51 protein-coding genes (1 of these 51 only partly in view) are annotated in these 56,562 nt (G+C 72.5%); 19 read left to right on the forward strand and 32 right to left on the reverse strand.

Features of this window, described 5'->3' with window-relative positions:
- The 5 genes from ACYVOM_RS22460 to ACYVOM_RS22480 form a co-directional block, all read right to left on the reverse strand.
- A partial coding sequence (locus tag ACYVOM_RS22460; RefSeq protein ID WP_460305425.1) for an AfsR/SARP family transcriptional regulator occupies positions 1-1,411 on the reverse strand: 1,411 nt, incomplete at its 3' end.
- Positions 1,412-1,603: 192 nt separating this feature from the next.
- On the reverse strand, positions 1,604-2,233 hold the full coding sequence (locus ACYVOM_RS22465) for a hypothetical protein (RefSeq protein WP_460305426.1): 630 nt from the start codon (positions 2,231-2,233) through the stop codon (positions 1,604-1,606).
- A 558-nt stretch (positions 2,234-2,791) separates the two neighbouring features.
- Complete coding sequence (locus ACYVOM_RS22470; RefSeq protein WP_460305427.1) at positions 2,792-3,445, reverse strand: helix-turn-helix domain-containing protein; 654 nt, start codon at positions 3,443-3,445, stop codon at positions 2,792-2,794.
- Positions 3,442-4,416 (reverse strand): isopenicillin N synthase family dioxygenase, encoded by a 975-nt coding sequence (locus ACYVOM_RS22475; RefSeq protein WP_460305428.1) that lies wholly within the window; start codon positions 4,414-4,416, stop codon positions 3,442-3,444. Before ACYVOM_RS22475 ends, ACYVOM_RS22470 begins: the two co-directional genes overlap by 4 nt.
- Positions 4,417-4,553: 137 nt before the next feature.
- Positions 4,554-6,062 (reverse strand): AMP-binding protein, encoded by a 1,509-nt coding sequence (locus ACYVOM_RS22480; RefSeq protein ID WP_460305429.1) that lies wholly within the window; start codon positions 6,060-6,062, stop codon positions 4,554-4,556.
- A gap of 243 nt (positions 6,063-6,305) precedes the next feature.
- On the opposite strand from ACYVOM_RS22480, the gene ACYVOM_RS22485 reads away from it, so the two are divergent.
- A complete protein-coding gene (locus tag ACYVOM_RS22485; RefSeq protein ID WP_460305430.1) occupies positions 6,306-7,037 on the forward strand; it encodes a hypothetical protein in 732 nt (243 codons plus the stop codon).
- Positions 7,038-7,085: 48 nt separating this feature from the next.
- Here ACYVOM_RS22485 and ACYVOM_RS22490 read toward each other — a convergent pair whose 3' ends face one another.
- From ACYVOM_RS22490 to ACYVOM_RS22535, 10 genes are all read right to left on the reverse strand, one after another.
- Positions 7,086-8,174: a hypothetical protein gene (locus ACYVOM_RS22490; protein ID WP_460305431.1), complete on the reverse strand. Its 1,089-nt coding sequence runs from the start codon at positions 8,172-8,174 to the stop codon at positions 7,086-7,088.
- A 109-nt stretch (positions 8,175-8,283) separates the two neighbouring features.
- Positions 8,284-9,747, reverse strand: coding sequence for an FGGY family carbohydrate kinase (locus ACYVOM_RS22495; RefSeq protein ID WP_460305432.1), 1,464 nt, complete (start codon positions 9,745-9,747; stop codon positions 8,284-8,286).
- A complete protein-coding gene (locus tag ACYVOM_RS22500; protein WP_460305433.1) occupies positions 9,744-10,544 on the reverse strand; it encodes a BtpA/SgcQ family protein in 801 nt (266 codons plus the stop codon). Before ACYVOM_RS22500 ends, ACYVOM_RS22495 begins: the two co-directional genes overlap by 4 nt.
- The gene (locus ACYVOM_RS22505; RefSeq protein WP_460305434.1) at positions 10,541-11,338 is read right to left on the reverse strand and encodes a DeoR/GlpR family DNA-binding transcription regulator; all 798 of its coding nucleotides are present in this window, start codon (positions 11,336-11,338) and stop codon (positions 10,541-10,543) included. The genes ACYVOM_RS22500 and ACYVOM_RS22505 overlap by 4 nt, the downstream gene beginning before the upstream one ends.
- On the reverse strand, positions 11,335-12,663 hold the full coding sequence (locus tag ACYVOM_RS22510; protein WP_460305435.1) for an amidohydrolase family protein: 1,329 nt from the start codon (positions 12,661-12,663) through the stop codon (positions 11,335-11,337). Before ACYVOM_RS22510 ends, ACYVOM_RS22505 begins: the two co-directional genes overlap by 4 nt.
- 1 nt (position 12,664) lies before the next feature.
- A complete protein-coding gene (locus tag ACYVOM_RS22515) occupies positions 12,665-14,185 on the reverse strand; it encodes an ABC transporter ATP-binding protein (RefSeq protein ID WP_460305436.1) in 1,521 nt (506 codons plus the stop codon).
- A gap of 31 nt (positions 14,186-14,216) precedes the next feature.
- Positions 14,217-15,305 (reverse strand): BMP family ABC transporter substrate-binding protein, encoded by a 1,089-nt coding sequence (locus ACYVOM_RS22520; RefSeq protein WP_460305437.1) that lies wholly within the window; start codon positions 15,303-15,305, stop codon positions 14,217-14,219.
- The gene (locus ACYVOM_RS22525) at positions 15,302-16,276 is read right to left on the reverse strand and encodes an ABC transporter permease (RefSeq protein ID WP_460305438.1); all 975 of its coding nucleotides are present in this window, start codon (positions 16,274-16,276) and stop codon (positions 15,302-15,304) included. The genes ACYVOM_RS22520 and ACYVOM_RS22525 overlap by 4 nt, the downstream gene beginning before the upstream one ends.
- A complete protein-coding gene (locus ACYVOM_RS22530) occupies positions 16,273-17,367 on the reverse strand; it encodes an ABC transporter permease (RefSeq protein ID WP_460305439.1) in 1,095 nt (364 codons plus the stop codon). The genes ACYVOM_RS22525 and ACYVOM_RS22530 overlap by 4 nt, the downstream gene beginning before the upstream one ends.
- A 349-nt stretch (positions 17,368-17,716) precedes the next feature.
- Positions 17,717-21,475, reverse strand: coding sequence for an NACHT domain-containing protein (locus ACYVOM_RS22535; protein WP_460305440.1), 3,759 nt, complete (start codon positions 21,473-21,475; stop codon positions 17,717-17,719).
- A 625-nt stretch (positions 21,476-22,100) separates the two neighbouring features.
- Here ACYVOM_RS22535 and ACYVOM_RS22540 point away from each other — a divergent pair.
- Complete coding sequence (locus ACYVOM_RS22540) at positions 22,101-22,688, forward strand: hypothetical protein (RefSeq protein WP_460305441.1); 588 nt, start codon at positions 22,101-22,103, stop codon at positions 22,686-22,688.
- Between the two features lie 15 nt (positions 22,689-22,703).
- On the opposite strand, the gene ACYVOM_RS22545 is transcribed toward ACYVOM_RS22540, so the two are convergent.
- Entirely contained in the window at positions 22,704-22,838 is a 135-nt protein-coding gene (locus ACYVOM_RS22545; protein ID WP_460305442.1) for a hypothetical protein, read from the reverse strand.
- Positions 22,839-23,006: 168 nt separating this feature from the next.
- Between ACYVOM_RS22545 and ACYVOM_RS22550 the strand changes: the two genes are divergently transcribed.
- The 6 genes from ACYVOM_RS22550 to ACYVOM_RS22575 all read left to right on the forward strand — a co-directional run bounded on the left by ACYVOM_RS22550 (position 23,007) and on the right by ACYVOM_RS22575 (position 27,004).
- Positions 23,007-23,351 carry a PadR family transcriptional regulator gene (locus tag ACYVOM_RS22550; RefSeq protein WP_460305443.1) on the forward strand — a complete coding sequence of 115 codons (345 nt, stop codon included), beginning with the start codon at positions 23,007-23,009 and terminating at the stop codon, positions 23,349-23,351.
- Positions 23,348-23,947 (forward strand): hypothetical protein, encoded by a 600-nt coding sequence (locus ACYVOM_RS22555; RefSeq protein ID WP_460305444.1) that lies wholly within the window; start codon positions 23,348-23,350, stop codon positions 23,945-23,947. The genes ACYVOM_RS22550 and ACYVOM_RS22555 overlap by 4 nt, the downstream gene beginning before the upstream one ends.
- Positions 23,948-24,138: 191 nt before the next feature.
- A complete protein-coding gene (locus tag ACYVOM_RS22560) occupies positions 24,139-24,549 on the forward strand; it encodes a VOC family protein (RefSeq protein ID WP_460305445.1) in 411 nt (136 codons plus the stop codon).
- 562 nt (positions 24,550-25,111) lie between these two features.
- Positions 25,112-25,798 carry a hypothetical protein gene (locus tag ACYVOM_RS22565; protein WP_460305446.1) on the forward strand — a complete coding sequence of 229 codons (687 nt, stop codon included), beginning with the start codon at positions 25,112-25,114 and terminating at the stop codon, positions 25,796-25,798.
- A gap of 15 nt (positions 25,799-25,813) precedes the next feature.
- Positions 25,814-26,620 carry a hypothetical protein gene (locus tag ACYVOM_RS22570; RefSeq protein WP_460305447.1) on the forward strand — a complete coding sequence of 269 codons (807 nt, stop codon included), beginning with the start codon at positions 25,814-25,816 and terminating at the stop codon, positions 26,618-26,620.
- A gap of 210 nt (positions 26,621-26,830) precedes the next feature.
- Positions 26,831-27,004: a hypothetical protein gene (locus tag ACYVOM_RS22575; protein WP_460305448.1), complete on the forward strand. Its 174-nt coding sequence runs from the start codon at positions 26,831-26,833 to the stop codon at positions 27,002-27,004.
- An 84-nt stretch (positions 27,005-27,088) separates the two neighbouring features.
- Here the strand turns inward: ACYVOM_RS22575 and ACYVOM_RS22580 are convergent, their stop codons facing one another.
- Positions 27,089-27,631: a hypothetical protein gene (locus ACYVOM_RS22580; protein WP_460305449.1), complete on the reverse strand. Its 543-nt coding sequence runs from the start codon at positions 27,629-27,631 to the stop codon at positions 27,089-27,091.
- 151 nt (positions 27,632-27,782) lie between these two features.
- Entirely contained in the window at positions 27,783-28,481 is a 699-nt protein-coding gene (locus tag ACYVOM_RS22585; RefSeq protein ID WP_460305450.1) for a TetR/AcrR family transcriptional regulator, read from the reverse strand.
- Positions 28,482-28,626: 145 nt separating this feature from the next.
- Here ACYVOM_RS22585 and ACYVOM_RS22590 point away from each other — a divergent pair, with 145 nt between their 5' ends.
- From ACYVOM_RS22590 to ACYVOM_RS22600, 3 genes are all read left to right on the forward strand, one after another.
- Positions 28,627-29,853 (forward strand): oxygenase MpaB family protein, encoded by a 1,227-nt coding sequence (locus ACYVOM_RS22590; protein WP_460305451.1) that lies wholly within the window; start codon positions 28,627-28,629, stop codon positions 29,851-29,853.
- 218 nt (positions 29,854-30,071) lie between these two features.
- Entirely contained in the window at positions 30,072-31,100 is a 1,029-nt protein-coding gene (locus ACYVOM_RS22595; protein WP_460305452.1) for a hypothetical protein, read from the forward strand.
- Positions 31,101-31,347: 247 nt separating this feature from the next.
- Positions 31,348-34,671 carry a CHAT domain-containing protein gene (locus ACYVOM_RS22600; RefSeq protein ID WP_460305453.1) on the forward strand — a complete coding sequence of 1,108 codons (3,324 nt, stop codon included), beginning with the start codon at positions 31,348-31,350 and terminating at the stop codon, positions 34,669-34,671.
- 21 nt (positions 34,672-34,692) lie between these two features.
- Here ACYVOM_RS22600 and ACYVOM_RS22605 read toward each other — a convergent pair whose 3' ends face one another.
- A complete protein-coding gene (locus ACYVOM_RS22605; RefSeq protein ID WP_460305454.1) occupies positions 34,693-35,106 on the reverse strand; it encodes a nitroreductase family deazaflavin-dependent oxidoreductase in 414 nt (137 codons plus the stop codon).
- Between the two features lie 454 nt (positions 35,107-35,560).
- Between ACYVOM_RS22605 and ACYVOM_RS22610 the strand changes: the two genes are divergently transcribed.
- From ACYVOM_RS22610 to ACYVOM_RS22635, 6 genes are all read left to right on the forward strand, one after another.
- Complete coding sequence (locus ACYVOM_RS22610; protein WP_460305455.1) at positions 35,561-36,361, forward strand: hypothetical protein; 801 nt, start codon at positions 35,561-35,563, stop codon at positions 36,359-36,361.
- Positions 36,362-36,457: 96 nt separating this feature from the next.
- Positions 36,458-37,414, forward strand: coding sequence for a dihydroxyacetone kinase subunit DhaK (locus ACYVOM_RS22615; protein WP_460305486.1), 957 nt, complete (start codon positions 36,458-36,460; stop codon positions 37,412-37,414).
- The gene (locus tag ACYVOM_RS22620; protein WP_460305456.1) at positions 37,411-38,403 is read left to right on the forward strand and encodes a DUF2218 domain-containing protein; all 993 of its coding nucleotides are present in this window, start codon (positions 37,411-37,413) and stop codon (positions 38,401-38,403) included. The genes ACYVOM_RS22615 and ACYVOM_RS22620 overlap by 4 nt, the downstream gene beginning before the upstream one ends.
- A gap of 154 nt (positions 38,404-38,557) precedes the next feature.
- Positions 38,558-38,998, forward strand: coding sequence for a hypothetical protein (locus tag ACYVOM_RS22625; protein WP_460305457.1), 441 nt, complete (start codon positions 38,558-38,560; stop codon positions 38,996-38,998).
- Position 38,999: 1 nt separating this feature from the next.
- Positions 39,000-39,392: a hypothetical protein gene (locus tag ACYVOM_RS22630; protein WP_460305458.1), complete on the forward strand. Its 393-nt coding sequence runs from the start codon at positions 39,000-39,002 to the stop codon at positions 39,390-39,392.
- A gap of 110 nt (positions 39,393-39,502) precedes the next feature.
- Positions 39,503-39,922 carry a VOC family protein gene (locus tag ACYVOM_RS22635; protein ID WP_460305487.1) on the forward strand — a complete coding sequence of 140 codons (420 nt, stop codon included), beginning with the start codon at positions 39,503-39,505 and terminating at the stop codon, positions 39,920-39,922.
- 25 nt (positions 39,923-39,947) lie between these two features.
- Here ACYVOM_RS22635 and ACYVOM_RS22640 read toward each other — a convergent pair whose 3' ends face one another.
- From ACYVOM_RS22640 to ACYVOM_RS22685, 10 genes are all read right to left on the reverse strand, one after another.
- Positions 39,948-42,149, reverse strand: a complete 2,202-nt coding sequence (locus ACYVOM_RS22640) for a xanthine dehydrogenase family protein molybdopterin-binding subunit (RefSeq protein ID WP_460305459.1) — start codon at positions 42,147-42,149, stop codon at positions 39,948-39,950.
- Complete coding sequence (locus ACYVOM_RS22645) at positions 42,146-43,135, reverse strand: FAD binding domain-containing protein (RefSeq protein WP_460305460.1); 990 nt, start codon at positions 43,133-43,135, stop codon at positions 42,146-42,148. The genes ACYVOM_RS22640 and ACYVOM_RS22645 overlap by 4 nt, the downstream gene beginning before the upstream one ends.
- Positions 43,136-43,140: 5 nt before the next feature.
- Positions 43,141-43,659 (reverse strand): (2Fe-2S)-binding protein, encoded by a 519-nt coding sequence (locus tag ACYVOM_RS22650; RefSeq protein WP_460305461.1) that lies wholly within the window; start codon positions 43,657-43,659, stop codon positions 43,141-43,143.
- Between the two features lie 195 nt (positions 43,660-43,854).
- On the reverse strand, positions 43,855-44,859 hold the full coding sequence (yjfF, locus tag ACYVOM_RS22655) for a galactofuranose ABC transporter, permease protein YjfF (protein WP_460305462.1): 1,005 nt from the start codon (positions 44,857-44,859) through the stop codon (positions 43,855-43,857).
- On the reverse strand, positions 44,856-45,896 hold the full coding sequence (locus ACYVOM_RS22660; protein ID WP_460305463.1) for an ABC transporter permease: 1,041 nt from the start codon (positions 45,894-45,896) through the stop codon (positions 44,856-44,858). Before ACYVOM_RS22660 ends, yjfF begins: the two co-directional genes overlap by 4 nt.
- On the reverse strand, positions 45,893-47,407 hold the full coding sequence (locus ACYVOM_RS22665; protein WP_460305464.1) for a sugar ABC transporter ATP-binding protein: 1,515 nt from the start codon (positions 47,405-47,407) through the stop codon (positions 45,893-45,895). Before ACYVOM_RS22665 ends, ACYVOM_RS22660 begins: the two co-directional genes overlap by 4 nt.
- 76 nt (positions 47,408-47,483) lie before the next feature.
- Positions 47,484-48,455 carry an ABC transporter substrate-binding protein gene (locus ACYVOM_RS22670; RefSeq protein ID WP_460305465.1) on the reverse strand — a complete coding sequence of 324 codons (972 nt, stop codon included), beginning with the start codon at positions 48,453-48,455 and terminating at the stop codon, positions 47,484-47,486.
- A gap of 59 nt (positions 48,456-48,514) precedes the next feature.
- On the reverse strand, positions 48,515-49,999 hold the full coding sequence (gene araA / locus ACYVOM_RS22675; protein WP_460305466.1) for an L-arabinose isomerase: 1,485 nt from the start codon (positions 49,997-49,999) through the stop codon (positions 48,515-48,517).
- Positions 50,000-50,083: 84 nt separating this feature from the next.
- On the reverse strand, positions 50,084-50,716 hold the full coding sequence (locus tag ACYVOM_RS22680; RefSeq protein ID WP_460305488.1) for an L-ribulose-5-phosphate 4-epimerase: 633 nt from the start codon (positions 50,714-50,716) through the stop codon (positions 50,084-50,086).
- Between the two features lie 98 nt (positions 50,717-50,814).
- Positions 50,815-51,846, reverse strand: a complete 1,032-nt coding sequence (locus ACYVOM_RS22685; RefSeq protein WP_460305467.1) for a LacI family DNA-binding transcriptional regulator — start codon at positions 51,844-51,846, stop codon at positions 50,815-50,817.
- A 189-nt stretch (positions 51,847-52,035) separates the two neighbouring features.
- Between ACYVOM_RS22685 and araB the strand changes: the two genes are divergently transcribed.
- The gene (gene araB, locus ACYVOM_RS22690; RefSeq protein ID WP_460305489.1) at positions 52,036-53,661 is read left to right on the forward strand and encodes a ribulokinase; all 1,626 of its coding nucleotides are present in this window, start codon (positions 52,036-52,038) and stop codon (positions 53,659-53,661) included.
- Between the two features lie 39 nt (positions 53,662-53,700).
- The gene (locus tag ACYVOM_RS22695) at positions 53,701-54,594 is read left to right on the forward strand and encodes a helix-turn-helix domain-containing protein (RefSeq protein ID WP_460305468.1); all 894 of its coding nucleotides are present in this window, start codon (positions 53,701-53,703) and stop codon (positions 54,592-54,594) included.
- Here ACYVOM_RS22695 and ACYVOM_RS22700 read toward each other — a convergent pair.
- The 3 genes from ACYVOM_RS22700 to ACYVOM_RS22710 all read right to left on the reverse strand — a co-directional run.
- Positions 54,481-55,659, reverse strand: coding sequence for an MFS transporter (locus ACYVOM_RS22700; protein ID WP_460305469.1), 1,179 nt, complete (start codon positions 55,657-55,659; stop codon positions 54,481-54,483). The two genes, ACYVOM_RS22695 and ACYVOM_RS22700, sit on opposite strands and share 114 nt — an antisense overlap.
- Positions 55,660-55,943: 284 nt before the next feature.
- Complete coding sequence (locus ACYVOM_RS22705) at positions 55,944-56,312, reverse strand: hypothetical protein (protein ID WP_460305470.1); 369 nt, start codon at positions 56,310-56,312, stop codon at positions 55,944-55,946.
- A 161-nt stretch (positions 56,313-56,473) separates the two neighbouring features.
- Positions 56,474-56,562: the 3' end of a hypothetical protein gene (locus ACYVOM_RS22710; protein WP_460305471.1), read on the reverse strand. Its footprint extends 286 nt past the window's final position; 89 of the gene's 375 nt are visible here — the last part of the coding sequence; the start codon falls outside the window, past its right edge; its stop codon occupies positions 56,474-56,476.

Genomic DNA, 56,562 nt, shown 5'->3' on the forward strand with positions numbered 1-56,562 from the left:
CCCACCGACCCACCCCGCGCCCACCCGCCCAAAGCCCAGCCGCATCGTCCCTACCCGTACCTTCGCCACCCGCATGAAGCCCAGCCGCATCCTGCCCACCTGCCGCACCGCCACCCAACCGAAGCCCGGCCGCATCGTGCCTGCCCACACCTCCGGCACCCGCACGAAGCTCAAGCGCATCATGCCCGCCCACAGCACCGCCACCCGACCGAAGCTCAGCCGCATCATGCCCGCCCGCGACACCGCCCGCGCGAAGCTCAGCCGTGTCGTGTCCGCCCGCAGCACCGCCGCCCGACCGAGGAGCGGTCGCGTCGTGTCCGGATGCAGCTCGATGGCTCGTCGCTTGGCCGGGGGTGGCGAGGGAGGGGACGGCGGGTGCGGGGAGGGCGGCTTCGCCGGGGGCGGGGTGGAGGAATTCGCGGAGGAGGCGGGTCTTGCCGATGCCGGGTTCGCCGGAGATGAGCACGAGTCTTCCGTGGCCGGCCGAGGCGGCGGCTGCTGCCGCGGTAAGGGCGGCCAGGGCGTCGGCGCGGCCGACGAGGAGGTCGGCGGGCTCGGGCGACGGGTCTCCGAACGGTCCCGGGGCAAAGGCAGGCGGCGGACTCGGGTGCGGGGCGGCGGCGCGCACCGGGGCGGGTGAGGGATCGCGGGGCGGGTTCAAGTGGGGCGATTGGCGAAGGATGTCGGTTTCTAGGGTGCGGAGGGACGGGCCGGGGTCGATGCCCAGGTCGTCGGCCAGGCGGCGCCGGACCTCGCCGAGGGCGCTCAGGGCCTCGGCCTGGTGGCCGGAGCGGTAGAGGGCGAGGGCAAGGAGTTCCCAGAGGCGTTCGCGGAGCGGGTGCTCCAGGGCGAGGCGGCGCAGGGCGGGGGCAGCGGCGCGGTGGCGGCCCAGGGCCAGTTCCGCGGCCCACAGATCCTCGGCGGCGAGCATGCGCAGGCGCAGGAGGCGTTCGGTCTCCGGGGCCAGGCCGGAGACGGTGACGTCGGCGTACGGGTCACCGCGCCACATGTCCAGCGCCTCGGTGAGGGCGCCGCGGGCCTCCGCGTTCGCGCCGGCGGCGAGCAGCTCGTGGCCGCGGGCCGCGGCCCGCTCGAACCGGACCCGGTCGAGGAGCTCGTCCACCCGCAGGGCGTACCCGGGCGGGGCCGTCACCAGGACGGTGGCGGGAGCACCCGGCCTCCGGGCGGGCTCCAACGCGCGGCGCAGGTTCGACACGTACACCTGGAGCGAGCCGAGCGGGCGCGGCGGCGGGGCCCCGTCCCAGACCTCCTCGATGAGCCGGTCCACCGAGACCGGGCGTGGCGCGGCGGCGGCGAGCAGGGCGAGCACGGTCCGCTGCTTCGGGCTGCCGACGTCGATCGCCGCGCCGTCCCGCCACACCTCGACGGGGCCCAGCACCCTCAAGTCCACGCCCCGTGCCTCCTCCGACGGCGACGCCACCGGCCCGCGAGTCTACTTTCGCGCGAACCGGCAGCGGAATCCATCGGGATGTCACGTTTCTGGACGATCCCGGCCTGCGCCGCCCCCCGGACACCGCCGGAAGCGGGCGGGGACCCCCACCCGCTTCGGCCGCGGGACCATCGGCACGTGCCGCGCCCAACGTCAGGCGCGGACGGGCACAGCCGCACGGTCGGGTCGGCGGACCGCCGCCAGTGCGAGGAGCACCAAGGACGCTCCGGCGACCACGGTCGCCGGGATGATCCAGAGCCCTTCCTTCACCGGGAAGGCGGGACCGCCGATCATCACGACGGTCGTCAGGATGAGGCCGGCGCCCGCGAGGCGCACCGATCCGCGGACCCCGCTGCGGGCGAGGCCGCCGCCCAGAATCAGCATCGCGAGGATCCACACGCTCCCCGCCGCCGCGTTGACGGTGCCGCCCGTACCCTTCTCCAGGCCGGTCGCGACGTCTCCGGGCAGCGGCGCGACGAACGCCTCGAACCACGCGCCCGGCCCGAGCGCCGCGAACGCGAGCGCGAACAGCACCCCGCCCGTGGTGACGATCCGCGACGGCTTCACGACCCCGCCGACGGCCAGGACCAGCGGCAGTCCCGCGGCGATGAGCAGCCCGCCGAGCGCGAACACCAGATGCGCCGCCTCCCAGGTGGCCGCCGCGTGCGCCGCCGCGTTGTGCTCCAGCGGGTGCAGCACGTTCCCGACCGCGAACAGCACTCCCCCGGCGCCCACCAGCCCGGCGCCCAGCCCCCGCCCCGCCGGGATCTCCACAGTGCCCATTGCCGTTTCCCCTCCACTCCCCGAGCGGCCTCCCCGCCCGAACACCCCCACAGTGCGGCGACCCACTTGGCGAACACTTAAAGCACGCCCCAGGCCGACCCGCCACCCCTCCCCCGACAGCCGGAACGCTCACCGAACACACCGCCAGGGGCTCCCGCCTCAGGGCCGCACGCACGGCCCGCGCTTCGGAGCCGCCCGGTCACGGACGGCACGATGCCGCCCGACGAGCCCACGGCTCTGAGCCGTGGACACGCCGCCCCGCGCGACCCGTCCTGTCGCACAGGTCAGACGGTCGCCGGACCGCACCTCCGAGGTGCGCCGACCTCGGAACGCGGCCCATCACGCCGCACGCCTCACAAGGCCACCGGACCACCCCTGCGAAGGGCGCTGACCTCGGGGGAACGGGCCATCGCGCCACGCGCGTCAGAAGGCCACCGAACCGCACCTCCGAAGTGCGCCGACCTCGGGGCGTGGGCCATCGCCGCGGCAGTCGCGCCGCAGGCGACGGAGGGTCGCCGGGCGCAGCGGCTTGGGGAGGTGGGCCGGGGGTTGTGGGGGTTAGGAGGGGTGGCGGGGTGGGGTGGGGGTGCCTGGTGGGGCGGTGTGGGAGAGGAGCAGGTGGACGGGGGTGGGGCCGAGGGGCTTCCAGCGGTCGGTGACGTCGGTCAGGGCGATGAAGTCCCGGGGGCCGAGGGTGTGGCTGCCGTGGGCGGCGACCTCGACCTGCAGGGTGCCGGAGATGACGTAGATGGCGGAGACGCCCGGGGCGGTGAACCAGTCGCCGGCGTGCTGGTGGGGTTCGAGGATGTACTCGAAGACCGTGAGCGGGAGCCGGTGGTGCGACAGGAGGGTGCGGCCGTGGCCGGTGTCGGGGTGGTCGCCGATGGGGAGGAGTTCCCCCTCGTCGGCGCGGACGACCGTCACGGCGCCCTCGTCGGACAGGGGCGGCAGGAGGTCGCCGGGGCGGGCGCCGAGGGCCTGTGCCAGCCGGTAGACCGTCGCGAGTGACGGGGACGCGGCGCCCTTCTCGATCTGGCTCACGTACGGCTGGCTGACGCCGCACGCTGCGGCAAGGCCCGTCACCGAGAGCCCCGCGCGCTCGCGCATCTCCCGCACCCGCCTGCCGATCGACTCGGCGATGTGCGCGTCGGACGCCGGGGGCCGCGCCGGGTTCGGCGCGGCCGCGGAGGCGTCGGGTCCGAGGGCCGTCACGAGACCGCGGCCGCCGACGCGCGCTCGGTGAACCACTCGGCGGCGACGACCGGCGCGTAGTCCACGCCGCCGCCGATCGGCGGGGCGAACGGGGCGACGACCTGGTCCATGTCGGCCTCCATGAACATGATGACGCTGATGAGCTCCTCGGCCGGGGCGTCGGGGCTCGGCGGGAGGACCCTGTGGCGGGTGGAGCGCCAGCGGTCGCCGGTCCAGCGGGCGAGGAGGTCGGCGATGTTGACGGTGAAGGCGCCTTCGACGTAAGGGGCGTCCGCCCACTCGCCGGACGGGGTCTGGACCTGGAGTCCGCCGTAGCCGGGCTGGCGGTCGAGGATCGTCAGCATGCCCCAGTCGGTGTGCGGGGCGACGCGGTACTGCCCGTCGAGGGCGCGTCCGGTCTCGGTCAGGGCGGGGTAGCGGTTGATGTTGAAGGTGTGCGGTGAGTTCAGCGCGCGGTCGAGGAAGTGGCGTTCGGGCAGGCCGAGTGCGGTCGCGAGCATCGCGAGGAGGTCGTAGTAGAGCTCGCGGGCCTCGGCCATCCAGCGTTCGCCGAGCGCCCGGAGCGCGGGCACCTCGTCCGGCCAGCGGTTCGGGGCGAACCAGGCAGCGTCGATCCCGGGGTCGCCGGTGCTGTGGTCGCGGCCAAGGCTCAGGCTCTCCTTGAGGTCGGCCTTCTCGGGGTCGGCCTCCTCGCCGTAGAAGGAGTTGGCTTCGGCGCCCTTCGCGAGCCAGCCGCGTCCGCCGACGTGCGTGCGGTAGGCGTCCTTGGCCGCGACGGGCAGGGAGAAGAACTTCTTGGCCTCGGCGCGCAGTCCGGCGAGCAGCGCGGGGTCGATGCCGTGGCCGGACACGAGGAAGAAGCCGGAGTCCCGCATCGCCTGGTCCAGCCGGGCGGCGAGCGTCGCGCGCGCGGCGGCGTCGCCGGTGCGCCAGAGGGCGATGTCGATGAGCGGGATGTCGGGTGTCGGCACGGCGGAGCCCTTCGTTCTGCACCGTCGCGGCGACGGCGGTTGACCTGCGGCTCCTTCATTACAGCCACCCGGGCAGCCAGAAGCAAGGGTTATATTCATAAGCAACAGCTATGAAACCCCGGCGAAACCGCCCGTTCTCACACGTCCGGCCAATAGGGCGCGCGGAGCTTGAACTTCTGGAGTTTTCCGGTGGCGGTGCGGGCCAGCGCGTCGCGGAACTCGATGGACGTGGGTGCCTTGTAGCCGGCCGCCCGCTCCTTGCACCAGGCGATCAGCTCGGCCTCCGTCGCCGACGCGCCGGGCACGAGCACGACGAGCGCCTTCACTGTCTCGCCCCACTTCTCGTCCGGAACACCGATGACGGCCACCTCGGCGACCGCCGGATGGGAGAACAGGACGTCCTCGACCTCGATCGACGAGACGTTCTCGCCGCCGGTGATGATGACGTCCTTCTTGCGGTCGGTGATGGTGAGGTATCCGTCGTCGCCGATCACGCCGCCGTCGCCGGTGTGGAACCAGCCGTCGGTCAGGGCCGCCTCGCTCGCCTCCGGCTGCGCCCAGTAGCCGTCCATCACGACGTTCGAACGGGCCAGCACCTCGCCGGAGTCGGCCTCCAGCCGGACGCCGAGCGCGGGCGCGCCCGCCCGCACCAGCTTCGCGGCCCGCTCCTCGGGTGGCAGGCCGTCCCATTCGGCGCGGGCCCGGTTGACGGTGAGCAGCGGCGACGTCTCGGTGAGCCCGTAGATCTGGACGAACTCCCAGCCGAGCTCCTCCTGCACGCGCTGCACCGTCCTCGTCGGCGGCGGCGCGCCCGCCACGATGATCCGGACCCTGTCGCGGCCGGGGATCTCGCCCTCCCACGTCCGCGCCGCCTCCAGCACTGCGGCCACGACCGCGGGGGCGGCGCACATGAGAGTCACGCCGTGCTCGGCGACGTGGCGCAGGATCTCCGTGCCGTCGACCTTCCGGAGCACCACCTGCGGCACGCCCAGGCCCGTCATCGCGTACGGCATGCCCCAGCCGTTCGCGTGGAACTGCGGGAGGGTGTGCAGGTAGACGTCCCGGTCGGTGACGCCCGCGTGCAGCGCCAGCGTCACGGCGTTCACCCAGAGGTTGCGGTGCGTGAGCCGGACGCCCTTGGGCCGCGCGGTCGTGCCGGACGTGTAGTTGATGGTCGCCGTCGCGTTCTCCTCGCCGGCCCAGGCCCGCGGCACCGACCCTTCTGGCGCGAAGAGGCTGTCGTCGTCGCCCAGCACGAAGCGGTGCTCGGCCGAGACGTCCCGGAGCGCCTCGTCCAGCTCGGGGTCGACGTAGAGCACCCGTGCCCCGGAATGCTCGACGATGTACCGCACCTCGTCGGCCTTCAGCCGGAAGTTCACCGGCACCAGCACCCGCCCGAACCCCGACACCCCGAAGAACGACGTGAGCAGGCGACCGCTGTTCGGACTCACCACCGCGACCCGCTCGCCGACCCCCACCCCCAGCACGTCGAGGAACGCCGCCTGCCTGCGCGCCAACTCCCCGAACCGCCCGTACGTCACCGCACCGAGCGACCCATCCCCCGGCTCGTCGACGACCCCGACCCTCTCCCCATAGACCGTTTCCCCCCGCGCAAGGAAATCCGCCACCCCGAACGGCACGAACATCGCTCCCCCTAGATCCCGCCCACCTCTTCCGGAGCATCCCCGCGACCGGAACACCCCGCAACCCAACCCACCGATGACCACATTCTGACACATGGAGAACACCGGGCGTGCGGACCGCTGTGGACATCCGACACCCCGCAGCGGACGGCGCGAATCCGCAGGACCACGGTTCCCGGCCCGGCCGGCTCCAGGCCGCGCGATCGTGCGGCATGGTGGGGATCTGCGTCCAGTGAGGAGACCGCGATGACGAAACCGCCCGGAGCGGATCGGCAGGCGGCGGCCGCGCGGCTGGTGGCGGTGTACGGGCCGCTCGTCCGGGGCGAGGTCTTCGACGATCTGACGCGGGCGCTGCGGGCCGGGGAGCCGACGTGGGCCGTGGAGTGCCTGGCGCAGGAGATGGTGGCCGAGCGGGTGTTCCCGGCCGCCGGGGACGGGGTCGAGTTCCGCAGGCTGCTGAAGGGGTCAGTGCTCTCCCCGGACACGCCGCCCGATCTCCGAGACCTCGTGCTGTTCGGTGCGGACCCGCCTGACGGTCATTGGTGCTATCTGCCTGGATCCGCCGACCCGTCCGCCGTTCGCGCGGCCGTCGCCGCGTGCTTCCCGGTGCGCCCGGAGCGGATCGGCGTCCTCGTCGACGGCGAGTTCGCGCCCGACGACCCGGAACGCCCCGCCGTCCTCATCACGGCCGACGCGGGTTCCGCGGGCCTCGTCTTCGACGCCGGCCGCGAGTTCGCGGAGCTCACCGGAGGGGCCGGGGAGCTCGCCGTCGCCATGGCGCTGTGCCGGGCGCTGGACACCGTCGCGCTCCTCGGCCCGCACGGGCTGACGCCGAACCAGTGGGTGCTCGTCACCGCCGCAGGGGGCCACGGGGTCGTCCTGGCCGACGGGGAAGCCGCCGACGAGGGCCGCTGGGATCTCCTGTTCGCCTACGAGCCCATCGAGGGAGCCCCCGGCCTTCCCCTGCGCGGCGCATGAAGCTCACGGCGCGGAGCGGAGGCCCGGCGGCCCCGCCGGAGCGCACAGTCAGTTCAGCCGGTAGACGGCCGAAGTGTAGGTGGTGCTCGGAGGCTCGATGTGGCCCACACCGATGAGCTGCTTGGTGCCCGGGATCAGGGCGAAGTCGGAGAGGCCGGGGGTGCCGCGGAAGTTGCGGCCGAGGTAGCGCCTGGTCCAGCGGCCCGACCTGGCGCGGTGGACCAGGTGGAAGGCGTCTCTGGAGATTCCGTCCGCAGCCGGGATGTCCTCAAGCCCCAGGAACCAGAGGCCCCCCTTCCCGTCGGGGACGGCTTCGTGGAGTTCCAGGCCGACATCGAGGCCGGGGGCCTCTCGATGCCAGGCACCGTCCGCGTAACGCAGGAGGAAGGCCTGCACCGGAGCCTCCGGGTCCTCCAGGTCCGTGTAGTGCCCGGCCGTCAGCCAGACCTCCCCGGCCACGACCGCCAGGGTCTTGTAGAAGGTGAAGGAGTCCTTCTCGGTCTGCGGCGGAAGCAGCGAGCCCGGGTCGACGGTCGTCCATCGGGTGCCGTCGAACCGCACCACCTTGGACTGCCCGTCCTTGTCGTCGCCCCATGCCCAGAGTGTCTTGCCGTGGACCGTCGCGGACCGGATGGTGACCGGCGTCTTGACCTGGCGCCACCGCTTCCCGTCGAAGCGCAGCGCACGGGGTTTCATGGTGTCGAAGGCCCAGGCCCCTCCCCCGGGCGTCGCGACGATCTCGTAGACGACGTGCGCGTCCCACCTGCGGACGACCTTCCAGCGTTCGCCGTTCCAGCGCAGCAGGTAGGTCGGCTTCTTCGCGGAGGTGTCGCTCCCCACCGCCCAGACGTTCTTCGCCGACGACGCGCTCGCCGCGTCCACCCCGCCGCGCAGCCCTGCCGGAAGCGCGGCCCGCACCCACTTCGCCCCGCTCTTGCGATAGATGAGCGGTTTGTCGTTCACCCCCGCGCCCACCTGTCCGAACGCCCAGACGTGCTTCTTGTCCGGCGCCACGATCGCGTCGAACGAGTTGTCCGCCTTGAGCGGGCTCAGCCACACCGGCTTCAGCGGGTCCCGCGCCGCCGCCGCGGGCAAGCCCTCCACCCCCAGCAGCAGCGCGACGCACCCGACCGCCATCACACCCCTAACCACCGTCACTGACCGCATATCGGGCACCTTCTCATAAATGATCATTCCAGGCCCGTCGATCGGAGTACTCGACACCCTCGTCTCGGGTCGGGAGCGGTCAGGCGGTGCGGGAGAGGGTGCGCATGGTGGAGGCGGTGGCGTCGCCGAGTTCCCGCCAGAGGCGGTAGGCCTCGTCGTAGACGGTGGTCAGGGCGGGGTCCGGGTCGATGGTGAGGCCGGGGGTGACGAAGTGGTCGATGGAGGACCAGGCGGGCAGGGCGCCGGTCCCGACCGCGGCGGCGACGGCGGCGCCCAGGGAGGCGCCGGGGTGTTTGCGCAAGGTGCGCAGCGGGGTCTGGAGGACGTTGGCGTGGATCTGCTTCCAGAGCAGGGAGGTGGCACCGCCGTTGGTGACGCTGGCGGAGGTGAGCGGGACGCCGGCCGCGCGCAGGGTGTCGGCGTTGTGGCGGAAGCCGAAGGCGACGCCTTCGAGGGCGGCGCGGTGGAGGTCGTGGCGGTCGTGGCCCAGGTGGAGGCCGGCGAAGACGCCGCGCAGAAGGGGGTCGTTGAGCGGCGTCTTCTCGCCCAGGAAGTAGGGGAGGCAGAGGACGGAGGCGGGGGCACGGCGGCTCGCCTCCGCGTCGAGGGAGGCGAGGTCGGTCTCGCCGACGAGGGACTGGACCCAGCGGACGAGGCTGCCGCTGGTGGCCATGCAGCCATTGGGGAGCCACAGCCCGTCGATGGGGTGCCGGTCGAGGTAGAAGCGGTCGTCGGTGACGGGGGCGGTGCTGACGGCGAGGATGTCGCCGGCGCCGCCGAGTTTGACGAGCCAGTCACCGGCCGAGGTGAGGCCCGCGCCGTAGGCCGACAGGACGTGGTCGGCCCCGCCCGCGACGAGGGGGACGCCGGGCGGCAGGCCGGTGCCCGAGGCGGCGGCCGGGCTCAGTTCGCCCACGACGGTGCCGCCCGGGACGACCTCGGGGAGCCGGTCGCCGACGCCGCCCGCGGCGATCGCCGGAGCGAACGGCTTCCCTTCGAGATCGCACAGACCTGACTCGATGGCCCAGTTCAGCTCGACGTGCGGGCGCGCCCCCAGCCCGACGAGGACGGAGTCATAGGACCCGAGGACCGTGGCCGTCCGCGCCCACACCTCGGGCTCGTGCTCCCGGAGCCAGAGCGCGGTCGGGGCCACGGACTGCTGGGTCACCGGCGACCCCGTGTGCCGGAGCACGTCGTCGTCGCGCAGCGCCTCCCGCACCGCGGCCACCTCCGCGACGGCCCGCGCGTCGTTCTGGAGGATCGCGTTGCGCAGCGGCCTGCCGGAGGAGTCCAGGCAGACCACCGCGGGCACCATCCCGGTCGTCGCGATGCCGACGACGCGCGTGACGTCGATCCGCGCGGCGAGTTCGGCGAGGATCTCCGCGACGTTCGCCGCCCACTCCCCCGGGTCGGCCTCCGCCCATCCGGGCCGGTGCGAGACCAGCGCGTTGCGGCGGGACGCCTCGGCCACGATCCCCCGCTCGGCGTCGAGGGCGACGCCCTTGACGCCGGTCGTGCCGATGTCGAGGCCGAGGGCGATCACGCGCGGGCCGCCTCGACGAAGCGCCGGGCGCGGTCGGGGTCGACCGGGTTCCAGGTGTGCCCGTCGACCTTCAGGGACGATCCGACGACGCACCCGTCGGCGATCTTGAGCATCTCGGCGATGCTGTCCGCGCGGGCCCCGGTGTTGAGCAGGACGGGCACCTCGGCGGGCACGCTCTCGCGCACTTCCCGCAGCGTCTCGGCGGCGGGCTCGGCCCCGGCCATGGGCCCGGACACGAGGATCACGTCGGCGAGGCTCGACACGACCGTCGAGCGCGCGATCTGCGCGGCGGTACGGCCGCCGATCGGGGAGGCGAACTCCGGCGTCACGTTCATGAGGATCGCGAGGGAGTCGTGGTCGAGGCGGCGGCGCTCGCGCAGGGTGTGCGCGGCGTCGGTGTTCCACAGGCCCATGTCGGACTCCCACACGCCCGTGACGACCTCCCGCATGAACCGGGCGCCGGTGGCGACGGCCGTCGCGAGCGCGATCCGGCTGTCCCACAGGTAGTCGACGCCGAACGGGATCGTCGCGGGACGGCACTCGGTGACGACCCGAGCCATCACCGCCGCCGCCTCGGGCCCTGCCTTCAGCTGGTAGGGCCGGTCGTTCTCGTTGCAGAACATGACGGCGTCGAATCCCGCGTCGACGAGCAGCGCGACATCGGCCTTGACCTGGTCGATGATGCCCTGGATGCCGGCTCCGGCGTCGTAGAGGGGTGTGCCGGGCAGGGCGGGGAGGTGCGCCATCGCGATCAGGGGCTTGGCACCCGAGGTGAAGATCGCTTCGAACCGGTTCATTGCGCTTTCTCCTGTTCATATCCCGACGGGGAGGCCAGGACGACCTCCGCCCCGGCGGCACGCGCCGCCTCGACCGTCGGATGGTCCTGCGGGGCGTCGGTCACGAGGACGCCGACCGCGGTGATGGGGGCGATGTTGACGAGGTGGACCCTGCCGAGCTTGGCCGCGTCCGCGCCGACCAGCAGCCGCGCGGAGGCCGCCAGCGCGGCCCGCTTCACGCTCGCCTCGCCCGGGTGGTACTCGGTGAGCCCCTTGTCGGCGTCGACTCCGGCGACCCCGATGACGAAGGTGTCGCAGTTGAAGCGCTCGAAGGCCCGCTCGGCGTCGTGCCCGACGAGGCTGAGCTCGCCCGGCCGGACGGTGCCGCCGGTGAGGATCACGTGGGTGCCGGGCTCGTCGGCGAGGGTGGTCGCGACGGGCAGGCTGGGGGTGATGACGGTGAGCCCGAGGCCGCGGCCCCGGATGGCGTGCGCGACGCGGGCGACGGTGCTGCCGCTGTCGAGCACGACGGTCTCGCCGGGGCGCAGCAGCCCGGCGATGGCGGTCGCGATGTGGTCCTTGCCGACGACGGCGAGGTCGGCGCGCACCCCGTAGGAGGGTTCGAACGCGCTGGCCGCGGCGGAGATCGCCCCGCCGGAGACCCTCCGCACGACGCCTTGGCGCTCCAGGGTGTCGATGTCGCGCCGCACGGTCATCTCGGACACGCCGAATTCCTCGGCGAGGACGCTGAACTGGACCTCGCCGGTGCGGATCACCTGCTGTGCGATGAGTTCGCGGCGGTCCCGCGCGTTCATGTGATCTCCCTCGTCCGGGCCTGCATCCTGGACGAGAGGATCTCGTAGTCGGCCTGCTGCCGCTGGAGGGCCCGGGGAAGATCCAAAGTACGGACCTCGCGGTCGGTCATGATCCACTGCCCGTCGGCCATCGAGTGCGTGACGGACGCGCCGGAGGCGCCGTAGACGAGCGCGGCCTCCAGGCTCTGCGCGCCGACGGGCCCGCGCGGGACCTCCGCGACGGGGATCGCGATGAGGTCGGCGACGGCTCCGGGGACGATCCGGCCGTCGTCGGGTCCGCCCGCCAGGGCCCGGTGCCCGCCGACGGTCGCGATGTGCAGGATCTCGCGCGGCGTCACCGCGTTGGGGACCCGCGAGGTGAAGGCGGCGAGCCTGCCGAGGGTCCGCATCTCCTCGAAGAGGTCGGTGTTGGTGTTGTTGCAGACGTTGTCGGAGCCGAGCGCGACGGTGACGCCGAGGTCGAGGGCCTCGCGGACGGGCGCGGCGGGCACCCCGCTCATCATCGCGACGCTCGGGATGACGGCCATGGCGGCCCGCGTCCCGGCCAGGAGCGGGAGCTGCTCGACGGGCACCGTGGTGCAGTGCGCGAGGATCGTCGGGACGTCCAGCATCCCGAGGTCGCGCAGGACCTCCAGAGCGGGCCTTCCGTAATGCTCGGCGCACCACGCGTCCTCCTCGCCCGTCGTCGAGAAGTGGACGTGCAGGCCCGCGCCCAGACGACGGGCGAGCGCCAGTTCGGCGGCCATCGCCTCAGGGGTGTTGTCGACGAAGTAGGCGTGCGGGCCGACCCAGGCGGCGACCCTTCCGCCGACCGGGAGGCTCTCGGCGAAGCGCGTCGCGGCGTCGAGTTCGCGGGCGCGGGCCGTGTCGTCGCCGAGTTCGACGATGCCCCAACCGATCTTCGCGCGGAGGCCGGACGCCTCGACGGTCGGCGCGATCTCGTCGGCGTAGAAGTACTGGTCGGCGAAGGCGGTGGTGCCGTGCCGGATCATGTCGCCGCACGAGACGGCGACGGAGGCGGGCACCAGGTCGGGCGTGAGGTGCTCCTCGCGGCTGCGCAGGACCTTGAGGAAGCCTTCCATCGTGAGCAGCGAGTGGCCTTCGGCGGTTCCGCGCATCAGCGACATCGGGGTGTGCGCGTGCGCGTTGACCAGGCCGGGCATGAGGAGCCGCGCCCCGAGGTCGGTGACGTCCGGGCCGCTCGGGCGGGGGCCGGTGCCCACCGAGACGATCCGGCCTTCGGCGACCTCGACGATGCCGGGAGACAGGACGGTGCCTTGGCCGTCGTTGACGAAGGCGTGGTCGGCGACGATCACTTCGGTCATGTCACTCGGCCCCCGCCATGAGGCGGCCGAGCCGCTCGCGGTCCACTTCCGTGCGGTCGAACGGCCCGATCAGGCGGCCGTCGTACATCACGGCGATCCGGTCGGACAGCGCCATGACCTCCTCCAGCTCGGCCGAGACCAGCAGGACGCCCGCGCCGTCCGAGCGGGCGCGGGACAGGGCTCCGTGCACGAACTCGATGCTCCCGACGTCGAGGCCCCGGGTCGGCTGGTTGGCGAGCACCACGCGCGGCTCGCCCGACAGCTCCCGCCCGATGACGATCTTCTGGAGGTTCCCTCCCGAGAGGGACTTCACCGGACGGGTCGGCGCGGCCCCGCGCACCTCGTAGTCGGCGATCAGGGCCGAGGCGAAGCGCCGCCTCGCCCGTCTTCTGATCAGCCCGACGCGGCTGAACCGGCGGGACCGGAACGAGGTGGACACGGCGTTCTCCTCCAGGGTGGCTTCGAGGTTGAGGCCGACGCGCATGCGGTCGGCCGCGATGTGGGCGATGCCCCGGCGGCGGGTCTCGGCGGGGGTGGCGCGGGTGATGTCGACGCCGTCGATCTCGACGGTGCCGGAAGCGAGGCGGCCGAGGCCGGTCACGGCGTCGATGAGCTCGTCCTGGCCGTTGCCGCCGACGCCCGCGACGCCGAGGATCTCGCCGGACCGCAGCGCCAGGTCGACGCCGCGCAGGCCGCTGCTGCCCTCCAGGCTCGGCGGCACCGAAGCGCCGGTCACCCGGAGGAGCTCCGCGCCGGGCGGCTCCGTCGCGTACGAGCCGGTGACGGGGACGTCGCGGCCGACCATCATGCGGGCGAGTTCGGCGTTGTCGGCCCGGCCGCGGGCGACCTCGCCGACGATCCTGCCGCGCCGCATGACGACGATCCGGTCGGCGACCTCCTGGACCTCGGGAAGCTTGTGCGAGATGAACACGATCGACCTGCCGCCCGCCGCGAGGCCCCGCACGAGGACGATCAGCTCGTCGGCCTCCTGCGGGGTGAGGACGGCGGTCGGCTCGTCGAGGATCACGACGCGCGCGTCACGGGCGAGGGCCTTGAGGATCTCGACGCGCTGCTGGGCGGCGACGGGCAGGTCGGCGACCCGGCGACCCGGGTCGAGGGCCAGGCCTGAGCGCTCCATCAGCGCGGTGACCTGGCGCTCGGCCTCGGCGTCGTCGTACCTGCCGCGCCGGACGGGCTCCCGCCCGAGCAGCACGTTCTGCGCAACGGTGAAGCCCGGCACCAGCTCGAAGTGCTGGTGCACCATCGCGACGCCGTGCCCGATCGCCGCCTGCGGGCCGGCGACCCTCACCGGCTCGCCGTCGACGAGGATCTCGCCCGCGTCGGGCTGGTGGACGCCGAACACGAGGTTCATCAGCGTCGTCTTGCCCGTGCCGTTCTCGCCGATGAGGGCGACGACCTCGCCGGGCGCGACGGCCAGCGACACGTCGTCGACGGCCAGGACCTTGGATGTGGCGAAGTACTTGCGCAGGCTCCGCAGCTCCAGGCGCGGCGGCGAGGTCATCGGCGGTCTCCCCGAGGTCGTGGGCGGGTGGTCAGGACTTGAGGCCGAGGTCGGCGCAGGCCGCGGAGGCCGGCTCGTTGAGCGCGTCGCAGACCTTGAGGTCGCCCTTGAGGATCTGCGCCTTCAGCTCGTCGAGCTTCGCGGTGACGTCGGGGATCTTCGCGGTCATCGCTTCCGGGCCCTTGTCGGCGAAGACCGTCGAGCCGTCGGCCCAGGACAGGCCGGTGACCTCGTCGGCGAGGCCCGCCTGCACGAAGCCCGCCTTGAACGCGTCGTTCTTGGCCGCCTCGATGAGCTGGTACGTCGTCTGGTCGACCCGCTTCATGACCGAGACGATGACGGTGCCGGGCGCGTCGCCGTCCTGGTCGGAGTCGACGCCGATCGCGTAGCCGCCCTCCTGCTTGGCGGCGGTGAACACGCCCTGGCCGCTGAGGCCCGCGACGGCGTAGATGATGTCGGTGCCGCCCTGGTACAGCGCGAGCGCCGCCTCCTGGCCGACGGACGGGTCGCTGAACTCGCCGTTCAGGTAGCTCGGGGTGACGGTGCAGTCCGGGCAGGCGGCGAGGACGCCCTGCTTGTAGCCGTAGTAGAACTGGTTGAGGCCGGGGTTGTCGATGCCGAGGACCGCGCCGACCTTCTTCGTCTTGGTCATGCTGCCCGCGACGTAGCCGCCGAGGAAGCTGGACTCGTGGACGTTGATGGAGAAGGCCGAGACGTTGTCGGGGAGCTTGTCGGCGAAGATGTCGCTGGGCACGCCGAACAGCTGCTTCGGGTTCTCCTCGGCGACCGCGAGCAGGGACTCGGGGTCGAGGCCCGGCGCGACGATGATGTCGGGGTGCGTCGCGACGGTCGAGCGGATCACGCCCTCCTGCTGGGCGACGGACTCGGCCTCGACGACCCGGCCCGTCACGCCGAGGTCCTTCTCGGCCTTCTCGGTGCCGGCGATCGCCGAGTCGATGAAGCCGCCGTCGCCCGCGGCGCCGGGGGTGATGAGGGAGTAGCTGAACGCGTCGGGATCGGCCGCGGTGGTCTCGCCGCCTCCGCCGCAGCCCGCCGCGGTGAGCGTCAGGGCGGCGGTGAGGGCGGTGGCTCTGAGCAGGTTCCTGGTGATGGTGGTCATGACGTCTCCTGGGGGGTCTTCTCTGGGGATTTCCGGGGGGACTTGGCGGGGAGGGAGATACGTGTGCTGTTGCGCCAGAGCCGTGCGACGTTGCCGCGCAGCCTGCCGTGCACGCCGACCAGGACGAGGGCGACGAACGCCGCGCCCTGGGGCAGGAACTGGGTCAGGTTCGAGGGCACGTCGAGCGCCTGGAGCCGGATCGAGGCCGCGGAGGCGAACCCGAAGACCGCGGCGGCGGGCACCACGAAGGCGGGCCGGTTCAGCGCGAGGAGCGCGGCGGTGATGCCGATCCAGCCGCGGTCGGCGCTCATGTTGCGGGTGAACAGGCCGACGTCCCCGATCGACAGGAACGCTCCGCCGACACCCGCGATCGCTCCCGCGACGACAAGGGCAGCCAGTTGCATGCGGGCCACCGGGATGCCGGAGGCCGCGGCGGAGGCCGGCGCTTCGCCGACGGCCAGCAGGTGGCGGCCGCTGCGGGTGCGGAAGTAGAGGGCTACGGCTACCGCGGTGCCCAGCGCCAGGTAGACGAGCGGGTTGAGGCGGGCCGTCAGGTGGTCGAGGAAGGGCAGGTCGGAGAGGACGGGGATCGTCACTTCCGGCAGCCTGTCGATCTGGGGCGCGTAGGTGCCCACCCCGCCCAGGTACGACCGCATCAGGTAGACGGTCAATTGCAGGACCAGGATGTTCAGGCCGATGGCGAGGACGACGAGGTCGACGCCTATGCGGTGGGCGAACGCCATCAGGAGGCCGATGACGGAGCCCGTCAGGGCCGCGGCGAGGATGCCGACCCAGGTGTTGCCGACGGCGGCGGCCGTCAGGATCCCGACGAACGCGCCCGCCAGCACCTTGGACTCGATGGCGAGGTTGAGGATGCCCGCCCGCGCGCAGATCAGCGACGCGATCGCGGCGAAGAGGATCGGCGCGGTCATGCGCAGACCGCTGTTGAGGAAGTCGGCGACGAAGTTCATGACGCGGCCTCCGCCGTCTCGCGTTCGGGCTCCTGCGGCGCCGGTTCGGGGGGATCGTTCTTGCGGGTCGCGACTCGGCGGCGGTTGACGGCCGCCTCGATCCTCGCGAGCAGCGGGGCCTGGAGCGCGACGAGGACGATCATCAGCGCGAGGACCGTGGAGCCGATCTCGCGGGGCACGCCCAGCACGATCTGGAGGCCGTTGACGGCGCCGACGGTGATCCCGGCGTAGAGGATTCCGGCGAGGGCCGCGCCGATCGCCGTCGTGCCGCCGAGGATCGCGGCGGTGAGGCCGGTGAAGCCCGTGCCGTCGGAGAAGCCCTCGATGACGCGGTAGTTCGTGCCGAGCACCTGCACCCCGCCGCCGAGCCCGGCGAGCGCGCCGCCGATCAGGCCGGCCCGCAGCACGCTGCGGGTGCTGGACATGCCGGAGTAGCGGGCGAAGCCGAGCGCCTCGCCGGACATGCGCTGCTCGTAGCCGGTCGTGGTGCGGCTGAGGAAGAACCACACCCCGACCACCGCCACGACCGCGATGACGAACCCGAGGCCGAACTTCGTCGAGGGGTCGAAGACGGGGAGGCGGGCCGAGGCGTCGACCGGCTCGGTGTACCCGACCGTGGACGCCTCGGCGCGCAGCGGGTGGTTCACCAGGAAGTCGAGCAGCAGCCCGGCCATGGCGTTCAGCACGATCGTGATGATCAGCTCGTTGACCCCGAGGAACACCTTGAGCAGCGCGGGGATCAGCCCCCACACCGCGCCCACCGCGACCGCCGCGGCGAGCGCGACCACGGGGTGGATTCCTCCGGGCAGCGACAGCGCCGAACCCGCGACGGCCGCGGCGAGCCCGCCGAGCGCGTACTGCCCTTCCTGCCCGATGCTGAACAGCCCGCTGCGCAGCGACACCACGGCCCCGAGCGCGCACAGGATGATCGGCCCGGCCAGCGCCAGCGTCCCGCTCAGATTGCAGTACTCCGCCCCGCAGCCGAACCCGGCGTCCATCACCGTCCGCGCCGCGACCAGTGGCGAATGCCCCAGCCCCGCGACCATGCCTCCCCCGATCCCGAGGGCCAGCACCATCGCCAGCACAGGCATCCCCACACCCCGGGCCAACCGCCCGACGGCATCCCGATCCATCGCTTCACCTCCTCGTCATCCGCCGACGAGGTGAAACGATCACGCCCAAGTGTTACTAATTCACACTTTCTGGTGTGTCATCCCTGTTAATTCCTCACACGATCCCGTGGGCGTGCGGCAGCGTCGCACCGGTGAGGAGTCAGCGAAGGGGTCGGGGCAGGGCCGCCGCTATGGGCGGGTCGGCTTGAGGGGTGCGAGGTGGACGGGCCAGAGGGCCTCGTCGAGAACCCCGAGCAGTCCACGGACTGGCTGCGTTCCATCGCCGACATGCCGGACGCCGTCCACCCCCTGGACCGCCTCGCCGAGGTCAGGGCGCTGCTGGCGGTCCACCCCGAGCTCGCCTGGCACACCGCGGACCGCCTCCGCCGCGGTCGGCGAGTTCGTGCGGCGGCGCCGCTTCCTCCGGATGGCCGTCGAGGGCCCGCTGTTCGGCGGCGGCCTCGCGGTGTTCGGCCGAGACCGTCGCCAGCTTGAGGACCAGGCGGAGGAGGTCGCGGGCGAGGCCGCCGGTGAGCGCGTGGCACAGCCACACGTACGGCGCGGGCAGAGGGATCCCGCGCCTGCTCAGCAGCGTCAGCGCCTCAGCGCCGCGCAGCGGGGGCACCTGGACGACAGTGTCGAAGGCGCTGTCGTAGGTGCTCCGGATCGAGAGGCTGCGTCGGCCGAACGCCGCGAGCGCGTCCTCGGAAACGGTCACCAGGAAATAGCAGCCGGGCACGCCGAAGACCACTTTGAGGTCGTTCAGGAGCTTCTCGGCGTGCTCAGGGGTCGCGATCTTGTCGAGTTCGTCGATGCCGATGACCACCTTGTTCCCTGCGCCCCGTCGGTCCGCCGAGAGGAGGGCGAGGAGTTCGCGGAAGTCCGCGACGATCTCCGGCAGACTCTGCACCTGCTCAGTCCGCTGCACCGCCGACTGCGCGCCCACCTTCGATCCTCCCGGGATACCGACCTCTCCGAGCGCCGTCTGAGTGACCGCCTGCTGGTACCTGAGCCGTCGCAGATGGCCTTCGGCGGCGTTCTGGGACCTGGTGGGGTGCCGCAACCGGGGCTTTCGGTTCACCAGCAGCACCCCGAGGAGCCCCAGAGCGATCAGGACGAACCCGCCCAGAAGCTGGTAGAACGTCGAGCTCTCCGGCATCTTCGCGCCGAGCTCCTTCACCTGCTTCCAGTACAGCGTCCCGCCGACCAGCGCGATCCCGGCCGCCACGGTCGCCCATGGGACGGTCCGCGCGGCGAGGATCCTGGCGCGCCTGGCGGGGGCGGGCCGCGAACCCGGATCGCCGAGGATCCGCTCGCACACCCGGAGGAACAGGTAGGTGAGGAACTCTCGCGAGTCATAGGCGGTGGGCGCGTGGACCAGCAGCCGCAGATCTTTGGGCGGATGCCGGTCGGGCGCGCACAGCTGCCGGAGCAGCGTGCTCTTGCCCGCACCGCGCGGCCCGCTCACCCCGATGCTGGCACTGCTCAGCTCCTCGATGAGCAGCGCGAGCCGTCGGCTGTCCACGGTGTCGACGAACTGGTCCTCACGGTCTTCGGCGGGGCTGAGCGGCTCCAGGCTCAGCCCCGCGAGCGTCGTCACGTACGCGACCGGCTCGTCACCGAGGCGCTCGCGCACCATCGGCAGCAGCCCGTCCCTCGCCAGGGAGCGGATCCAGTCCTTGTAAGTCCGGTCCAGGCCGGTGCGCTGATGGGCCAGGCCGTCCAGTTGCAGCCAGTCCGCGGGGACGCGCGAACGCAGCGCCCGATGCTGCGGCACATACTCACGGAAGGACACCCAGGCAAGGACCGCCGTCAACCAGACGACGGCCACGACCAGCATCGCCTCCGACGTCCACGACCACCGGCGGCCGGAGAGCAGCAGGCCGAGGAACACCAGACCCGACGCCCACGTCGCCCACAGGTAGGCGCGCACGAACCGGCTGAGGAACGGCAGATCGGCGGCTTTCCGGAACGCCTCCAGCGCTCCCTCGAAACGCTCCCCCTGCTCACGGGCCGCGCTCTCCACGGCGAGCGGATCCCGATCGAGAACGGAGGCCGCGAGCACGCGCAGCTTCGTGCGGGACTTCTCGGGATTCCCGTTGTCGACGCGGCGCAGGATCTCGGGCCGGTTCATCAGCTCGTCGAGCACCTCTTCGCGCGCGTGCGCGTCGATCTTCGCGGAGACACTGGCCGGCGGGCCGGGGACCGGCGCGAGCGGGTCTTCCAGCACGGGGTCATCGACGGTCAGCGTCTCGTCGACCGGGACTGACTCAGGCGGGTCGGCCACGGCGATGGCCGGGCCGGGCGGCGTCCGCTCCGCCGAAGGGACGGCCTCCTCATCGGGGAACACCGGGAGATCCACCGCGGCGAACAGCCGATGGAGCTCCCTGCTGCTGAACCGGTAGCCCTCGCCGACGCGCTGGAGAAGGTCCTCCTCACAGGCCCGTTCGAGGAACACGTGGAGCCGCCAGGGCAGCCGCCCGCGCGCCGCGAGCCACCAGGCGGCAACGGTGTTCAAGACGACCACCTGCGCGTTCGCGAAGGACAGCGCCGACGCGACCGCCATCCCGACGCCGATCTCGGTCCCGCTTTCCGGAGTGCTACCAAGCGTCCCATCGGAGATGAGCGCGTCCCAGAACGTGCCGACCAACAGGGACAGCCCTATCGCGTTCACCCAAAGCGCCCATGTCCGCCCGGGCCAGCGCGCTTCTTCCCAGAGCCCGAGCACTGGCGGCGACACGATGCCGATCGCCACCGCGGTCACCGGAACAAGCCCCCAGACGTTCTGAACGGGAACTCCGAGAACCGCGAGCCCCGCCATGGCAGCCGCACCGATGGCCATGCCTACACCGACGACCCAGCCCATTCGACCCACCATGGAACGAATCCAGCGCGGCGAGCGCCGGGTCAGGACCTGGGTGCCCGCTCGCTCCAGGTGGCGGGCGATCGTCCGCAGCCAGCGCCGCTCGGTCTCCGAGGTCTGGACGGAGACCCAGCTCCCCAGCAGATGACGAGCGATGTCCGACTCGGTGGGGAGCCGGTCCCTGTCGAGGAGGTCGATCGGGGACCGTGCGGCGTCTAGGTAGGCGCGGCGTAGCAGATGGAGGTTCCTGGGGACGCTCAGCGCCCGGCTGAGCGGGCCGTCCGGCTCACGGTCGAGTTCGGCCAGGAGCAGGCCCCACCCCGGGTCCTCGCCAAGAAGACCGCTGGCACGCAGACTCGCGGCGACCTCGTCGGCGGTCGGCGGAAGCAAGTGGACGGTGTCCGCTGTGCTCAGTGGGTCGCGGCGCCTGACGCGCGAGCCGAGCGAATAATCGTGCCTCAGCACGAGCACCACCGGGTCGGTGGGCGCCAGTGCCTCGCCGATGGCCCGCAACGCCTGGTCCATGTCCTGGCGGGGCAGCTCGTCCAGCCCGTCGAGGATCGGGATCAGCTGACGGCGGCCCACGATCGACCGGACCAGCTCCTTCTCCTTGCCCCCGAAATAAATGAGGCGGAGCTGTTCCGCCAGCCAGTCCTCGAACGGCTCGGCCTGCGGATCCCATCCCGCGATCGACAGCAGGACCGGAACGGCGCCGGCGGACGGGCGCTTGTCCAGGAGTTCCAGCAGCAGGCGAATGGCGAACGTCGTCTTCCCGGATCCGGCGGACCCGGAGATCACCAGACGCCGATGTCCTGACCCCAGAAGGGAATCCGCGACAAGCGCCGTGCCGGACGAGCCCGACAGCGCCGTGCCGAGCGCATCCGCCGGACCGTCGTGCGCCGAGGTCCATATGGCCCGCAGGTCGATCGAGAAATGGCGCTCTCGCGCCGCCAGCTCCTGGCGCCATTCGGCGCGCAAAGTGCCCGCCAGCTCGGACAGGACCTCTTCTACGCCCCTTGACCGGGCCACCTTCTGTTCACGAGCGGAGCTCAGCGTGAAGGCGAGGGCGACCACCGACATGAGCGCGCCAAGGACGCTGGAAATCTTGTCCGATGCTTCCAGCCCCACGGAGTAAAAGACGGCTCCGAAGAGGATCACCACGGCGGCGAAGAAAATGTTTAGAAGCATAGAACGTGAGAGAAGGTTCTCCCGCAGCCATCTCATACACCGATCTTCTCAACTCCCGACGGGGCCAGGGGCGCGAATTCATCGGCACATCAGAAAGGCATGTTTTGGGCCGACCATTATCGCCTTTCCCGGGCCAGGCCGTTTTCTCTCGGCCGGGGAGATCTCGCGAATCCGGTCGAGCACCCGGCCGCCCGCCCCATCAGCCACTCGATCGGCTTCTGGTGGAGCCGGCGCCGCAGCGCGGTTCCCGCCGACGGGAGCGGCGACCGCCGCGAGCGCGCCGGCGGGAAGGGCGAGCAGGACCTTGCGGCCGGGCGGTGGGTCGGCGACGGTACCTTCGGCCGCCGTTCTCCGCGCGGGCGGCGGGGACCACGCGCCGCCCGACTCGAACCCGTGCACGATGTCCTGCGGAGTGGGGCGCGTCCTGCGCGGAGGTTCCTGAGAGGTCGCCCCCAGGGACGTCGATCGGGTCGGCCGGGAGAACGGGAGGCTGGACGGGCGGCGCGGCCGCCTCAAAGGGGACCTGCGAGTATCCCGCCTTGTTCTCCCTCGCCTCGCGGCCGGCGTCGGTCCCGGCTCGGGTGACGCCGCTTGGCCTTGTCACGAGTGATCTTGGTGTCCGCGGACCGTGCAGCGGGAGACGGCGGCGTAGGGTCGCGGGATGAGGTTGTGGATGGCGGGGGTCGGGGCGGTGCTCGTGCTGGGCGTGGCGGGGTGCGGGTCCGTGTCGGTGGACGAGGCGACGGTGCAGCGGTGGGAGGAGCAGGGGATCGACGCCGATCTCCTGTTCCTCATCGAGGTGCCGGGGTTCACCGCCGCAGGGCAGTCCATCGGAGTGATGGGCGAGGACGGGCTTGGGATGTCCTATACGTCCGATGCGAACCCGGGGGACCTCGCGCATCTGCTGGTCGAACGGCACCCGTTCGATGGGGACCGGTGCGCCGCCCTTCCCGTGCCGGACGCCGACCCCGCGGCCACCGTCGAGTGCGTGCCCGATCGCAGCGGCTGGTATCGGACGAGCGGGGGGTTCCATGAGTACGTGCTGCCGCTGGAGCAGGGCCATGTGCGGCTGAGCGCGCCGCAGGGCGCGGTCACCCTCGACGCTCTGCGCGCCACCCTCGCCGCCGCGGAGTCCCTGTCCGGGATCAGCATCCTCAACACCCCGTGGCCCACCCCGTCCATCCCCCGGGGCGATCTCCCGTCAGTGGGCGACGGGGCTCCCGACAACTCCGTGAACGAGGGCGGCTGATCGTCAGCGTCAGCGTCAGCGGCTGCCGGTCAGCCACTCAACCGGCCGCCGCCCGAGCCGCGCCAGCCGCCCCGCCACCACGGCCCGGAGTCCTTCGGCCTGCGACTCGACCCCGACCCCTGCCGCCGTGGACTCCCCGAGCACCAGCACTGCCAGCGCCCCGGCCGAATGCGCCTCGCCCTCGATCCCCGCCCGCTCCCCCGCCGCCCCTCTCCCCGCCGGGCGGCCGCCCGCCCGTCCGGTGATGATGGAGGACTTCGAACACCCCGGCAGTAATGGGACGTTGCACCATATGTCGGTGAGCGATATATATCTGCCATGGGATCTTCGCCACTGCGGGAGCAGAGCTATCTGATCCTGCTCGCGCTGGCTCCGGAGCCGCTGTACGGGTACGGGATCATCGCCGCCGTGCGGGAGTTGTCCGAGCAGCGGGTCAGGCTGGGGGCGGGCACTCTCTACGGGGCGCTGGACAGGCTCGCCGGCGACGGGCTCGTCGCGCTCGATCACGAAGAGGTCGTGGACGGGCGGTTCCGCCGGTACTACAAGTTGACCGGGGAAGGGCGCCAGGTGCTGAGCGCCGAGACCGCGCGGATCGCCGAACTGGCGGCCCGCGCCCGTCAGCGCCTAGGCGCGCTCCGACCCGCGATCGAGATGAACCGATGATGAAGAACCGCTTCGAGCGGCGCTGCAACCTTCTCCTGCGCAGCTACCCTCCCCGCTACCGCGAGGTGCGGCGGGACGAGATCGTCGCGACCCTCCTGGACGCGGCCGAACCCGGCGCGTCGGTCCCTTCCCCACGCGAATCCTGGGACGTCGTGCGCGGCGGCTGGGCCACCCGGCTGCGCGACCGCCCCCCGCTGTGGCGCTGGCTCGCCTACCGCCTCCTGGACATCCGCGTCCCCTACCGCCACCGGATGTGGGTCCGCGACGACGCCCTGGGCCGCTTCCACTTCCTCCGCACCAACGTCGGCCACCTGGTCTTCATGTCCATCATCATGGTCGTGGTGTCGGCAGGGATGGGCCTCTACTACGGCACTGCCGTCCTTTCCATCGCCGAGACCACGGCGGAAGGCTGGCTGATGACCGCGGGCGTCGTGGCCTTCACCCTCCTGAACCCTCTGTTCCACCGCGGCTTCCGCCGCCGCATCCTCCTCAAGCACGAGTTCGACGAGGACGGCACCCCCCTCGGCCCGCCCCTGCCGCCGGAACCCCTCTACACGACCGAGCCCGCCCCGGAAACCGACCCGACCTCACGCTGACCGGTTCCACGCCGCCGCCCCCGGCGCTGCGGCGCGTCCCGTGCGCGAGGTTCCGCGGAACGCGCGGCGGTCCGGAGCGGAGATCGTCTACGGTCGTGGGTGCGTTGACGACAGCGGGCGCGGACCGGCTCGGGCTGGATCGTGGCCCCGGGCGGGGCGTCCGGGGGGCGGTTCTGTGTCAGGATCGCGGGATGCTGCGACTCACCGATTTCATCATCGACTGTCCGGACACGCTGGGGCTGGCCGCCTTCTACGCCGAGGTGACGGGGCGGGCCGTCAAGGACGGCAGCGACGCGGAGTGGGCCGGGATCAAGTTCGGGGAGATCGAGCTGGCGTTCATCCGGGTGGATGACTACCGGGCGCCGCAGTGGCCCGACAGCGAGCACCCCAAGCAGTTCCACCTCGACTTCGAGGTCGACGAGATCGAGCCCGAGGAGCGGCGGGTCCTCGCCCTCGGGGCCACGCTGCGGCAGGACTTCATCCGGGCCGACGGGTACGGGTGGCGGGTCTACACCGACCCGATCGGCCACCCGTTCTGCCTGTGCCGCAACCGGGGCGTCGTCTGGACGCAGGACGGGCCGGTCTGGCCCTCGCGCGGATAGGGGGCGCGGTGCCGAACGTGGTGACGCGTCCCGAGGTATGTGTCATACGGCACGGAACAGTTGAAACCCGATGAGACCGGGGACGAAAACTGCCGCTAAGCGGGGCATCTGGGACTTAACATCCGATCGTGTGTTCCGATCATGGAACACGGGCCGGTCGCGCCGCCTGTGGCGCGGCACCACACGTTCGGGAGCGCGCCAATTGCACGACCAGCGGCCGGGATCCCCCGATTCCCCCCCACCTCCCTCAGCTCCTCCGCAGACCGTCTTCGACGCCGCGCCGCAGCAGTTCGCGGCAGGTCCTCCCCAAGAGGGACCGCCGCTTTACGGCGCCCCCTCCCAGCCCACTCCCCCGTCGGCCGGTGCGCCCGGGGGCAGCGGACCCGTGCTGCCTACCGGGCAGGTGCAGCACGGTCCGCTCCCCGGGCAGCCTCCGTTCCCCGGGTATCCGCAGCAGCAGCAAGGCCGACCGCCCTATGCGGGCCGACCACCGCAGCAGTACGGTCAGCCGCCTTATCCCGCCGGGCCCGTGCCGCCGCGGCCCAAGGGGAACACCCGGTCCATGGTGCTCGCGGCGGGCGTCGGCGTCGCGGTGGTGCTCGGGGCGTCCGCGATCGCTCTCGGGGCGCGGTCCGGCAGCGGCCCGGGGTCGCCGCCGCAGGGCGTCGGGCCGGGCGGCGGGCTGGGCGGCGGCCCGGGGATGAGCCGGCAGGGCGACCAGTCCGGTGCGGAGGGAAGCGGCGGTCCGCTGCACCACCTCGTCCTTCCCGAGTCCTTCCAGGGTCTCAGCCAGACGCAGAACTGGAACGGCGACATCGTCCAGAGTTCACTCCAGTGGCTGGCCGGTCCCGGTGAGACCCTGCGGGCCGCGATGTTCGTCGACGACGACACCATGCCGACGCAGTTCATGACCATCGCCGTCCTCGAAAGCCCCCAGCCGTTCGCGGACCTCCAGGCCGAGGTGGACGCGATCATGGCGGCGAACAACGAGGACACCCCCACCGTGGAGGTCGTCTCCGACCCACCGCAGGAGAAGGATCCCGGCACTTTCGGCGGCCTCATGAAGTGCTGGGCGTCGATGACGAACTTCAAGAGTTCCAACATCACGCAGTCGACGGGCACCTGCCTGTGGGCGGCCGACAACGTGGCCGGGCTCATCTCCATCGCCGGCGGCCCCGCCGCCGTGGATCTGGACGGCGCCGCCGAGGTCGCCCGCCGGTTCCGCACCGAGAACGAGACCACGGGCTGACGGGAACAGGACGACATGAACGAATCACCGCAAACCCCCTCCGGCCCCTACAACCCATCGGCCGCCTACTCCCCGACGCCCGGCTACGCGCCGCCTCCCGGCTACACCCCACCCCCGTGGCAGCAGCAGGGCCCGGCGCCGGCCGCCGCCGCCCCGCCGAAGCAGCGCGCGCCGCTCTACGTGGCGTGCACAGCCCTGGGCGTCGCGCTGGTGGCGCTGGCGACGTCCGTCACCGCCCTGGTCACGGGCTCGGACGGCACCACGGCGTCCCCTCCGGCTGCCGCGCCGAGCGCGACGGCCACGGCCACCGCCCTGCACAAGGTGAAGATGCCCGATGTCTTCCAGGGCCTCGACAAGACGACCAAATGGGCCAATGACGACGTCCAGAAGGCGATCAAGGCGGTCACGGGCTCCGGCGAGACGGGCGCGGGCTCGGTCTTCGTCGACAACGACGCGGCGCCCAGGCGCATCGTCGCGATCGAGACGGTGTACAGCCCGAAGCCGTTCGACTCGATCGAGGCCAAGGTGAACGCGGTCGTCTCGGAGGCGATGCTCCCGGTCGGCTCGACCGTGGACATCGAGCAGACCGAGCATCAGCAGCAGGACCCGGGGCCGCTCGGCGGCACCCTCACCTGCTGGACGGTCACGGTCACGGACAACACCTCCGGCGCCGAGGTCACCCGCGCGGTTCCGGCGTGCGTCTGGGCGACGGCCAACGTCATCGGCATCATGATGGAGATCAGGACCGTCGGCGCCACCGATGTCGCCGCCGTCGCCGAAATGACCCGCCAGTTCCGCCACACCAACGAGACCGTTGGCTGACCCGCACACCCCGGGCGGCCACACCGACGCGGCCGCCCGGGGACCTCGGCGGCGGGAGATCCCGCTCGCACTGCGCTGTCGGCCGCCTGTGCGGCCTGTGGGGAACAACGCGAGCAAGCTCGGCGGGGCGGCGTGGTGCGGTGGGGGCGGTGACGCGGCCTTCGGCCGGGGGTCGGGGAAGGGCCGGGGCGGCGGCCGCGTCAGGCCGTCGTGCGGATCGAGGCGCACGCGGGCGACGTCATCAGCACCCGGCCGCCGACACCGGAGGAGCGCCGGTACTACGACCTGCCGCCGAGCTCCATGCTCGTCATCACGCGCGCGACGGGCGAGCGGCCCGACGAGGCCTTTCCCGGGGACCGGACGGCGATCGCCGTCGTCGGTTGACGTGGTCGCGTGATCGAGCGGAGGGCGCGTCGCCGGGAACGCGAACGGCCCCCGGGAGACTCGGGGGCCGTCTACGCGCTCAGGTCAGCCGCCGGCCCACCAGGAGCTGGAGCCGTCCCAGCGGCCGGTGATGGTGACCCACGGCTTGTAGGTGCGGCCGTTGCCGCGGTAGTAGAACTTGCCCTTCACACGGGCCGTGGCCGTGCTCCACGACGACGTGTGGGTGAGCTGCTTCTTGCCCCAGCCCTTCCACACGTAGTTGTAGTTGTCACGGGTGTAGCTGCGGTACTTGGCATTCGCGGAGACCACCGAGTAGCCGTCGTAGCACCAGTTCAGGCGCTCCTTCACCCAGAAGAGCCAGCGGCCCTTCTTGCCCTTGCGGTACCCGCGCTGCTGTTCGAACCAGGTGCAGGGGGCCTTCTTGAGCCGAGCGGCCTTCGCCGCGCTGTAGGGGTTGCCCTCGCGGGCGGCTTCCGCGACCAACTCGGCTCCGGAGACCGTGCCCGTCCGCACCACCACGTCCGGCACGCCGGGGAGCTCCGGCGACGCCTGGGCAGGCGACGCCGGCAACGCGACGACCGCGGCGAGGCCGACGGACATCGCGGACACGCGTGCGAAACGCATCATGGAGTTATCGCCACCTTCTACTGCTTCGACCGAAAACGACCAGACACCACCCTAGGAACCAGTGACGTCCCCTGCGGGAGATTGGCCAACACCGGCAAATGTCGCATGCAACCCATGTGCCCCTTCGCGTGTCGGGTATCTGCCGCGGTGGTCAGTATCTGCGATCTTGGATGCCGGGATCGGGCGGCGGGTTCAGCATCGGGACGATGAATTCCCGGGCCATCGCGGCGAGCTGGTCGTCCTGGTCGAGGCCCGGCAGGAGGGTGGGGATCGCGAGGAACGAGGCGGAGATCCGGACCATGAGCTCGGCGGCGACGTCGACGTTCAGGTCGGCCCGGACATGGCCCGCGCCCTGCTCGCGGCGGAGCTGGTCGGCGACGAACTGGCGCACGACGGCCAGCGTGCGACCCTCGTCGCGGACCATCGAGGAGACGATGACGTCCGGCTCGGAGTCGATCAGGCCGCCGATCAGCGGATTGCCGAGCACGGCGCGCAGCGAGCTGACGAAGCCGAGGACGACCCGGTCGGCGACGGTCTCGGCCTCGGCGATGTCGCGGAGGAACCGGGCGAAGTAGCGGCGGAACTCGCGGCGCACCAGATGGGCGACGAGCGCCTCCTTCGTGGCGAAGCGCCGGTAGACCGTCATCCGGGAGAGGCCGGCCCGGCGGGCCACGTCCTCCATCGTCGAGCGCTGGATCCCGCTGCGCGCGAACTGCTCCAACGCGCCGTCGAGGATGCGCCTCTGGCTCTCGTCGGCCTCGTCGACCTGCTCCACCGCGTCGGCGTAGGCGCGCTCCAGCAGCGACTCCCATCCGGAGGCGTCGACGGGGACGGGCTGCGGCTGCTCCATGGCTCTCCGGTTCTGTCGGCTTTCTGGGCCTTGCCGGGCGCAACGGCCTGTGTTCTCATGACACTCGCAGCCCATGATACGGAGATGCGGACAGCGTATCAACGTACCAATCCCACCCTAGGGACTGCGGAGGAGGAAAGAGACGATGGTCGAAAGCAGCAGACGCGACGTCCTGCGGGGCGGCATCGCCCTCGGGACGGTCGGCGCCCTCACCGGCGCGACGCCCGCCTGGTCGTGGTCGCCGACGGGTTCGGTGGCCGGCGCCGGTGCGGGGCTCGACCCCAAGTACCTGTGGGACCCCGAGGCCGACGCGGTGGTCGCCGGGATCATCGACCGGGGCGAGACGGCGCAGGTCAACAAGCTCCTCAAGACCTGGAAGACCAACGGCCAGGCGATCCCCGCCGGTCTGCCCGCCGACCTGAAGGCCTTCATGGAGAAGGCGCGGCAGTTGCCCGCGTGGGCGGACCAGGCGAAGTTGAAGACGGCGGTCGACTTCAACGAGAAGCGTGGCCTGTACCTGGGCGTGACCTACGGGTTCGCCTCGGGCATGATGTCGACGATGATCCCGCGTGAGGCGCGGGCGGTGTACTACTCCAAGGGCGGCGCGGACATGCGCGACCGCATCACCAAGACCGCCAAGCTCGGCTACGACGTCGGCTCGAAGAACGCGTTCGCGCCCGACGGCGAGATGATCGTGACCTGCGTGAAGACGCGCCTCGCGCACGCCGGCGTCCGGCACCTGCTGCCCAAGTCGCCCTACTGGACCAACGTCGCCGACGAGGACATCCCCATCTCCCAGGCCGACATCATGGTCACCTGGCACAGCCTGCCGACCACGGTCATGCAGAACCTCAAGGCGTGGAAGGTGCCGATCCCGGACGACGAGTCCGAGGCGTTCCTGCACTCCTGGCAGGTCACCGCCCACATGCTCGGCGTCCTCGACGAGTACATCCCCAACTCCTGGGCCGAAGCCGACGCCCAGGCGGCCCAGGTCCTCACCCCCATCCTCGCCGCCACCCCCGAGGGCATCAAGCTCGCCGACATCCTGCTCAACCTCGCCTCGTTCATCGACGGGGCCGTCCTGTCCAAGCCCGTCCTCGCCGGGCTCACCCGCTTCATCCTCGGCGACCAGTTCGCCGACGACCTCAAGATCCAGAAGACCCCCTTCTGGGACGAGGTCTTCGACACCGCCTGGGGCCCCTTCATCGCCGTCCGCGAGGGACTCCTCTCCCTGGAGCAGGCCCCCGGCATCCTCCAGAGCTCCTACTGGGCCTTCGACGAGATCCTCCGCCTCGGCATCCTCGTCCTGCTCTCCGGCGCCGACTTCCCCATCAGCATCGAGATCCCCAACATGAACAACCCCAACTACTGACCGGCCGCCCGACCGATCCCGGCCCCCTTCCGCTTCAGGGGCCGGGATCCCCCTTTTCCCCCGGAAGGGTCGCGGAGCACCGGCCCTGCCCCGCGGCGGTGGCCGTCCCGCGCGGCGTCGGTGACGACGCGGGACCCCGGTCCCGGGCGGGCGGGACGAGCGGGGCGCGACCATGGGCGCGGTGGGGCCGAGTCGGCTCCAGGCCCGGGAGGTCGGCTGTGGGGTTCGTTCGGACGGTGGCGGCGTGCGCCGTGGTCGGCGGGGTGCTGGCGGGGTGCACCGCGCGGGTGGAACCGCCGCCGAGCGTGCCTTCGGCGAGCACATCCGACCGGTCGGCGCGGGAGGCGAAGGCGCGGGAGGCGTTCGCCGCGTTCGAGAAGGCGAACAACGCGGCGAACGCGGCGGTCTCGGACGAGCTGATGAGCGAGATCGAGACAGGTCCCGTGCTGGAGGCCGATCTCGCGACGAACGCGAACATCCGGGCCGGGCGGGACGAGGAGGTGCCGGAGTTCTTCTACCCGGACCCGGTGTTCTACGTGCCCGCGGGGAGCGGAGAGCCTGAGTGGTTCATCGTGGACGCGCTGCTCCAGGACCGGCACAAGGCGCTGGTCTTCGTCCGGGACGGCGAGGCGTACAAGCTGCGCAACACCGTCTATTTCCCTAAGGATGCGAGCATGCCCGAAGCCGCCCTGTCGGAAGGTTTGGAGGCGATGGCCGCCGAGTCCCCGATCAAGGCCGCCGACCTCAGTCGCGAGCATGCCGCGCTGCTCAACGCCGCGGGCGGCGAGGCTTCGGCGCGCTTCGCGCCCGGTGTCTACACGACGGAGTTCTTCACCGCCTACTGCACCGGCGACGCGCACCAGCAGTTCACCGGCTACGGGTTCGTCGGCGGGTGCGACTGGGAGGCCAGGAGCGGGGACGCGGACTTCGCCCTGCGCACCTCCGACGGACGGGCCCTCGTCTTCTACACCGTGGGCCTCACCGACTCCTACCGACGCGGCTCCAACAAGGACACCCGCTTCGACAACGTCTACCTGCCCGACTGGTACAACCCGTTCGTCCCGGTCGACAAGGACACCTATTCCTACAGCACCGAAGGGCAGCCGGGCTCGATCCTCCGGCACTTCTACAAGCAGGGCTACACGGGCAAGGCGGTCTTCCAGTTCGCGGCCCTCGTCTCCGCCGACGGCGCGTCCGTCGAAGTCATCGCCGACAACGAGCATCCCCTGGCCGCCTCCGGAAAGTGAGCCCCTGGGTCCACCGCGTGCTCACGGGGGTCCTCCCCGGCTGACCCGTCCTGCCGTGGCCGCCGCCTTCCTGCGGACCGGGTCGGGGCCGCTGTCCGGCCACCCGGCGGAGCCGGATTTCGGTCGTCTCACCAGCGGAGATGCGGTCGTCACCGCGGGCGGGATCCCTTGCGCCGGCCGTCCGGGAGGACGGAGAGTGCCATGGGCCGTGTCCGGGCGTGCGGGTCGGGGGTGACGGAGGGCGTCCATGAGGACGAGGATGATCCGCTGGACTCTGCGGAGCCTGTGGAAGCGGTACCTGCGCACGGGTGATCCGCGCCCGCTCAAGGGCGACGGCGTGCACCGGATGCTGTGCCTTCTGGTCGCGGCGCACGAGGGACCCGAGGACAGCCGACTCGTGCACGCGGTCACGGCGGTGCGCGGAGCCCATCTGGACACTCCCGAGGAGCGGTTCGCGCACGCGCTCCAGCAGTCCGAGATCACGCTGCTGTTCCTCGGCGTCCGGCCCGAGGATGTGCCGGGGCAGCTCGCGGAGTCCCTGACCGACACCCTGGACGCGCTCCAGAGAGCGGTGGAGGACGCCGCCGAGGAACGGCAGGACGACGCCCGCTTCGAGGACAGGGAGCCGCCCGCGCCCGCCGCCGAGCGGCAGCGCGACCGCTTCCTCATCGATCTGCCCGTCGAGTTCGCCGCGGACCGCCGCGCCGAACTGCCGGAAGGCCACCCCGACCGCCCCGCACGGACCTTCCAGCAGGCGCAGGCCCTGCTCTCGCGGTACGAGGCGTACTCCGAACGCGCCGACCTGGAGCAGGCGGTCGCGCTCGGCGAGGAGGCCGTCGCGACCGAGACGCGAGACCCGGCGCGCGTCCGCGCCCGCACCGTCCTGTCGCACGCGCTGCGGCTGCGGTTCCAGGCCTCCGGCGACCCGGCCGACCTCGACGGGTCCGTGCGCGTCTCCCGCGAAGGCGTCGAACTCGCGGCGCCCGGATCCGTCGAGGAGATCGCGGTCCTCTCCCATCTGGACGCCGCGCTCCTCCTGCGCTACCTGGCGGCCGGCGCGCCCGCCGACCTCGCCGACGCCGAGCGGCACGCCCGCCGCGTCCTGGAGCTGGCCGGGCCCGGCCACGCGGAGCGGGCGGTGTTCCTCTCCACGCTGGTGGCGGTGCTGCGCGCACGGTTCGACCTCGGCGGCGACGGCCGCGCGACGCTGGACGAGATGGTCGGGCTGGCGGAGGAGGCGGTGCGGCTCGCCCCGGACGTCGTGCCGCTCCGCTCGCGCCGCCTGTCCGCGCTGGGCGAGGCGCTGAGCCTGCGGTACGAGGTCGCCGGGGACTTCGCCGACCTCCGCGAGGCGATCGCGGTGCGCCGCGCCGCGGTGGACGCCTGCCCCGCGGCGCATCCGGAGCACCCCGTCCACCGGTTCAACCTCGCGCTGGCGCTGTTCGCGCGGTACCTGCGCAACGGCGCGGCCGCGGACCTCGACGACGCGGTCCTGGGCTGCCGGGAGGCCGTGGCGCGAACCCCTCCCGGCCACGTTCACGGCGGCGGCCTCCGGGCGCACCTGGCGATCATCCTGCGCGCCCGGCACTCGGTCTCGGCAGCCGAGGACGACCTCGCCGAGGCGATCTCGATGGGCGCGCAGGCCGTCGCCGACCTGGGTCCGGCGAACCCCCGTTGGGCCTGGACGGTGTCGCTGCTCAGCAGCCTGCACGCCACCCGGTACCGGCTGCACGGCGATCCCGCGGACCTCGCCGAGGCGGTGCGCCTGGGCCGCACGGCCCTGGAGGCGACGCCGCCGGGCAGGCGCGACAGGGCGGTCGTCCTCAACAACCTCGCGACGGTCCTCACCCTGAGCGGGGACGAGGCCGCGGACGCGCTCGCGGTCGAACTCGCCCGCGAGTCCGCCGCCGGTGCGGCGCCGAACGCCGAGTCGCTGGTGGTGCTCTCCGCCGCCCTGGTGCGGCGGGCGCGGCAGACCGGGGAGGACGCCCTGTGGGACGAGGCGGGCGCCGCGCTCCGCGCCGCCGCCGAGACCGCGACGGCTCCGGCGGGCGACCGCGTCGACGCGGCGCTGGCATGGGCGTCGCTGGCGATCGAGCGCCGGGACTGGAACGCGGCGGCCACCGCGTCGCAGGCGTGCGCCCGGCTGCTGCCGCTGCTGGCGTGGCGGGGCCTGCCCCGGCAGGACCAGGAGCGGAGGCTCGTCGACGCCGGCACCGTGGCGAGGCTGGGCGCGGCGTGCGCGCTTTTCGCGGGGCGGCCGGAGGACGCCGTCGAGATCCTGGAGCAGGGCCGCAACGTGCTGCTCGCGCAGGCCCTCGACACCCGCACGGACGCCGCGGGTCTCGCCGACGCGCACCCCGAACTCGCGCGGCGGCTCGCGGACACCCGTCTCGCGCTCGACGCCCTGCTCGTCGCCCAGCCCGGCGACGATCCGGCCCGGGAGGGCGACCGCAGGCAGCGCCTCGCCGCGCGCTGGGACGGACTGGTCGAGGAGATCCGCGGCCTCGACGGCTTCACGGACTTCCTCCGGCCGCTGGACGCCGCCCGGATCCGGCGGGCCGCGGCCGAAGGACCCCTCGTCTACCTCAACATGAACGAGCTGCGCAGCGACGCGCTGATCGTCACCCCCGAGGGGGTCCTGGCCGTTCCGCTGCCCGAGGTGACGCCGGACGCGCTGCTCGACAACGTCGCCGACTTCCTGAGCGTGACCGCGCTCGGCGATCCGGCGTCGACCGGGGGGCGCCTGCTGCTGCGCGAGGTGCTCGCCTGGCTGTGGGAGGCGATCGCGCGGCCCGTCCTCGACGCGCTCGAACTCGGCCCCACCGACGATCCGCCCCGCGTGTGGTGGCTGCCCACGGGGCCGCTGACGTTCCTCCCGCTGCACGCGGCCGGCACCCTCGCGGACGGCGTGCTGGACCGTGTCGTCTCCTCCTACACGCCCACGATCCGTTCGCTCGACCACACCCGCGGCAGGCCGGCGCCGTCCCCGGGCCCGCCTGCCGTGGTCGCGCTGCCCGACCAGGGGCTGCCGAACGCGCGAAGGGAGGTCGCGGCGATCCGCGCGCGCTTCCCGAGCGCGCGGGCCCTGGTGGGCGCCGACGCGACCCGGGAGGCGGTGCTCCAGGCGTTGCGGGAATGCCCCTCCGTCCACTTCGCGTGCCATGGGGAGCAGACCATCGGGAGCCCGTCCGAGGCGGCGCTCGTGCTGGACGGCACGCGGCTCGGCGTCACCGACCTCGCCGGGATCCGGCTCGACCGGGCCGAGCTGGCGTTCCTGTCCGCCTGCCACACCGCGCGACCCGGACTCGTGCTCCAGGAGGAGTCCCTGCATCTCGCGGGCGCGCTGCACCTGGCGGGCTTCCGGCACGTGATCGGCACCCTGTGGGCGGTGCTCGATCCGGTCGCCGCCACGATCGCCGAGCGGGTGTACGAGCGGCTCCCCGCCTCAGGCGACGGGCTGCTCGCGACCAGCGCGGCGCGGGCCCTGCACGACACGGTCCGGCACCTCCAAGCCAACCATCGCGACAAACCCCACCTCTGGGCCGCGCACATCCACCTGGGACCGTGACGACCGATCCTCCGCCGCCTCTCACGAAGCGGGCACGTGGCGTTCGAGGGCGATGACGGGCAGGATCCTCGACGTGTTCGCCTGGTAGTCGGCGTAGCCGGGGGCCGTCCGGGTGACGTGGGCGAAGAGCTCGTCGCGGACCTCGGCTCCGGCGGGGGTCGCGACTGCCTCGTAGTGCTCGGTGCCGATCTCCAGGCTCACCCGGGGGTGGGCCAGGAGATTGTGGTACCAGGCGGGATGGCGGTCGGCGCCGCCCGCCGACGCGACGACGAGGACCGCCGCGCCGTGGCGGACGTAGCCGAGCGGGACGGTGTGCGGGACGCCGGACCTCGCGCCGATCGTGGTGAGCAGCAGCAGGTCGCCGCCCTCGAATGGGCCGCCGACCTTTCCGCCGTTCGCGCGGAATTCGTCGATGATGTGCTGGTTGAAGGACATGCGGAAACCTCCGGAGCACGCGTGGATGAAAGGCATTGACGGCGTGCCGGAACAGCCGCGGCAGGAGGAGCGCGCGGCACGGGACGGGCGCGGCGATCCTGCGGCGGGCGTGGCACGAAGTGCGCGGACCAGCGGGGAGATCCCGCTCAGGGTGAAGGCGGAGAGCGCTCGGGCTCAGGCGGGATAAGCGCTAGCTCGGACGCGAGGACGCGGAGCGGTGGCTCATGGGAATCGCCCTTTCGGGGTGAGGGTGCTCGCTCGGTCTCCGGCCTGCCCCATTCTCTCGGCCGGGTCCGCGCTGCACGCGCCCATTACATTCCCCGCGTCCTTCCGCTGTCAACTCCGCCGACGCGGGCGGCTCTTTCCCGGGCGGCTTTTCCCGGGAACGACCGACGGAAGTCACTTGTGCTTCCGGGCACGGGCGTCATCCTGGAGGTGACAGGCGGGAGAGGGCATGCGGCCTACGGTGATGATCATGGCGCTGGTGATGGCGGGAACGGCGCTGGGGGCCTGCGCGGCCGACGACCCGCCGAAGACCGGCGCGGACCCTACGGCACCCGGTTCTGCGGCCCCGTCCGCGAGCGGCCCCGCGTCGGCGGGCCCGAGCGCGTCCGCGAGCCCCGGCGCGGCGGCGCCGAACCCCGCGATGCTGCCCGGCCGCTACCAGCCGCTGTGGCCGTTCGCCGACGCGCGACAGGTGCGCGAGTGGCAGCGGGGGTATCGGGCGGCGGGGACCGCCGCGTGGAATCTCGACCCCGAGCGGACCGCCCTGCGGTTCACCCGGGAGTACCTCGGCTTCGGCGAGATCGACCGGATCACCAGCCGGAAGGTCTCCGGCGGGGACGCCCACATCGGCGTCGGCTACCGCACCGAGGGCACGCGGACCGCCACGGCCGCGGTACTGCACCTGATCCGGACGGGCGAAGGCGGCGACGCGCCTTGGGAGGTCGTCGGGAGCGACGACACGACGCTTCAGGTGTCGTCGCCCGCCTACGCGGCGCGGGTGGCGTCGCCGATGACGGTCGGCGGACTGATCACGGGCGTGGACGAGAGCGTGCGCGTCACCGTGCGCAGGCTCGGTTCCGCCGACCCCGTCGGCGGGCACTGCTGCGTCTCGGCGGGCGGCGAGGACTCCCCGTGGAGCGCGACGGTGCCGTTCTCCGCCGGGAGCGGCAGGGTGCTCACCGTCGTCGTCTCGACCGGCGGGCACCTCCAGGACGTCGAGCGCTTCGCCCTGACGGGGGTGCTGCCGTAGCCCCGGGGTTTCGTGGCGGTCCGGGCGGGGATCGGGTCCTGAGGGGCGGTGGAGAGGGGAGACCGGGTGTTCGTCTTGGAGGGGGTGGATCCCGCGGTGGGGGGCGCCCGGGGATTCGCCCGAGCGCATCGGGGTCTGGTGGAGCTCCGCGAGGAGCCGCTGTTCCTGACCGCGCGGGGGCGGAGCTCGGCGCGGCGGGTCGGGATCGTTTCGGGGGGCGGGTCGGGGCATGAGCCGTTGCACGCGGGGTTTCTCGGGCGGGGGATGCTGGATGCGGTCGCGCCCGGTCGGGTGTTCGCGTCGCCGCACAACAGGCAGGTGTACGAGGCGAGCCGGGCGGTCGCGCGGGAGGAGGGGGTGCTGCATGTGGTGAAGAACTACACCGGCGACCGGATCAACTTCGGGATCGCGGCCGAACGGCTGCGGCACGACGGGATCGAGGTCCGCCGGGTCCTGGTCGACGACGACCTCGCGACCGACAGCGCCGAGACCGGGACCGGGCGGCGCGGCACCGCCGCCACCGTCGTCGTGGAGAAGCTGCTGGGGGCCGCCGCCGACCAGGGACGCGGGCTGGAGGAGCTGGCCGCCCTCGGGTCGGAGGTCGCGGCGGCGTCGCGGAGCCTCGCGGTCGCCTCGCGCGCGCAGACGTCCCCCCAGACGGGCCGGGAGGCGTTCGAGCTGGGACCGGACGAGCTGGAGTACGGCGTCGGCATCCACGGCGAGCGGGCCGCGCGGACGATCCCGCGGCCTCCCCTCGGCGAACTCCTCGACCGGATGCTCGGCGAACTCCTCGCCGGTCTCCCCGCAGGGCCGGACGAGCTGCTCGTCGTCGTCAACGGGCTCGGCGGCACGACCCGGCTGGAGCTGTACGGGATCTTCGACGCGTTGGCCGGGCGGCTCGGGGCGCGGGTCGCGGGCTCGCTCGTCGGGACCTACGTGCCCGCCCTGGACATGCGCGGGTTCTCCCTCACCCTCACCCGGCTGCGCGACGACTGGCCGGAGCTGTGGGCCGCGCCGTCCGTCACGCCCGCGTTCCCCGGGGAGGCCGTGTGACCGGGTCGGCGGACGTGCTGCGCCGCTTTCGCGCCGCGGTGCACGAGGCGCACCCGCGGCTCACCGAGCTGGACCGGCTCGCGGGCGACGGCGACTTCGGCGACAACCTCCGCACCGGGCTCGACCTCACCGTCGCCCGCCTGGACGACGCGCCGGACGACGGGCGCGACGCCTTCACGGTCGCCGCGGAGGTGTTCCTCGACGAGGTGGGCGGGACGAGCGGGCCGCTCTTCGGGCTCCTGTTCCAGGAGCTGGGCCGCGCGGGCTGGGCCGAAGGCTCCGCCGAGGGGCTCGCCGCGATCCAGCGGGTCGGCGAGGCCCGGGTGGGCGACCGCACGATGATCGACGCGCTGGCCCCCGCCGCCGAGTCCCTGCGCGACGGCGGCTCCCCCGTCGACGCCGCCCTGGCCGCCGTCGCCGGCGCGCACGCCACGGCGGCGCTCCGCGCCCGCATGGGCCGGGCCAGCTATGTCGGCGACCGCGCGCAGGGCAGTCCCGACCCGGGGGCCGTCGGCGTCGCGCTCCTCTTCTGGGCCCGTGCCGCCGCCGATGCCCCCTCCCCCGCGCTTCCCGACCTCCGCCGGGTCCTCTCGGCGGACGCACCCACCGTGAGGGAGAGTCCGATGTCCGCGACCGAGGCCGCGGTGAGCACCGCGTCCGTCCGCACCGACCGTCCCGGCCGCTACGGCAAGCAACTCGTCTCGCACCTCACCCGGCGGGCGACCGGCGAGTGGTCGGAGGAGGCGGGAACGGGCTGGCTCGACTTCGGCGGCGCGGGCCGCGCCGAGCTGACCAGCGGTGACGGCGCCCTCGAACTCCGCATCACCGCGGCTCCGGACGACCTGGACCGCTACGAGGACGTCGTCGGCCGCCACCTCGTCCGCTTCGGCGCCCGCTCCGAACTCGTCGTCGCGTGGGTCCGCGCCGACGGGACCCCGGGGACGGTCCAGCGGAACGACGCACCCGACGAGCCGCCGCGCACCGGCTGACGCCCGGGCCCCGGGTATGCCGCCTGCCGCCGAAAGGCGAGCGGGCGACGCGACCCGAAAAGAAATCCGGGAGAACCGTGAACCGAACCGAGGCGCGCGGGGTCGAAGCAATACGTATGACCAAGGGCTCGGGGAAGACGCTGAGGAGCACGACATGGGCATGTTCAAGCAGATGAAGCAGATGGTCGGCATGGTCAACGCGGCACCGGCGATGATCGACCAGGCCCGGCAGCTCCAGCAGCAGGCGCAGGCCGCCCAGGCGGCACAGGCGGCACAGTACGGGCAAGGCGGGCAGTACGGGCAGGCCGCGCAGTACGGGGCGGCGTTCGGGGGCGTGGTCCCGCAGCCGTCGATCGCCGACGGCGACCCGCGCCTCGCCCCCATCGAGGGCCTGTCCCTCCAGGACTACGCGCGGATCTCCAAGATCGCGGCGACGCACGGCTTCGACCTCGCCCGGCTGGCCGACTACGTGGCCTCCCTCGGCTACGACCCGCAGCTCTACACCCGCGCCACCGAAGGGTGGAACGCCAGGTTCAAGGGCGACATGGCGCTGGCCACCCACTACGGCCGCCTCTACCAGGAAGCCCAGGTCTGACATGGGATTCTTCAAGTCGCTCCGCCAGATCCAGAAGCAGTCCGCGGAGATGCAGCGCGGCTGGGACCCCGCCGCGCAGATGCGCGCCGGCATGGCCCAGATGCAGGCCGCCACCGGCATGCTCGCCCAGCAGAACGCGACCGCCCACCTCATGCACACCGGCGTGCCCGCCACCGGCATGATCACCGCGGTCCACGACACCGGCACCCGCCTGAACGGGCAGCCCATGGTCTCCCTGGAGCTCCTGGTCACCGCGCTGTCCCGGCCGCCCTACCCCGTCACCGTCCAGTCCGTGGTCCCCCTGACGGGCCTGGCCCGCCTCAACCCGGGCCAGGAACTCCCCATCCGCGTCGACCCGGTGCAGCCCCAGACCGTCGCGGTCCTCTGGGGCTAGCGCCCACCCGGCGGATCCGAGGCGCTCTACCGCCTCGGATCCGCCTTCGCGCGTCCCGGGGGCGGCCCCGGGCGACGGCCCCTATGCTCGGAGGCATGGCCGTTCTGCGGATGGATCACGTCGGTGTCATCGTCAGCGACCTGGACGCGGCCGCCGCGTTCTTCGCCGAACTCGGGCTCGAGGTCGAGGGGCGCGCGCCCGTCGAGGGCGCCTGGGTCGACCGGATCTGCGGACTCGACGGGGTGCGGGTCGACATCGTGATGATGCGGACGCCGGACGGGCACGGCAAACTCGAACTGACCCGCTTCCGGACCCCGGCGGCCGTCGGCCCGGAGCACGCGCCGCCGAACGCGCTGGGCCTGCGCCAGGTCATGTTCGCCGTCGACGACATCGACGACACGGTCACCCGCCTGCGCGCGCACGGCGGCGAACTCGTCGGCGAGATCGTGCGGTTCCAGGACGCGTTCCGGCTCTGCTACCTGCGCGGCCCGGACGGCATCATCATCGCCCTCGCCGAACCCCTCTCCTGAGCACCGGCGGTCACCTCCGGAGGCCTCAGAGGAGGCGGTCGAGGGTGATCGGGAGGTCGCGGACGCGGCGGCCCGTGGCGTGGTGGACGGCGTTGGCGATGGCGGCGGCGATGCCGACGAGGCCGATCTCGCCTATGCCCTTGGTGCCGGTGGCCGTCGCGCGGTCGGGACCGCCGACGAAGAGGACCTCCATGTCGGGGACGTCGGCGTTGACGGGGATCAGGTAGTCGCCGAAGGTGGCGTTGGCGATCCGGCCCGTGCCGGCGTCGGTGAGGGTCTCCTCGAACATGGCCTGGCCGATGCCCATGACGGTGCCGCCGGTGATCTGGCTCGTCGCGGTCTTCGCGTTGAGGATCCTGCCCCCGTCGATCGCCGAGACGACCCGTGCGACGCGCAGCACCCCGAGCACGGGATCCACCCGCACCTCGACGAACTTCGCGCCGAACGCGCCCGCGAACGCCATCCCGAGCTCGTCGGGGCGCGGCGGGACGCTCCTGCCGTCCGCGCCCAGCTCCTCAAGGCCGTGCCGGGAGAGGATCGCCCCGAACGTCTCGGACTTCGCGGGGTCGTCGACCCGGTGCAGGCCGCCGTCGCCGACGGCTATGTCGCCTATTCCGGATCCGTTCAAAGGCGATTCCGGGTCCTCGCGAACGAGGTCGACGAACTCCTGGATCAGCCGCAGGCACGCGGAGTGGACCGCGTTGCCCAGCGCCCCGGTGAGGCCCGAGCCCCCGGCCTGCGGGGCGTAAGGCATGTCGGAGTCTCCGAGGTCGAACTTGACCCGGGCGGTGTCCAGGCCGAGCAGATCGGCGGCGAGCTGCGTCATCACCGTGTAGGTGCCGGTCCCGATGTCGGTCGCGGCGCTGCGGACCGACGCCGACCCGTCCTTGAGCACCGAGGCGCGCGCCTGGCACGGCACCTGGTAGCCCGGGTACGTCACCCCGGCCAGGCCGTAGCCGACGAGCCAGTGCCCGTCGCGCATCGAACCCGGCTCCGGGGTGCGGGCCGACCAGCCGAAACGCTCGGCTCCTCCCTGGTAGCACTCACGCAGCGCGTTGCTCGACCACGGCAGGCCCGTCTGCGGGTCGGCCTCGGCGAAGTTGCGCAGGCGCAGCTCCAGCGGGTCCATGCCGAGCCGGTAGGCGAGCTCGTCCATGGCCGATTCGAGCGCGAAGTTGCCCTGGCCCTCGCCCGGGGCCCGCATCGACCCGGGGCACGGGATGTTCAGCCGGACCTGCCGGTCGCGCGTGCGCGCGTTCGGGCAGGCGTAGGAGGCCACCGAAGAGCGGGACAGCGGCTCGTAGTCGTCGTCCTCCATCGCGACCGTGGACAGGCCCTCGTGCTCGATCGCGACGAGCCGCCCGTCGCGCGTCGCGCCGATCCGGACGCGCTGGACGCTGTCGGGGCGATGCCCCACGGCGGTGAACATCTCCGGCCGCGACAGCGCGAGCTTCACCGGAAGGCCCACCTCGCGCGCGGCCAGCACCGCGAGCACGACATGCGGCCAGACCCGCAGTCCCGCGCCGAACCCCCCGCCGACGAACGGGGCCAGCACCCGGACGCCGCTCTCGGGCACGTCGAAGATCTTCGCGAGGGTCGTCCGGACGCCCCGCGGCCACTGCGTCGAGTCGTGGACGGTGAGCGCGTCACCCGTCCAGAACGCGACGGTGGCGAACAGGCCGAGCGGATTGTTCGTGTTGTCCGGTGTGGTGTAGCGGCCTTCGACCACCGTGTCGGCGCCTTCGAAGGCCGCCTCGACGTCGCCGCGGTCGAAGTCCTTGCCCCACGGGTCGTCGAGGTACTCGGCGCGGGGATCGTCCGGGTCGAGCACGGCTTCGGCGTCGCCGTAGAAGACCCGGACGAGCGACGCGGCGTGCCCGGCCTCCTCGGCGGTCGCCGCCACGACCAGCGCGACGGGCTGTCCGTAGTGCAGGATCCGGTCCTCCTGCAGGACGAGCGGCGGGCTGTCGCCGAGCAGCGTCATCGGGCCGCGTGCGAGGCGGGGCGCGTTCGTGTGCGTCAGGACGGTGAGGACGCCCGACGCGGCGGCCGCCTCGGCGGTGTCGATCCGGGTGATCCGGCCCGCCGCGACCGTCGCCCGGACCATCGCGGCGTGGACCATGCCCGGATAGTCGACATCTCCTGGATAGTGGGCCCGGCCCGTCACCTTGAGCGGGGCGTCCACCCTGTCGAGGGGCGCGCCGACGCGCCGATCGGTCGTCGTCATGCGAGGTCTCCCGCCGCGGTCTCCAGCGCGCGCACCAGCGTGTGCTTGGCCAGCTCCACTTTGAACGCCGTCCCCGGAAGCGGCCTCGCGCCCTCCAGGGCGGCCTCGGCCGCCGCGTGGAAGGCCTCTCCCCCGGCGCGCATGCCGACGAGGACGTCCTCGGCGTTCCACGCCCGCCACGGGACGGTCCCGACGCCGCCGAGCGCCACCCGGGCCCGGGTGATCACGCCGCCGTCCAGATCCAGCGCCACGCCCGCCGACGTCAGCGCGAACTCGTAGGAGGCGCGGTCGCGGACCTTCAGGTAGTGCGAGCGCGTGTTCTCCGGCAACAGCGGAACCTCCACCGCGATGATCAGCTCGCCGCGGCGCAGGACGTTCTCGACGTTCGGCGTGTCGCCGGGCGGCAGGTAGAACTCGGTGAGCGGCACGCTGCGCGGCCCCGTGACACCCTGGACGTGCACGATCGCGTCCATCGCGGTGAGCGGCACCGCCACGTCCGAGGCGTGCGGCGCGATGCAGTGCGGGCTGGTGCCGAGGATCGCGTGCATGCGGTGCGCGCCCTCGATCGCCGCGCAGCCGGAACCGGGATCGCGCTTGTTGCAGGCCGACACGGCCGGGTCGCGGAAGTAGCGGCAGCGCGCCCGCTGGAGCAGGTTCCCGCCGATCGTCGCCATGTTGCGCAACTGCACCGAAGCGCCCGCCAGCAGCGCCTCGCGCACGAACGGCAGCCGCTCGGCGACCACAGGATGCGCCGCCGTCTCCTCCATCGTGGCCAGCGCGCCGATCCTGACCGACCGGCCCGTCGCGGAGATCCCGCCGAGCGGCAGGCGCGTGATGTCGACCAGGCGGGCCGGGCCGAGCACGCCGTCCTTCATCAGGTCGAGCTGGGTGGTGCCGCCCGCGAGGAACGAAGCGTGCGGATCCACGCTGACGTCGGCGACGGCCTGCGCGGCATCGGAGGCCCTGACGTACTCGAACGGGCGCATCGCGCTCACCCCCTCGCTGCGGCGTCGCCGATCGCGGCCCTGATGTTCGCATAGGCCCCGCAGCGGCACAGGTTGCCGCTCATGAACTCGGCGATCTCCGCCTCGCTTCCCGTCCTGCCCTCGGTGAGGAGCGCGACCGCCGACATGATCTGGCCCGGCGTGCAGTACCCGCACTGGAACGCGTCGCAGCGCGCGAACGCCTCCTGGACGGGGTGCAGGTCCCCGTTGCGGGACAGCCCCTCGACGGTCGTCACCTCGCGGCCCTCGCACTGGGCGGCCAGCATCAGGCACGACACGACCCGGCGGCCGTCCACGAGCACCGTGCAGGCCCCGCAGGCGCCCTGGTCGCAGCCCTTCTTCGCGCCGGTCAGCCCCAGATGGTCGCGCAGCGCGTCGAGCAGGGTGACGCGGGCGTCCAGCCGCAGCTTGTGCGGCGCGCCGTTGACGGTCAGGGCCACCTCGACCTGCGGAGCCTCGACGGCCTTCCCGCCGACCGGACTCAGCGCGCTCCGTGCTCTGTCCATGGCGCGTCCTCTCCCGCTGGGCTGATCACCTCGTACTCGGCATCCCTAACTGGCCTACCCGAGGGCGGCAAAAGGCGGGGAGATCAGCCGACAAGAAAGCCCATGCGGGACGCCGAAGGCCCGCTATCGCGACGGGAGGGCGGCGACCGTCCGGTCCGACCCCCGCCGGGCGGGCGGCCCGGCGGGGGTCGGGCCTCAGGCGCTCCGGGGGGCTCTGCGCCGGGCGCCGATGAGGCGCTGAAGGGCGATGAAGGCGAAGAGCAGGACGCCGATGGCGATGCGGGTCCACCAGGAGCTCAGGGTGCCCTCGAAGCTGAGGATGGTCTTGATCACGCCGAGGACCAGGACGCCCAGGACCGTGCCGATGGCGTAGCCGGAGCCGCCGGTGAGGATGGTGCCGCCGATGACGACGGCGGCGATGGCGTCGAGTTCCATGCCGATGGCGTGGGTGGGGTCGCCCGAGAGGGTGTAGAGGGCGAAGAGGACGCCGCCCAGGGCGGAGGTGAAGCCGCTGATGGCGTACACCTGGATCTTCGTGCGCCCGGCCGGGAGGCCCATGAGGGTCGCGGACTGCTCGCTGCCTCCCACCGCGTAGACGTTGCGGCCGGTCCGCGTCCACTGGAGGACGTACACGGCGACGGCCACCGCGATCAGGGCGACGACCGCGCCCCAGGAAAGGCGGTTGTCCCCGGGAAGCGGGAGCGAGTTCAGGGCCACCGCGTCGAAGAAGGCGTCGTCGATGGAGATCTGGTTCTCGCTGAGGGTGAGGCAGATGCCTCGGGCGAGGAACATGCCGGCGAGGGTGGCGATGAACGGCTGCACCTGGAACGCGTGGATGACGTAGCCCATGCCCGCGCCGAACAGGGTGCCGAGGACCAGGACGGCGAGGATGACCAGGGGCGCGGGCAGGCCGAGTCTCGCGGTGCCGATCGCGCACAGCATCCCCGAGAGGGCGACGACGGAGCCGACGGACAGGTCGATGCCGCCGGTGAGGATGACGAAGGTCATGCCGAGGGCGACGACGATGAGGAAGGAGTTGTCGATGAAGAGGTCGAGGAAGACCTGGGGGGTGCCGAAGTTGTCGTAGCGGACGGCGCCGATGGCGAAGGCCAGGACGAACAGCCCGAGCGTCACGAGGACGGGGACGTGGCGGCGGCGCAGCGGGAGCGAGGCCGGGCGGCGGAGGACGGAGGCGGTCATGCGGCGACCTCCTGCTTGGGGGTGGACGGGGCGGAAGGCGTCCGCCTCCCGCGGGCGAACCTGGCGCGGAACGCCGGGGACTGGAGCAGGCACACGAGCGTGACGACGGCCGCGGAGAACACGAGCGTCGTGCGCGGCGGAATGCCCGCGGTGTAGATGGTGGTGTCGAGCGTCTGGATGATGAGGGCGCCGAGGACCGTCCCGGCGAGGGTGAACCGGCCGCCGGTGAGGGCGGTGCCGCCGAGCACGACGGCGAGGATCGCGTCGAGTTCGATCCAGAGGCCCGCGTTGTTGCCGTCGGCCGACAGCGTGTTGGAGCTGATCATCAGCCCGGCGACGCCCGCGCACAGCCCGCAGAACATGTAGGCGAGCACGATGAGACCCTGCGCGCGGATGCCGGTGAGCCGGGACGCCTCGGCATTGCCGCCGACCGCCTCGATGAGCAGCCCGAGCGCGGTGCGCCGGGTCAGCACTGCGGTGAGGGCGAACGCGACGGCGACCAGGATGATCGCGAACGGCAGTCCGAGCCAGTAGCCGCCGCCGATGAGCTTGTAGCCCTGGTCGTTGATGGTGATGATCTGCCCGCCGGTGATGAGCTGGGCGACGCCGCGCCCGGCGACCATGAGGATGAGCGTGGCGATGATGGGCTGGATGCCGAGCCGCGTCACCAGCAGGCCGTTCCACAGGCCGAGCAGCAGCGACGCGCCGACCGCGACGCCGATCGCCACGGGCAGGCCGTGCCCCTGGGCGATGAGGTCGCAGGCGAGGGCGCCGGAGATCGCGACGGTCGCGCCGACGGACAGGTCGATCCCGCCCGTCGCGATGACCATCGTCATGCCGAGCGCGACGAGGATCAGCGGCGCCCCGAAAAGCAGGATGTCGATGACGCTGCCGTACAGGTGGCCCTGCCGGATGTGGACGGACAGGAAGCCCGGCGTGAAGGCGACGTTGGCGAGCAGCATGACGACCAGCACCGTCACGGGCCAGAAGAGTGCGTGCCCGGACAGGCGCTTGGCCAGGGTGAGTGCGGGGTTCATGAGTCCGCGGCTCCGTTCGCGATGGTCCGCAGGATCCGTTCGGGGGTGAGGGTGCCGTCGTTGTCGAGTTCGGCGACGAGCCGGCGGTCGCGCAGCACCTCGACCTTGTGGGAGATCCGCAGGACCTCCTCCAGTTCGGCGGAGATGAAGACGACGCCCATGCCGTCGGCGGCGAGGGACACGACGAGTTTCTGGATCTCGGTCTTGGCGCCGATGTCGATGCCGCGGGTGGGCTCGTCGAGGATCAGCAGCCGGGGCCGGGTGATGAGCCAGCGGGCGAGGAGCACCTTCTGCTGGTTGCCGCCGGAGAGGTTGCGCACGAGGGCGTCGGGGTTCGCGGGCCGGATGCGCAGCGCCTTGATGTACTCGCCCACGAGTTCGTCGCGTCTGCGCTGGCCGAGCGGCCGGGTCCAGCCGCGCGCGGCCTGGAGGGCGAGGACGATGTTCTCCTCGACGGTCAGGTCCATGACGAGGCCGTCGCCCTTGCGGTCCTCGGGGCAGAACGCCACGCCGCGGTCGATCGCCGACCGGGGGCCGCGGAGCGTCACGGGCTCGGTGCTGGCGAGGATCCTCCCGGAGTCGGCCGGGTCTGCGCCGAAGACGAGTCTGGCGAGTTCCGAGCGGCCCGAGCCGAGCAGTCCGGCGAGGCCGACGACCTCGCCCGCGCGCAGGTCGAGGTGGACCGGGGCGATCGCGCCGGACCTGCCCACGCCGTCCAGCCGGAACAGCAGCTCGCCTTCCGAGGCGGGCGGGGAGGCCTCTTCGAGCTCCTCCAGCGCGGCGAGTTCCTGCCCCGTCATCTTCGCGACGAGGTCGAACCTGTCGAGCTCGCCGATGGGGTACTCCCCCACGAGCCTGCCGCCGCGCAGCACCGTGACGCGATCGCACACCTCGTAGATCTGCTCCAGGAAGTGCGAGACGAACAGGATCGCCACCCCGTCGTCGCGCAGCCGCCGCATGACGGCGAACAGCCGGGCCACCTCGCCCCGGTCGAGGCTGGAAGTCGGCTCGTCGAGGATGAGCACCTTCGCCCGCAGGTCGACCGCGCGCACGATCGCGACGAGCTGCTGGACGGCCAGCGAGTGCGCGCCGAGCTGGGAGGTGACGTCGAGTTCGAGGTCCAGCCGGGCCAGCAGCCCGGCCGCCTCTCGGTTGATCCGCGCCCAGTCGATCCTGCCGAACCTGCGCGGTTCGCGGCCGATGAAGATGTTCTCGGCCACCGACAGGTTCGGGCAGAGGTTCACCTCCTGGTACACGGTGCTGATGCCCAGTTTCTGGGCCTGGAGCGGGTCACGGACGCGCGCGGGCGTCCCGTCGATGACGACGGTGCCCGCGTCGGCCTCGTAGACGCCGGTCAGCACCTTGATCAGGGTGGACTTGCCGGCGCCGTTCTCCCCCATCAGCGCGTGGACCTCCCCGGGCAGCAGCCGGAAGGCGACGTCTTCGAGGGCCTGGACCCCGGGAAATCCCTTGGAGACGCCCTTCATCTCCAAGACGGGAGCGGCTGCCATGGCCGTCCTCCTCGCTTCTCGTCTCGTGCGCCCGCCCGGGGGCCGCGCGCTCGCGGCCCCCGGGCGGACTGACCCGTCAGTACTTGCGGTTGGGGAGGGCCTCCTTGGCGGCGGCCTGGTCGAAGACCGTCTCGACGGTGATGATCCGCTTCTCGACGGTCTCACCGGCCTTGACCTTCTTGGCGACGTCCATCAGCTGGTCGCCGAGCAGCGGGGAGCACTCGACGATGAAGTTGAACTTGCCGTCGGCCAGGGCCTGCATGCCGTCCTTGACCGCGTCGATCGTGACGATCTTGATGTCCTCGCCGGGCTTGAGGCCGGCCTCCTCGATGGCCTGCATGGCGCCGAGGCCCATGTCGTCGTTGTGCGCGAAGAGCACGTCGACGTCCTTGTTCGCCTTGAGCAGGGCCTGCATGACCTCCTTGCCCTTCGCCCGGGTGAAGTCGCCGGACTGCGAGGCGATCACCTTGAGGTTCGGGTTCGCCCCGATCGTCTCCTCGAAGCCCTTCTTGCGGTCGATCGCCGGAGCGGAGCCGACCGTGCCTTCGAGCTGGACGATGTTGACGGGCTCCTTGGCGTCGGCGTACTCGTCGACGAGCCACTGGCCGGCCTTCTTGCCCTCCTCGACGAAGTCCGAGCCGAGGAACGTCACGTACAGGGACGGGTCGGAGTCGACGGCGCGGTCGGTGAGGACGACGGGGATGTTCGCCGCCTTGGCCTCCTTGAGGACGGCGTCCCAGCCGGTCACGACGACCGGGGAGAAGCCGATGACGTCGACCTTCTGCTTGATGAAGGACCGGATCGCCGCGATCTGGTTCTCCTGCTTCTGCTGGGCGTCGGAGAACTTCAGCTCGACGCCGGCGGTCTTGGCGGACTCCTGGATGGACAGCGTGTTCGCCGTCCGCCAGCCGGACTCCGCGCCGACCTGGGAGAAGCCGAGGACGAGCGCGTCGGATCCGGACCCTGAGTCGTCGGAGCCGCCGCACGCGGTCAGCGAGGTGAGCGCCAGCGAGGCGCCCGCGACCGCGAGGATGAGCCGCTTGAACATGGGATGTTCCTTCTTTCGGGGGGATGACCGGCGGTGCCGGTCCGGGGTGGGGGAGCCCGTCAGAACCCCTGGGCCAGGCGGTAGTAGGCCTGGTTCCAGCGGATCTCGCGGGCGAAACTGCGCAGCCGCGTCTCGGCGTCGATGGTCAGCAGCTCGACTCCGACGATCTCGGCGAGGTCGGCCAGCTCTTCGGCGCCGAGCGCGGCGGTGTAGACGGTGTGGTGCGGCGCCCCGGCGGTGATCCATGCCTCGGCCGAGGTCGTGAGGTCCGGCAGCGGCTTCCACACCGCGCGGGCGACGGGCAGGCGCGGCAGGGGCGCCGGCGGCGGCACGACCTCGATCTCGTTGGCCACGAGCCGGAACCTGTCGCCCATGTCGGCGAGGCCGACGACGTGGGCGGGGCCCGGCGCGGCGTCGAAGACGAGCCGCACCGGATCCTCCCGGCCCCCGATGCCGAGAGGATGGATCTCCAGGGAGGGCCGCCCGGCCGCGATCGTCGGGCAGACCTCCAGCATGTGGGCGCCCAGGATGACCTGCGCGTCCGGGACGAGGTCGTAGGTGTAGTCCTCCATGAAGGAGGTGCCTCCGGGGAGCCCCTCGGCGGCGGTCTTGAGGGTGCGCAGGAGGGTCGCGGTCTTCCAGTCGCCTTCCCCGCCGAACCCGTAGCCGTCGGCCATGAGCCGCTGGACGGCGAGGCCGGGGAGCTGGCGGAGGCCGCCGAGGTCCTCGAAGTTGGTGGTGAAGGCGCCGAAGCCGCCTTCGGTGAGGAAGGCCCGCAGGCCGAGTTCGATCCGCGCGCCGTAGCGCAGCGACGCGTGGCGCTCGCCGCCCGTCCGGAGTTCGGGGACGACGTCGTAGGCGTCCTCGTACTCGGCGGTGAGGGCGTCGATGTCGGCGTCGGCGATCCGGTCGACCGCCTCGACGAGGTCGTTGACGCCGTAGGTGTTGACCGAGACCCCGAACCGGCGCTGGGCCTCGACCTTGTCCCCCTCGGTGACGGCGACGTCCCGCATGTTGTCGCCGAACCGGGCGAGCTTGAGGGTGCGCAGCTCGGCCGCGCCCATCGCGGCCCGCGCCCAGGCGGCGACGCGGACGGTCACCGACGGGTCGGACACGTGCCCGGCGACGGTCTTGCGGGCCACGCCGAGCCTGGTCTGCACGAACCCGAACTCCCGGTCGCCGTGCGCGGCCTGGTTGAGGTTCATGAAGTCCATGTCGATCGTCGCCCACGGCAGCGCGACGTTCGCCTGCGTGTGCAGGTGCAGGAGCGGTTTGGCCAGGGCGTCGAGTCCGGCGATCCACATCTTCGCGGGCGAGAACGTGTGCATCCAGGCGATGAGGCCCGCGCAGGAGTCGTCGGCGTTGGCCTCCAGGCACACGCGGCGGATCGCCGCGGCGTCGGTGAGCACCGGCAGCCACCTGACGCGCACGGGCAGGCCCTCGGCCAGCCGGTCGGCGATCTCACGGGACTGCTCGGCGACCTGCCGGAGCGTGTCCTCGCCGTAGAGCCCCTGGCTTCCGGTCAGGAACCACACTTCACGCATCGGGAACTCCTTCGTGGGTGCGCGGGCCGTGCTCACCGGGCCCGGTACACGGGCGCTTCGAGAGCCCTGCTCGAACCGGGCCGGTCACTGGCCGTACGCGTTCTGGTAGCGGTCGTAGAGGGAGTCGATGTCGGCCTGGGCGAGCGGCAGCGGCGCGCCGAGCTGACGGGCGACGTGGACGGTGCGGGCGACGTCCTCGCACATCACCGCGGCCTTCACCGCGGCGCGGGCCGAGCCGCCGATGGTGAACACGCCGTGGTTGCGCATCAGGACGGCCGGGCTGCGGCTGCCTTCGAGGGTCTCGACGACGCCCTTGCCGATGTCCTGCCCGCCGATGAGCGCGAACGGGCCGACGGGGATCTCCCCGCCGAACTCGTCGGCCATCGCGGTGAGCACGCACGGGACCGCCTCGCCCCGGGCGGCCCAGGCCGTCGCGTACGTCGAGTGGGTGTGCACCACTCCCCCGACGTCGGGGCGGTGGCGGTAGACGTAGGCGTGCGCGAACACGTCGCTGGACGGTTTCAGGCCGGACCCGACGGGGTGTCCGTCCAGGTCGCAGAGCACCATCGACTCCGGGGTGAGCCGGTCGTAGTCGACGCCGCTCGGCTTGATGAGGAAATGGCCGTCGCCGGCGCGGGCCGAGACGTTCCCGGCCGTCCAGACGACGAGCTCGGAATCCACCAGCGTGCGGTGGAGTTTCACCAGTTCCGTGCGCAGCGGGGCGTGAACTGTCGCGTTCAAGGGTGACCTCGAAGTGTTAGCGTTAACATTTCAGGGGTGGGAAAGGCGGCGAGAAGAGTGGCGCGGGAATGGCGCTAGGAGCGGGCGCCCGTGCTCTCGCGGACGACGAGTTCCGGCTCGACGACCCCCCGGTGCCTGGGCGTCTCGCCCTCGGGAGCGCCGATGCGGTCGATCATCATCGCGAGTGCGCGGCTGCCCACCTCGCCGAAGTTCTGGCGGACCGTCGTGAGGGGCGGGGAGAAGTAGGGGGATTCGGGAACGTCGTCGAAGCCGACGACGCTCACCTCCTCCGGGACCCGCCGGCCCGCCTCGCGCAGCGCGCGCAGCAGGCCGAGGGCCATCGAGTCGTTGGCGGCGAAGACCGCGGTGAGGTCGGGGACGCCGGCGATCTGGCGGCCCAGGCGGTAGCCGGAGTGCGCGGACCAGTCGCCGAACAGGGGCGCGGGGACGGGGCGGCCCTCGGCCTCCAGGGTCGCGCGCCACCCGACGAGGCGGGCGTGCGCATCGACCCAGTCGGACGGGCCTGCCAGGTGCCAGACCGTCTCGTGGCCGAGGCTCAGCAGGTGCCGGGTCGCGCGGGCGGCGCCGGCGTACTGGTCGACCGAGACGAGCGGGCAGGGCAGCTCGTCGGCCGCGCCGACCACGACGATCGGCAGCTCCGGAGGCAGATCGCGCAGCCCCTCGGCGGCCGACTCGTGCGGCGCGACGATGATGATGCCGTCGACGTTCTGCCCGCGGAGCCTGTCGACGCCCTCGCCGATGGTGCGGCGGTTGAGCGCGCTCAGGCTGACGATGCTGATGAGGTAGTCGTGCTCGCGGGCCGCGCGCTCGATCCCGTAGAGGGTCGAGGCGGGGCCGTAGAGCGTGGTGTCGAAGCTGACGACGCCCAGCATCCCCGAGCGTCCGGTCGCGAGGACGCGGGCCGCGGCGTTGGGGCGGTAGTCGAGCTCCTGCACGGCGGCGAGGACGCGGGCCCGGGTCGCGGGCCGCACCTTCTCCGGCGAGTTGAGGACGCGGGAGACGGTCATGGCCGAGACGCCGGCGCGTTCGGCGACGTCCTCCATCACCACGGGACGGCGGCCGCCGAAGCGCTTGCCCTCTTCCATCTCGCCTCCCTGCATCCGATGTGGCGCGTGTCACGAATGTTTGCGATAACTGGGAGCCGTGTCAATACCTGGATTCTGGCCGGTTTCTGCAGCGCGTCCATTGACGCGTTTCCGTGATATCGCTAACAATCTTGGCCGAACCCCGGTGGCGGTGCTGGCCGAAGGAGCCTTGTGGTGAATGAACGGGTCGTGATCGGCGTCGACTACGGGACGCTGTCCGGACGCGCGGTGGTGGTGGGGGTCGACGACGGCGCGGAGCTGGGCGGAGCCACCGTGGACTACCCACACGGGGTCGTCGAGCGGCGGCTGCCGTCGGGCGCTGCGCTCGGGGACTCGTGGGCGCTGCAGATGCCGGAGGACTGGCTCCTGGTGCTGCGCGAGGCGGTCCCCGCCGCGCTCGCCGACGCCGGGGTGCGGCCGGATCAGGTCATCGGCATCGGCACGGACTTCACCGCGTGCACCGTCCTGCCCGCGCTCGCCGACGGAACGCCGCTCTGCGACCTCGACGTCCTGCGCGACCGCCCGCACGCGCACCCGAAGCTGTGGAAGCACCACGCCGCCCAGGGTCAGGCCGACAGGATCAACGCGCTCGCGGCCGAGCGCGGCGAGCCCTGGCTGGCCCGCTACGGCGGGAAGCTCTCCTCGGAGTGGCAGTTCGCGAAGGCGCTCCAGGTCTTCGAGGAGGATCCCGAGGTCTTCGCCCGCGCCGACCGCTGGATCGAGGCCGCCGACTGGATCGTCTGGCGGCTCACCGGGCACGAGACCCGCAACCTGTGCGCGGCCGGGTACAAGGGCGTCTACCAGGACGGCTACCCCTCGCCGGACTACCTGGACGCCCTGTCCCCCGGCTTCTCCGCGCTGCTCGCCAAGCTCGACCACCCGCTCGGACGGGCCGGCGAGCGGGCCGGCGCGCTGAGCGCCGAGGGCGCCGCGCTGACCGGGCTGCCGGAGGGCATCGCGGTCGCGATCGGCAACGTGGACGCGCATGTCACCGCAGCGGCGGCGCGGGCCGTCGACCCCGGGCAGATGCTCATGGTGATGGGCACCAGCACGTGCCATGTCATGAACTCCGCGGCGCTCGGCGAGGTGCCGGGCATGTGCGGGGTCGTGCGGGACGGGATCGTGCCGGGCCTCTGGGGCTATGAGGCCGGCCAGTCGGGGGTCGGCGACATCTTCGCCTGGTACCTGAGCTGCGGCCTGCCGCCCGAGTACGTCGCCGAGGCGCGCGAGCGCGGGCTGTCCGGGCACGAGCTGCTCACCGAGAAGGCCGCGGCGCAGGCCGTCGGCGCGCACGGGCTCGTCGCGCTCGACTGGCACGGCGGCAACCGCTCGGTGCTCGTCGACCACGACCTGTCCGGGGTGCTCGTCGGCGCGACGCTCGCCACCCGCCCCGAGGACGTCTACCGCGCGCTCCTTGAGGCGACCGCCTTCGGCACCCGGACCATCATCGACGCGTTCGAGACCGCAGGGGTCCCGGTGACGGAGCTCGTCGTGGCCGGCGGCCTACTGCGCAGCCCGTTCCTCATGCAGCTCTACGCCGACGTCACCCGCCGCGACCTGTCGACGCTCGACTCCGCACAGGGGCCCGCGCTCGGCTCGGCGATCCACGCCGCGGTCGCCGCGGGAGCCCACCCGGACCTGCGCGCCGCCTCGAGCGCGATGGGCAAGATCCGGCGGAAGGCCTACGTGCCCGACCCGGCGCGCGCCGACGCCTACGACTCCCTCTACGCCCTCTACACCGAGCTGCACGACCATTTCGGCAGGCGCGGCGGGCTCCTGCACCGGCTCCGCGCGATCCGCGAAGGAGCGCGCTGAACGGGAATATTCCGCGGAGTGCGCCGTGCTGCATCCGTCGTGACTGATGTCTCGCCGATCACACCGGCCGGGCCGGACGACCCCGCGTGGGCGATGACCGAGCTGTTCCGGCTGTCCCTGGACGGTGGCGCCTCGCTCGCGCGGCCCGGATCGCGGTGGGCGCTGGTGCTGGCCGGGACCGTCGCGGTGGAGACCGCCGAGGGGTGCGAGCTGCTCGGGGCCGGGGACGCGGTCCTCGTCGACGGGCGGACCGCGCACCGGCTCGTCGCGGCCGAGAGGTCCGACCTCGTCGTGTCGGACCTGCGGCTGGCGGTGCCGGTGCGGCGGATGCCGAGTCCGCTGGTCGTCCGGGACTTCGGCGTCCGGCACGGCGGGGTCTCCGCGCTCGTCGGCATCTGCCAGTCCTCGCTGCCCGCGCCGGGCTCGCTGTTCACCACGAGCTACGGCAACCTCATCGGGGCGGCGATGACCGCGTCCTGGCAGGAGGACGCCGACGGCGGTGAGGCGCCGGATCCGGTGATCGGGGCCGTCGTCGCCGCGGTGTCCGCGCGGCCGGGCGAGGCCTGGAGCGTGGCGCGGATGGCGCGGGTGGCGCATCTGTCGCGGTCGGCGCTCGGCGAGCGGTTCCGGCGGGCGACCGGGAGCAGCCCGGCCGAGGTGCTGCGGGAGGTGCGGATGCGGGAGGCCCGCCGACTGCTCGGCGGGTCCTCCCGTCCGGTGGAGCACGTGGCGTTCGCCGTCGGCTACGGGTCGGCCGCGGCCTTCAGCCGGGCCTTCTCCGCCCGCCACGGGCTCGCGCCGCAGGCCTGGCGGGACGCCTCACCCGCGCGGGACGCGCAGGGCGGCGAACAGCATTCCGGCCGCGGCGGCGAAGGCGGTGCCGAACCAGAGCGCGGCGGCGACGCCGCGAGAGTCCAGGAGCACGCCTCCTGACGCCGAGCCCAGCGTGATCGCGACCTGGAACGCGGTGACCTGGAGCGCCAGGGCCGACTCGACGCGCTCGGGCTCGACCCGCGTCACCCACAGCTGGGTCGCGACCGGCACCGCGTTGAAGGCGACGCCCCACAGCACGATCCCCACCGCGAGCTGCGGCAGCGCGGTCGCCGTCACGGTGAGCACGAGGCTCACGCCCAGGAGCAGCGGCGCCGCGGTGACGACGGCGCGCAGCCGCCCGGCGAACCGGCCCGCCGCGAGGTTGCCGACCAGGCCGCCGACGCCCCAGGCCAGCAGCAGCCAGCTCGTGCTCCCCGCGTCGACCTTCTCGACGGCGAGGCGGATGTAGGGGTAGGCGGCGAAGTTGCCGACCACGACGAGCACGACGCCGAGCACGCCCGCGATCATCAGCGGGTTGGCGACCGCCCGGCGCAGCATGGCGAACCCGGCGGACGGGTGCGCGGGCACGGAAGGCAGGGTGAGCGCGACCGCGACCGCGCTCGCCGCGCTCAGGACGGCGGCCCCGACGAACACGGTGCGCCAGCCGACGGCGTCCCCGACCAGCGAGGCGAGGGGCACCCCCGCGATCGTGGCGATCGTGACGCCGAGGGCGATGGACGTCGAGACGAGGCTGTCGCGTCCCGGCACCGTGTGGACGCCCGCGCCGAACGCGAACGACCAGTATCCGGCGATCGCGACGCCGAGCACGAGCCGTCCGAGCAGCAGCACCGCGAAACCCGGCGCGACGGCCACCGCGAGGTTCGCGACGACAGCCGCGACGAGCAGCCCGATCAGCACGGTCCGCCGGTCGGTGCGCGGCAGCAGCACCGCGATGCTCGGCGCGGTCACCGCCCCCGCGATGGCGGTCGCCGCGACCGCCAGCCCCGCGACCCCCTCGCTCACCCCGACGTCGGCGGCGAGCGCGGGCAGCACGCTCGCAGGCAGGAACTCGCTCGCCACGAGCGCCCCGATCCCCGCCGCGAGCGCGACGATGGGCGGCCACGCGGTACGGCGTGCGGACGACGAGGAGGACTGGGCGGCGCGCGATGGGGAGTTCGTAGTCATACGTAGAGCTTCAACCCTCACGGGGTCCTCCGGTTGATCCTCCGACGCCCGCACTTGATCGAATGACCGGTGCCGCGAACACGTCCCGACCGAGCGGCCGCGCCCGCGCCCGGGGACCCGCGGGACGTCAGCGGGCGTTCGCCGGGGCCGTATTCCCGCAGCGGAGCGCGAACGACAGCTGGTGCCGCCCTAGCCGTCATCCCTTGGGGAATCGGCCAAGAGCGGGGCGGGCCCGGAGGGGCCGTGCGGCCTTGCGCGGCAAGGCTCGGCGGTTCCGAAGCGGGTCAGGGGTGGCGAAGGATCCGGATGCGGTCGGGGTCCTGCGCGTCGCCGTCCTCGGCCTCGTACTCCACCTCGTGGGAGAGACCGCGGGAGACGCAGTGGGCGTGCAGGGAGGCGAAGAGGGGATGGGCTTCGGCGAAGGAGAGGGCGGCGGCCCCGGAGAACAGGGTGAGCGGGGTGGACGAGCCCAGTGCCTCGTAGGCGTAGACCTCGATGCGGTCGGCGTCGTGGTGGACCTCCCAGCCGTGCAGGCGGACGCGGACCTTCAGGTCGAGGCCCAGCCAGGCGCCGAGGACCTCGGCCACCGCCTCGCCGTCCGCGGTGCCCATGCTCCCGGTGAAATCGACGCTCCCGGTCGAATCGACGCTCATGTGCGGATCGTACGGGGCGGCCTCAGGTGCGGGCGGAGCTGGGCGCGCCGCTGGGCGGGAAGCCCGGCCGACCTGGCACCGCCGGCTCCGCCGCCGCCTGACGTTCCGGCCGCGTCCTGCCGTCCGTGCCGGGGAGCGCGGGCGGCAGGGCGCGGCCGGGTTCAGCGGCGGAACGGGATCGTCGTGGACAGCAGGAGCAGGCCGGGGACGAGGAGGGCCAGCCCGTGGAGCGACGCGCCGGGGCCGAACA

Source organism: Actinocorallia aurea, from assembly GCF_054783995.1.

Excerpts from the sequence above, each read along its gene's own strand:
- ACYVOM_RS22465 (WP_460305426.1), bottom strand. The coding sequence starts at position 2,233 with ATGGGCACTGTGGAGATCCCGGCGGGGCGGGGGCTGGGCGCCGGGCTG.
- ACYVOM_RS22480 (WP_460305429.1), bottom strand. The coding sequence starts at position 6,062 with ATGTTCGTGCCGTTCGGGGTGGCGGATTTCCTTGCGCGGGGGGAAACG.
- ACYVOM_RS22485 (WP_460305430.1), top strand. The coding sequence starts at position 6,306 with ATGACGAAACCGCCCGGAGCGGATCGGCAGGCGGCGGCCGCGCGGCTG.
- ACYVOM_RS22490 (WP_460305431.1), bottom strand. The coding sequence starts at position 8,174 with ATGGCGGTCGGGTGCGTCGCGCTGCTGCTGGGGGTGGAGGGCTTGCCC.
- ACYVOM_RS22500 (WP_460305433.1), bottom strand. The coding sequence starts at position 10,544 with ATGAACCGGTTCGAAGCGATCTTCACCTCGGGTGCCAAGCCCCTGATC.
- ACYVOM_RS22505 (WP_460305434.1), bottom strand. The coding sequence starts at position 11,338 with ATGAACGCGCGGGACCGCCGCGAACTCATCGCACAGCAGGTGATCCGC.
- ACYVOM_RS22510 (WP_460305435.1), bottom strand. The coding sequence starts at position 12,663 with ATGACCGAAGTGATCGTCGCCGACCACGCCTTCGTCAACGACGGCCAA.
- ACYVOM_RS22515 (WP_460305436.1), bottom strand. The coding sequence starts at position 14,185 with ATGACCTCGCCGCCGCGCCTGGAGCTGCGGAGCCTGCGCAAGTACTTC.
- ACYVOM_RS22520 (WP_460305437.1), bottom strand. The coding sequence starts at position 15,305 with ATGACCACCATCACCAGGAACCTGCTCAGAGCCACCGCCCTCACCGCC.
- ACYVOM_RS22525 (WP_460305438.1), bottom strand. The coding sequence starts at position 16,276 with ATGAACTTCGTCGCCGACTTCCTCAACAGCGGTCTGCGCATGACCGCG.
- ACYVOM_RS22530 (WP_460305439.1), bottom strand. The coding sequence starts at position 17,367 with ATGCCTGTGCTGGCGATGGTGCTGGCCCTCGGGATCGGGGGAGGCATG.
- ACYVOM_RS22535 (WP_460305440.1), bottom strand. The coding sequence starts at position 21,475 with ATGAGATGGCTGCGGGAGAACCTTCTCTCACGTTCTATGCTTCTAAAC.
- ACYVOM_RS22540 (WP_460305441.1), top strand. The coding sequence starts at position 22,101 with ATGAGGTTGTGGATGGCGGGGGTCGGGGCGGTGCTCGTGCTGGGCGTG.
- ACYVOM_RS22550 (WP_460305443.1), top strand. The coding sequence starts at position 23,007 with ATGGGATCTTCGCCACTGCGGGAGCAGAGCTATCTGATCCTGCTCGCG.
- ACYVOM_RS22555 (WP_460305444.1), top strand. The coding sequence starts at position 23,348 with ATGATGAAGAACCGCTTCGAGCGGCGCTGCAACCTTCTCCTGCGCAGC.
- ACYVOM_RS22560 (WP_460305445.1), top strand. The coding sequence starts at position 24,139 with ATGCTGCGACTCACCGATTTCATCATCGACTGTCCGGACACGCTGGGG.
- ACYVOM_RS22565 (WP_460305446.1), top strand. The coding sequence starts at position 25,112 with ATGGTGCTCGCGGCGGGCGTCGGCGTCGCGGTGGTGCTCGGGGCGTCC.
- ACYVOM_RS22570 (WP_460305447.1), top strand. The coding sequence starts at position 25,814 with ATGAACGAATCACCGCAAACCCCCTCCGGCCCCTACAACCCATCGGCC.
- ACYVOM_RS22580 (WP_460305449.1), bottom strand. The coding sequence starts at position 27,631 with ATGATGCGTTTCGCACGCGTGTCCGCGATGTCCGTCGGCCTCGCCGCG.
- ACYVOM_RS22585 (WP_460305450.1), bottom strand. The coding sequence starts at position 28,481 with ATGGAGCAGCCGCAGCCCGTCCCCGTCGACGCCTCCGGATGGGAGTCG.
- ACYVOM_RS22590 (WP_460305451.1), top strand. The coding sequence starts at position 28,627 with ATGGTCGAAAGCAGCAGACGCGACGTCCTGCGGGGCGGCATCGCCCTC.
- ACYVOM_RS22600 (WP_460305453.1), top strand. The coding sequence starts at position 31,348 with ATGAGGACGAGGATGATCCGCTGGACTCTGCGGAGCCTGTGGAAGCGG.
- ACYVOM_RS22605 (WP_460305454.1), bottom strand. The coding sequence starts at position 35,106 with ATGTCCTTCAACCAGCACATCATCGACGAATTCCGCGCGAACGGCGGA.
- ACYVOM_RS22610 (WP_460305455.1), top strand. The coding sequence starts at position 35,561 with ATGCGGCCTACGGTGATGATCATGGCGCTGGTGATGGCGGGAACGGCG.
- ACYVOM_RS22625 (WP_460305457.1), top strand. The coding sequence starts at position 38,558 with ATGGGCATGTTCAAGCAGATGAAGCAGATGGTCGGCATGGTCAACGCG.
- ACYVOM_RS22630 (WP_460305458.1), top strand. The coding sequence starts at position 39,000 with ATGGGATTCTTCAAGTCGCTCCGCCAGATCCAGAAGCAGTCCGCGGAG.
- ACYVOM_RS22635 (WP_460305487.1), top strand. The coding sequence starts at position 39,503 with ATGGATCACGTCGGTGTCATCGTCAGCGACCTGGACGCGGCCGCCGCG.
- ACYVOM_RS22640 (WP_460305459.1), bottom strand. The coding sequence starts at position 42,149 with ATGACGACGACCGATCGGCGCGTCGGCGCGCCCCTCGACAGGGTGGAC.
- ACYVOM_RS22645 (WP_460305460.1), bottom strand. The coding sequence starts at position 43,135 with ATGCGCCCGTTCGAGTACGTCAGGGCCTCCGATGCCGCGCAGGCCGTC.
- ACYVOM_RS22650 (WP_460305461.1), bottom strand. The coding sequence starts at position 43,659 with ATGGACAGAGCACGGAGCGCGCTGAGTCCGGTCGGCGGGAAGGCCGTC.
- yjfF (WP_460305462.1), bottom strand. The coding sequence starts at position 44,859 with ATGACCGCCTCCGTCCTCCGCCGCCCGGCCTCGCTCCCGCTGCGCCGC.
- ACYVOM_RS22660 (WP_460305463.1), bottom strand. The coding sequence starts at position 45,896 with ATGAACCCCGCACTCACCCTGGCCAAGCGCCTGTCCGGGCACGCACTC.
- ACYVOM_RS22665 (WP_460305464.1), bottom strand. The coding sequence starts at position 47,407 with ATGGCAGCCGCTCCCGTCTTGGAGATGAAGGGCGTCTCCAAGGGATTT.
- ACYVOM_RS22670 (WP_460305465.1), bottom strand. The coding sequence starts at position 48,455 with ATGTTCAAGCGGCTCATCCTCGCGGTCGCGGGCGCCTCGCTGGCGCTC.
- araA (WP_460305466.1), bottom strand. The coding sequence starts at position 49,999 with ATGCGTGAAGTGTGGTTCCTGACCGGAAGCCAGGGGCTCTACGGCGAG.
- ACYVOM_RS22685 (WP_460305467.1), bottom strand. The coding sequence starts at position 51,846 with ATGGAAGAGGGCAAGCGCTTCGGCGGCCGCCGTCCCGTGGTGATGGAG.
- ACYVOM_RS22700 (WP_460305469.1), bottom strand. The coding sequence starts at position 55,659 with ATGACTACGAACTCCCCATCGCGCGCCGCCCAGTCCTCCTCGTCGTCC.
- ACYVOM_RS22705 (WP_460305470.1), bottom strand. The coding sequence starts at position 56,312 with ATGAGCGTCGATTCGACCGGGAGCGTCGATTTCACCGGGAGCATGGGC.